This window comes from Curtobacterium sp. VKM Ac-2865 (assembly GCF_015350905.1).
GTDB lineage: Bacteria > Actinomycetota > Actinomycetes > Actinomycetales > Microbacteriaceae > Curtobacterium.
Window position 1 is genome coordinate 115,344 of sequence record NZ_JADKRZ010000007.1, and the last position, 57,671, is coordinate 173,014.

Genomic DNA, 57,671 nt, shown 5'->3' on the forward strand with positions numbered 1-57,671 from the left:
CTGTTCCAGACCGACGACGAGCGGATCCTCATCAACGAGCTCGCGATGCGGCCGCACAACACCGGCCACTGGTCCATCGACGGTGCGACGACGAGCCAGTTCGAGCAGCACCTCCGGGCCGTGCTCGACCTGCCGCTCGGTGCGACGGGCATGAACGCCCCGATCGCGGTGATGGTGAACGTGCTCGGTGGCCCCGCCGACGGCGACCTCGCCGCGCGGTACCCGGCGGCGCTCGCGGCCTTCCCCGAGGCCAAGTACCACTTCTACGGCAAGGCACCGCGCCCCGGTCGGAAGATCGGCCATGTCACGGTGACCGGCGAGGACGTCGACGACGTCGTGTACCGCGCCCGTTCGGCAGCGTCGCACTTCGACGACTGAGCGCCCGGCTCCGGTGACGCGCCGCCGCTGACACCCCGTCGGGTGGCACCCGGACTGGCGGCTGGTTGCAGGATGCACCGCGTGGTGCCATGGAGGGTCAGCACCGGACCAGCCGAGGGGGCCACGCATGCGCACGACCACGTTCATGGCTGCCGCGATGGCGCTCGCCGCCGTCGTCGGCGGCGTGCTCCCGACAGCGACTGCGACAGCGGCGACGGCGTCGGAGGTCCGCGCCCGGTCGTCCGCGCAGCTGTTCGGCGCCGGCCAGTACGTCTCGCCCACGAGCGAGGCCGCGAAGAGCGCCGCAGCGCTCCGGACGAGCGACCCGGCGGGCGCGGCCGCAGCCGCCGCCATCGCGCGGTGGCCCGTCGCGACCTGGCTCGGCGAGTGGACGACGGGCTCCACCCTGACGAAGACGATCACGGCCGCGACCGACGGGGCCGCCGCGACCGGGACGACGGCGGTGCTCGTCACCTACGCGATCCCGGACCGGGACTGCGGCGGCTACTCCGCCGGCGGGTTCGACGAGGCGTCCTACGACGCCTGGGTCGACCAGATCGTGCGCCTGGTGGCTGGCAAGCGCGTGGCGGTCGTCGTCGAGCCGGACTCGCTCGCGATGCTCGGCGACCCGCGGTGCACCGCCGCGCTCGGGCAGCAGCGGTCGCGCATCCTCGCCCGTGAGGTCGCGGCCTTCACCGCGGCCGGGGTGCCCGCCTACCTCGACGCCGGCAACTCGAACTGGGTGCAGCCGGCGACCATGGCGGCCCGCCTGGACGCCGCTGGTGTCCGCTCGGCTCGTGGCTTCTTCACGAACGTCGCGAACTACTACCCGACCGCACGCGAACAGGCGTACGCGGAACGGGTCTCGGCCCTGACCGGCGGCTCCCACTACGTCATCGACACCTCGCGGAACGGCACCGGCTGGCGGGGCACGTGGTGCAACGCCCCGGGTGCCGGCCTCGGCACGTCGCCGCGCGTCGTCACCGACGGCACCGGACTCGACGCACTGCTCTGGGTGAAGACCCCCGGTGCGAGCGACGGCACGTGCAACGGCGGTCCCGCCGCGGGGAAGTGGTACTCGGCGTACGCGCAGGCGCTCGTCGCGAACGGTGTCCTCGGCACGGCGACCCCCACGACGGCCCCGGTCGGACGCATCGACCAGGTCGTGCCCGGATCGACCCGCCGGGTGACGATCCGCGGCTGGGCCTTCGACCGCGACGCCCCGACGACGCCCGTCACCGTCTCGGTCACGGTCGGGAGGTCGACGGTCGGACGGTTCGCCGCGGCGGCTGCCCGGTCCGACGTCGCCCGTGCCCACGGGGTGGGGCCCGCCCACGGGTACGCCAGGACCATCGCCGTCCCGACCGGCAAGCGCACGCTGTGCGTCACCGCGACCGGCCTCGGCGCCGGTGGCGACACCGCGCTCGGGTGCCGCACCGTGACCGTCCGCTGACCGCCGGGCAGCCGTCGCACTGCCGATAGGCTCGGCGTCGTGACCGACCAGAACGCACCCGCCCCGCTCGTCTCGATCATCATGGGGTCCGACTCGGACTGGCCCACCATGCGCGCCGCAGCGGACATCCTCACCGAGCTCGGCATCCCGTTCGAGGCCGACGTCGTGTCGGCCCACCGCACCCCCGACAAGATGATGCGCTTCGGCCGGTCGGCCGCGGGGCGCGGCGTGCGCGTCGTGATCGCCGGCGCCGGCGGCGCCGCGCACCTGCCCGGCATGGTCGCCTCGGTGACGACCCTGCCGGTGATCGGGGTCCCCGTGCAGCTCGCGCGCCTGGACGGCCTGGACTCCCTGCTGTCCATCGTGCAGATGCCCGCCGGCATCCCGGTGGCCACGATGGCGATCAACGGTGCCGCGAACGCCGGTCTCTTCGCCGCTCGCATCATCGGCTCGTCCGAGCCCGCGGTGGCCGCTCGCCTCACCGAGTACGCGGCTGGCCTGGAGCAGGTCGTGGAGGGCAAGGCGCAGGCACTCCGCGACGCGCTCTGAGCGCGGCGGGTCCGGTCCGGTGTGCCGACGGCGACCCGGTCAGGAGGCCGTGGCCGCGCCCGTCACGCCGTTGACCGTCACCGTGCGGGCTGCGCCGGACACGGTCACCGATGCCGTCCAGGTCGGAGCGGCTCGGGTCCCGCCGAGCTGCAGGGACGCGAGCGTCCCGGACACCGCGGAGGTCGCGGCCTTCGCCGCGGCCGCGGCGTCGACCTTGAGTCCCGCGGCACGCGCTGCGTTCGCGGACTTCGTGGCGGCGTCGGAGTCCTTCGGGAACGGCCCCGACGTCACGCGCCCCAGGGTCGCCGACACGACGGACTGCGTGAGTGACCCGTCCGGACCGGCCACGACCACGGTCCAGCTGTCACCGGAGCCGGCGAGGGACACCACGGTCCCGCCCCCGGCCGCGGCGACGCCCTGCTTGGTGACGGTGCCGTAGTCCACCGTGTCCGGGGCGTCGGCCCCGCTGCCGTTGCCGGTGCCCTGCCCGCTGCCATCGTCGTCGTCGGATCCGGACGGGTCGTCCGAGGGCACCGGTGCCGGCGCGGGAGCGGTGGTCGTGCTCGCGCTCGGCGATGTCGTCGTCGTCGGCGTGCGCGTCGGGGTCGGGGTGGGTGACGCGGTCCGCGTGGCCGTCGCGCTGCGGGTGGGCTCGGGGGTGTCGGAGCCGGAGCACGCGGTGAGGAGCGCGGTCGTGCCGATCGCGATCACGATCGAGGCCGTGAGGACCGTGGACGGGTGACGACGGGTCATGTCCCCGATCCTGACAGTCACCGCGGTGGGCTCGTGGCAGGACACGGCGCGGTGGACCGATCGATGCCGACCCGTGACCGGCGGTGCCGCCAGCGACTCAGCGGCTCAGAGGTCCGCGTGCAGCTGCCAGGTCTCGAGGGCGGAGTCGCGCCAGTCGAACATCCGGGCCCGGTCCGGTCCGGCGATCGCGAGCTGTCCGGCGAGGTGGGCGTCGTTGACGACCTGGTAGACGGCCTGGGCCAGGCGTTCCGGGTAGCCCTCGCGCGGGTTCCTGGCCACGCAGACCCCGGCGTCGGAGGCGACTTCGCGGACGGCGTCGTCGTCGGAGTGGATGACCGGGGTGCCGAAGCTCATGGCCTCGATCACGGGCAGCCCGAAGCCCTCGGCGAGGCTCGGGAAGACGAAGACCGTCGCACGGTCGTACGCGACGGCGAGGTCGGCGTCGTCGATGCGTCCGAGGACTTTGACCCGCCCAGGAGCCAGGCCGGCGCGCTCGACGGCGCTGTCAACGTCGACGTCGCCCCAGCCGTCCGGACCGGCGATGACGAGGGGGACGTCCGTCGGCGCCGCGGGGTGCGCCATCGCCTCGATCAACGAGGTGAGGCCCTTCCGTGGCTCGAGCGTGCCGACTGCCAGGACGTACCGCTCCGGCAGGCCGAGCCGCTCGGCGCGCAGGTCGGCGTCGACCGGCACCCGCAGGCGTCCGCTCGGCGCGCCGCCGATGACCCGCAGGCGGTCGTCGAACCGCCGGATCTCGTTGAGCTGCGCGGCCACGGCGTGCGTCGGGACGACCACGGCGTCGGCGTACCGGAAGGCACGCTTCACCATGGCCTTGTGGAAGTGCACGCCGCGCGGGGTGAGCGTCTCCGGGTGGGTCCACGGCACCGTGTCGTGCACCGTGACGACGGTCTGCCGCCCGGGCTCCTGGAAGCGGTTGTGCCCGACGAGCGGCGCGAGGACGCTCGGCGCGTGGACCATGCCGTGCGACGCGCCGCGCGCCATGCCGACCTGCCACGCGAGCGAGAGCTCACGGCGGGGGAGCGCCAGTCGGTCGAGGCCGGCGAGTCCTGGCAGCAGGGTGCGGAGGTGCTGGACGTCCTGCTGCGTCACGGCGGAGACGACCGCCTCGACGTCGCACCCGGCCGGAGCGGTGGCGATCAGCTGCCGCGTCAGTTCCTCCGCGTAGCGCCCGATGCCGCCGGGGACCGGGGCGACCACCTGGTCGACGATCACGCGGAGAGTGGTCATCTGGCGGAGCTCCTCGGGTGGTTCGGCCGGGTGCCCGGCGGGTGGATCGACAGCCGACAGTATCAGTGGTCGTCGGGGAGACCCGTTGTGCCGGCCGTCGTGGCGCGGGCCGCGAGGACACGGCGGTGGCGGACCGCGAGTGCCGAACCGAGGCCGGCGAGGACGACGTCCCCGATGGTCATGAACACGCGGCTGACGACCGCGAGCGCGAGCGCGGCGCCGCCGGACGGGGACGCGACGCCGGCGAGGAGCAGGACCAGGACGCCTTCGCGCGGGCCGAGGCCGGCCGGCGCGATGACGACCAGGAACCCCACGAGCCAGGCGACGGCGTAGGCGCCCGTGGCCACGGCGGGGACCGACGAGGAGTCGGCGCCGAACGCGTGCAGCACGACGGTGGCCTGCACGCCGTACGCCAGCCACATCACGACCGACCAGACCATCGACATGACGGTCCCGTTCCAGGTGAGGGTGATCTCCTCGGACGGCCGACGCAGCACGCGGAACGCCAGCGCGATGAGGCGTCCGAGCACGGGGGGCGTCAGCGCCACCAGGCCGATCACCACGACGATCACGAGCCACCAGTAGTGGGCGAGTCCGTCGGACGCCGAGAAGAGCAGGGCGACGATGCCGACCAGCGCCGCGGTCACCATGCTCACGAGCATGGACGCGAGCGAGGCCACCGCGCTGCCCGAGCGGGCGAGTCCGTGCGCACGCCCGAGCTCGGCCTGCGCCGCGATCGACCAGACGCCACCGGGGATGTACTTGCCGAGCTGGCCGACGAAGAAGATCGACGAGGCAGCGGCCAACCGGACGCGGAACCCGGTGGCGGCCATCATCGCCCGCCAGGAGAGCATGTTCGCGAACAGGGCGCCGAGGGTCGCGACGAGCCCGACCGAGACCGTCGTCACGTCGAGCCGGGCGAAGTCGGCGACGATGTCGTCCCACTGCTTGGCGATGCCCCACACCAGGAGCCCGATCGCGACGACCGCCGCGACCCACTTCACGGTGGTCACCAGGCGCGCTCGACGGGCCCGCCTGGTGTCGGGGATCGTCGGGTCTGCAGCGGGGGCGTCGGGTTCCGGGGAAGCCGCCGCGGACCCCGTAGGCTGTCGTGCGTCCATCGACCGACAACTCTAAGCGAGTGCGCTGCATGCAACCCGACTCCGTCGTCCGACCGACCCTGCTCGTGGCCGCCTCGACGTTCCCGGCCGAACCCGGGGACGGCACGCCGGGGTTCGTCCTGGACCTCGCACTGGCACTCGCGGACGAGTACCGCGTCGTGGTGGTCGCACCGATGACCCGGGGCGCCAGGAAGCACCAGCGCATCGGGGACGTCGAGGTCCGTCGCTACGGCTACTTCCCGTCGCGGTGGCAAGACCTCGCCGACGGGGCGATCGTCGACAACCTGCGGGCGAAGCGGTCGCGCTGGCTCCAGGTCCCGTTCTTCTTCACGTCGATGGCGGCGGCCCTGCGCCGTGAGCAGCGGCGGTCCCGCCCCGACGTCGCACTGCTGCACTGGATCATCCCGCAGGGTGCCGTCGGTCGCCTCGTGCTCGGCGACCTGCCGCGCGTGGTGACCACGCTGGGTGGTGACCTGTACGCCCTGCGCCACCCGGTCCTCCAGGCCGTGAAGCGTGCCGTGGTGCGCTCCGCGTCCTCCGTGACCTGCATGAGCACGGACATGGCGCGCGAACTCGCGCTGCTCGGGGCGCGACCGGACCAGGTGCACGTGGTGCCGATGGGCGTCGACCTCGACCCGATCTCCCGCGCCGTCGCCGCCGAGACCCGTGTCGCCGGCCGGGTGCTCTTCGTCGGGCGCCTCGTCGAGAAGAAGGGCGCCGTCGTCCTGCTCGACGCGCTCGAGCGGACGGACCACGCCCCGTCGGAGGTCGTGGTCGTCGGTGACGGACCGCTCCGCGCCGACCTCGAGCGCCGCGCGGGCGACGGTGTCGTCTTCCTCGGCGCCCGCGGGAAAGAGGCGCTGGCCGCCGAGTACGCCAGGGCCTCGATCGCGCTCTACCCGTCCGTGCCCGCCGCGAACGGCGACCGGGACGGCCTGCCCGTCGCGCTGCTGGAGGCCATGAGCGCCGGGTGCGCCGTGATCGCGAGTGCGGTCCCCGGGATCGTGGACGTCGTCGAGCACGAGGTGAACGGGCTGCTCGTGCCGCCGGGGGACGCCAGCGCCCTCGCGTCGGCCCTCGACCGGCTGCTGGCCGACCCGGAGCTCGCGGAGCGGCTGGGCCAGGCGGCCGCCAGGACCGCCGCCGCACACACCGTCGACTCGGTGGCCGACCGCTACCGGGTGCTGCTGTCCGAGGCCCGTCGGTCCTGAGCGGCCGCGCGTCGGGCCCGCCCGGCGACTTGGGCGTCGCGGACGACGCCGGAGTCCAGGAACGCACCGATGACGCACCCGACCAGGGCGACCACCGACACCGCGAACGTCAGCCGGACGACGCTCGCGGCGTGCGGGACGATCCCGGTGACCGAGAGGTCGACCAGGGACAGGTAGGGCTGCATCGCCAGGGCGATCCAGAGCAGGACGAGCACGCCGGAGGCCCGGCGCCAGCCGGTCAGCCCGGCCGCCATGGCGAGCACGATGACCGGCAGGACCGTCATGCCGTACCGGGTGTTCGCGCCGCCGCCGCCGGAGACGTAGTCGAGTTCCGTGTACACGAGCAGTGCCGTGACGACGACGGACATCGCGACGATCAACAGCGTTGACAGGCGGTCGCGGCGGGCGTCGCGGATGGTCGCCCGTTCGACCGACCGCGGCGTGCCCGCCGCTGCGGTCCGCGTGCGGCGGAACACCAGGGCCGAGACGCCCACGAGCACGGCGAGCAGCAGCGGCACGAGCAGCAGGAGCCAGGTCGACCAGGACAGCGGGTCGACGACACCGCGGTAGACGCCGAAGATGCCGCGCCAGAAGAACGGGTCGTGGGCGACGACGGGGACCGGGCGCTCGACCCGCCCGAAGCTCTGCAGGCCCCAGTCGGCGTGCCGACCGCTGTAGTTGCCGGACAGCTGCTTGTTGCGGACGTAGAACCACCCCGAGGCGGCGACGGCGGCCACGACCGGCAGGACCGCGGCGACGACCCGGGCGAGCACACCGTGCAGTCGCCACAGCCGCACGTCACGGGCGAGCAGGAGCGCGACCACCAAGGCGACGAGCCACAGACCGAAGGACAGCCGGGTGGACATGCCGGCAGCCGCCACCAGGACGGCCGCGACGAGCAGCTTGGGTCCGACGCCGGAGCGCAGGGCGGCCCCGGCGATCGCGAACGCCAGCACGATCAGCGGGTAGTAGAGGGCGTCGTTGTAGATCGAGGAGCCCTGCTGGATGACGATGCCGCAGAGCGCCGTCAGGACCGCGACGGCACCGGGCAGCCGGCGGTTGCCCGGGAAGGCGCGCCAGGCGCCCCAGGCGGCAGCGGGCACCGAGCAGGCGATGAGCAGGGCGCTGGCGAACCGACCCGCCATGACGGCGACGAGCGCGTGGCCGCTGTCCCACAGCGGTCCGAGCACCGGGGCGAGCAGCACGTAGTAGAGCGGCGGGTGCTGGGAGACCCACTGGACGGGCACGACCACGCCGAACGGCGCCTTGTAGGTGAGCCCGTTCTCGAACACCGGCAGGTGGCCGTGCCAGACCGTGATGACGTAGTCGAGGTGCGCCGGCTCGTCCCCGCTCCCCAGCGGCGGGTAGGTGAACGCGCGCGCGACCGAGGCCGCAACCAGGAAGACCACGGCGCTCCACACCGTGAGACCGGCCCACGGGTGTGCGGCCGTCCAGGCCGTCAGACGGGCCGTGCGGGAGGTGGTTCGGGTCATGCTGGTCGTGTCCCCTGCGGAAGGTGTGGTCGGCGCGCGGTGGCCCGCGTCGGTGGCATGTGGCGGTGACGGGGTGCGCGCGGGTGGCGGTGGCGGTGGCGGTGTGCGTGTCGGTGGCGCTGGCGGTGTGCGCGTCAGCGTGTGGACCGGACGGCGTCGACCGTCCGGCGGACGCCCTCGTCGAAGGGCATGAGGGCACGGTCGTCGAGCTCCGGCAGCACCGTGGAGCGGAACCGGAGGTCGAGTCCCTGCAGCCCCGCGGAGGCGTTCTCGCCGGTCCGGATGTCGAGTTCCTCGGCGAAGGCGTCCTGGACCGCTGCGACGACCTGGTCGATGGTCCGTCCCTGCTGCGAGGCGAAGATCTTGGTCAGGACGGCACCGGCCGGGTGCTCGGCCAGTCGGTCGAGCCCCGCGGACACCATCGCGCCGGCGTCGTCGATGTAGAGGTAGTCGCGCGTGGTCGAGAAGGGCACGTAGATCTCGGACGGACGGCCCTGCACGTGCGCGGCCGCGAGCTGCGACACGAGCCCCTGCGGCTTGTCGAGGTTCGCGCCGGGACCGTAGAGGTTCGCGATCCGCCCGACGAGCAGTCGCGTGCCGGTCGCCGTCGCCCATCCGGCGAACCGGGCCTCGGCCGCGAGTCGCGTGTGACCGTACGGCGCGAGCGGGCGCGGTTCGGTGGTCTCGTCGAACGGCACGCCCTGCGATCCGGCGTAGGCGGCGCCGGCCGACGAGGAGAAGAAGGCGGTCCCGGGCGCACCGGGTGAGTCCGGCGCCGTCGCCTCGGGGTCGAGGACGCGGTCGAGCAGCGCGCCCTCTGCCGCGAAGGCCTCGTCGCCGGTCGACACGATGCCGGTCCCCGCGCACCAGACGAGCCGCCAGGGGGCGTCCCCGGAGCGCAGGGTGCGGACGGCGTCCACCAGGACCTCGGCGGCGGCGTCGGAGTCGGACCAGGGGACGCGTGGGACGACGACGCGGTCACCGGCGCGCTCGAGCGCTCCGACGACCGCGGCACCGAGGAACCCGCCGCCACCGACGACGAGTGCCGTGCTCCGGGTCACGCGGTGAGCACGCCGGCCGCGACGGCTGCGTGCAGGGCCTCGCGCCAGTCACGCATCGGCGGGATGCCTGCGCGCTGCCAGCCGTCGTGTCCGAGCACGCTGTACGCCGGACGCGGAGCGGGGCGGACGAAGGCGGCGCTGTCGGTGGGCAGCACGCGCTCCGGGTCCAGCCCGACCTCGGTGAAGATGGCCTTCGTGAAGTCCAGCCAGGACCCCTGACCCGCGTTCGTCCCGTGGTAGATGCCGGCGGGTGCGTCGGCGTCGAGCATCGCGACGATCTGGCGCGCCAGGTCACCGGTCCACGTCGGCTGTCCGACCTGGTCGGTCACCACGCGCACGGTCTCGTGCGAGCCGGCGAGCCGGATCATCGTCTTCGCGAAGTTCGGGCCGCCGGCGCCGTAGAGCCATGCCGCACGGACGATCCAGGACTGCTCCGGTGCGATGCGCCGGACAGCAGCTTCGCCGGCGGCCTTCGTGCGGCCGTAGGCACCGATCGGGTCGGTGGGCTCGTCCTCGGCGTACGGCGCGGTGCCGTTGCCGTCGAAGACGTAGTCCGTCGACACGTGGACGAGCTTCGCACCGGCGGCGACCGCGGCCGTCGCCAGGACCTCGGGGCCGCGGGCGTTCACCGCGTGGGCGTCGTCCTCGTGGGACTCGGCGTCGTCGACCTTCGTGTAGGCGGCGGCGTTGACGACGACGTCGTGCCCGGCGACCGCCGCGGAGACGGCAGCCGGGTCGGTGATGTCGAGGTCGGCGCGGGACAGCGCGGTGACGTCACGTCCGGCGAGGGCCTGCTGGAGGTCCTGGCCGAGCATGCCGGCCGCGCCGGTGATGAGGTAGCGGGTCATGGTCGGCTTCCGTCGTCCGGGCTCAGGCCAGGGCCGCGCGGTCCTTGAGCGGCTCCCACCAGGCGCGGTTGTCGCGGTACCACTGGACGACGTCGGCGAGCCCCTGCTCGAAGGGGACCTGCGGCTCGTACCCGAGCTCGGCCTGGATCTTCGAGATGTCCACCGAGTAGCGGAGGTCGTGGCCGAGGCGGTCGGCGACGCGGTCGACGTAGGACCAGTCCTTGCCGGCGGCCTCGAGGAGCATCTCGGTGAGCTCCTTGTTGGTGAGCTCGGTGCCGCCGCCGATGTTGTAGATCTCGCCGGCGCGACCGCGGGTCAGCACCATGGCGATGCCACGGGTGTGGTCGTCGACGTGCAGCCAGTCGCGGATGTTGTTGCCCTCGCCGTACAGCGGGACGTGGCGGTCGTCGATGAGGTTCGTGACGAACAGCGGGATGACCTTCTCGGGGAAGTGGTACGGCCCGTAGTTGTTCGAGCAGCGCGTGATCGAGACGTTCAGCCCGTGGGTGCGGTGGTAGCTGCGAGCGAGGAGGTCGCTGCCGGCCTTCGACGCCGAGTACGGGGAGTTCGGCTCGAGGGGGCGGTCCTCGGCCCAGGAGCCTTCGCTGATCGAGCCGTAGACCTCGTCCGTGGAGACGTGCACGAAGCGCTCGGTGCCGTGACGGAGAGCGGCGTCGAGCAGGCGCTGGGTGCCGACGACGTTGGTCTCGACGAAGATGCCGGAGTCACGGACGGAGCGGTCGACGTGGGACTCGGCGGCGAAGTGCACGATGGCGTCGACACCGGGGATCACCTCGTCGAGCTTGGCGGCGTCGGTGATGTCGCCCTGCACGAAGGAGTAGCGGGGGGAGTCCGCGACCGGTGCGAGGTTCTCGAGGTTGCCCGAGTACGTCAGGGCGTCGTAGACGACGACGTCGGCGCCTTCGAGGCCGGGGTAGGCGTCCTGCAGCGTACGGCGGACGAAGTTCGAGCCGATGAAGCCGGCTCCTCCGGTGACGAGGATCTTCACGCGTTGTTCCTTTGTGTCGGTTCGACGGTCGGCCGAGAGTCTAGCGGGGGATCTGACGGCGCCTCGGGACCCCGGTCGGCCCGTCCGAGGAGGACCCACCCGGCGACGAGCGCGGTGCCACCGACGACGACGAGGGCCACGAGGACCACGGCGAGGGGCTTCAGCCCGTACGGGGTGGTCGTCGCGAGGAGGTTCACGCCGACCGACGTCACCGTGAACTGGAGCGACTGGTACGCGCCGCCGTACACGAGCGCGAGCCCGGCGAGGGCGACCAGCGGGCCGACCACCAGGAGCGCCCGGCCGAGCCGACGACGGATCCGGTCGTCCACCACCAGGCCGCGCCACGCGACCGCCTGGAGCACCAGGAGCGCTGCCACCGCGGGGAAGAGGAAGCGGCCCTGGTTCACGGTCACGCCGGTGTGCCCGACGTAGGTCGCGTAGTCGCGGACGAGCACGACGACCAGCGCGGTGACCGGGAAGACCGCGGCGACGAGCATCGTGCGGCGGTCGGCGGTCCGTCGGGTCGCGGCCCAGACGAGGGCGACCAGGGCGACGACGGTGAAGGTGTCGACGATCACCGGCGACAGCGGCCACTCGTACCGGCCGAGTCGACCCCAGAAGGACTCGGAGAGCCCGTTCCAGAACGCGCCGGCGAACTGCGTCGGCGCCGGGCCCTCGTCCTGCGGCCACGCGGTGGTGGTCGCGGGGAACGCGTCCGGCTGGACGGTGCCGGTGGTGACGAGCTGCCGGACCCACCACCACCCGGTCGTGACCGCGGGCACCACGAGGACGACGAGGACGCGCAGCAGCCGGGAGCCCACGTGGGCCGACCGTCGGGTGACCGGGTGCTCGTCGGCGGCCGACGGCCCGTCCGGGCGTGCGCAGAGGACGGCGGCGACGGCGAAGGGCACCGCGATGAAGCCGCCCGCCATGACGGCCGTGCCGAGCGCGAGTGCGCCCCCGAGCGCGAGCGCCGTCCACCACGAGCGGTCACCGGTCAGGACCCGGGCGCCGAGCCAGGTGGTGAGCGCTCCGGCGGCGATCACCGGGACCCACACCGACACCGAGGCGCCGAGCTGGGCCAGCTGCGGCACCAGGAGGAGCGCGCCGGCGGCAGCGACCGCGAGCCGCGGCGACCGGGTGACCCGGCGGACGGCAGCCCACACGAGCGGGGGTACCGCGGTCATCACGACGACGTCGGCGATCCGCATGCCGAGGACGACGACGTCCCACCGGCGCGTGGTGAAGTCGAGCGCGCGCGCGACGACCGCCTGCACGAGGAAGTACGTCGGCGGGTGCTGCGACATCGGGTTGACGAGCGGGTTCTCCGCGTGGTCGCCGATGAGCGCGCCGAACGCGGGCCGGTCGGCGGCGAGCGGGGGGAGTGCGGGCACGTTCTGCGAGAGCAGGCCCTGGAGGTAGTGCATGTCCCCGGCGGCCGGCCAGGACTGCCCGAGGGCGAGGTGCATCGAGGCGTCGATGCCCGCGAGCTCGTCCGGTCCGTGCAGCGGCGGCGTGACGAGGGCCCAGGTGAGCAGGAGCAGTGCGAAGGCGGCGGTGAGGCCGAGCACGCTGACGAGTTCGGTGCGTCCGACCCGGGGCCGCGTGGCGGTGGTGGTCATCGGGCCGTCGCTCCTGTCTCCTGCGGTCCCGGTCCCGGTCCCGGTCCCGGTCCCGGTTCCGGTCCCGGTTCTGGTTCGACGGCGACGGCCGACGACGGACGTCCGGCTCGTGTGGCTCCGACGACCGCCACCGTCAGGACGACGAGGGCGGCACACCAGAGCGCCACGCACACCGACGCCGGCACCGGGCTCGACGCCGCGAGCACGTCGAGGCCGCTCGGCGTGACGCGGACGCGGCCGTGCTCCGCGAACGACGCGTACAGGAACAGCGGACCGTACAGCGCGACGGCGGCGGCGGCGGCGCTCGTCACGACGGCGAACGTCCGGTGTCCGCGCTCGGTCAGGACCGCTCGGCGCCAGGCGACGCCGCTCAGGGCGATGAACGCGAGCAACGCCGGGAAGTAGTAGCGCCCCTGCGTGCCGCCGATGAAGGTCGTCGACAGGTAGCTGGACCACGTGGTCCAGCTCTGCAGCAGGAAGACCGTGAGCGGCAGGAGCGCCAGGGTCAGCGCAGGGGCGAGCCCGCGCCCGCGACGGAACGCCCAGACGAGCACCGCGCCGAGGGCCAGCACCGTCAGGGTCTCGTAGAGCACGGGCGGCAGCGCCCACTGGGCCTTGCCACCGAAGCTGCCCCAGAACGTGCGGGCGATCGTGGTCCAGGACACGTCGGCGAACGCGATCGGGTCCGGGCCGGTGTCGGCAGGGAACGGCTCGGGCGGACGGATCGCCGAGAACCCGTCCGGCTGCACCTGTCGGTAGACGACGAGGTTGTGCGCCCACCACCACGCACCGACCACGGCGGCGAGGGCGAGCACCCAGACCGCGCGGAGGAGCCGGCCCAGGAGCGCACGTCCGCCGCTGCCCACCAGGACGGCGATGCCGACGAACGGGATGAGCGGCAGCGCCGTGCCCTTCCAGAGCAGCGCGACCCCGAGTGCCACCGCGAGCGCGACGGCCGTCCTGACCCGGTCGTCGCCGGTCATCACCCGGGAGGCGAGCCAGACCGTGACCGCGGAGAACAGCATGACCGGACCGTCGTTCGACACCGAGGCGCCGATCGACGCCAGCTCTGGGACCGCCAGCACGGCCAGGGAACCGACGAGGGCTGCGCGCGGCGACCGGGTGACCCGTCGCACCGTCGCCCACGCGAGTGCCGGCAGCGGCAGGACGAACAGGGCGCCGAGGAGCCGCACGGCGAGCACCGCGGCGCTCGGGGTGAGCTGCTCGAAGTGCACCAGGTGGAGCACGCCGGCGGCGACGGCGTAGTACGTCGGCGGGTGCTGCGTCATCTGGTCGACGGTGTCGCCCTCGGCCGCCCCGGTCGACCGGAGCAGGTCGCCCATGGTCGTGGACGGACCGGCACTGGAGACCTGCTCCACGGCCTCGAGGACGTAGAGGTCGCCCGGCGCCGGCCAGCCGTCGCCGATCGCCACGTGCACGGCGGCGTCGAAGTGTGCCCGTTCGTCCGGTGCCTGGAAGGTCGGGACGAGCGCTGCCCAGAGGAGCAGGAGGAGCCCGAAGCCCGCCGTGACGAGCGCGACGAGGAGGCGTTCCGAGCGACGGACCCGGACGTGGGCTGACGCCCGGACCACGGCGCCGGTCGTGCTGCCGACCGGCACCGCGGTCTCAGTCGCCATACCGCTGGAGCTTCTGCAGGTCGAGCTGTTCCTCGGCCAGGGTGCGGTTGAGCCGCGTCAGGTCGGCCACGACGCCGATCGTGATGGACAACAGCGCGCTGATCATCAGGACCATGCCGAGGATGAGCGACTGCAGGTGGTTCCCGCCGCTGTCGGTCCAGAGCAGCACCAGGTAGCGGACGAACGGGATCAGCCCCGCGATGCCGAAGATCGCGCTCACCCAGGCGAACAGCGCCATCGGCCGGTACATCAGGTAGACGCGGGCGATCGCCGAGCCGGACTGGAACATGTGCTGCCAGATGTTCTTGAACAGCCGGGACTCGCGGGTCTTCGCGTTCGTGGTGATCGGGATGCTCGCGATCGCCAGGCGCTTGTAGCCGGCCTGCACGATCGTCTCCATGCAGTAGCTGAAGCGCGTCACGATGTTGAGCCGGATGAGCGAGTACTTCGAGTACGCGCGGAACCCGCTGGCCGCGTCCGGCAGGTCGAGGCCGGCGGCACGGCTGGCCACGAAGGACCCGAAGCGCTGCATGAGCTTCTTGAAGCCGGAGAAGTGCTCGATCGTGCGCGTCTGCCGGTCGCCGATGACGATCTCGGCCTCGTTGCGGAGGATCGGCTGGACGAGGTCCGCGATCTGCGCCTGCGGGTACTGGTTGTCGCCGTCGGTGTTGACGACGATGTCCGCACCGTGCAGCAGCGCGTAGTCCACGCCGTCGCGGAACGACCTGGCGAGGCCCATGTTCGTGGTGTGCCTGACGAAGTGCCGGACGCCGTGGGCCTTCGCGACCTCCACCGTCCCGTCGGTGGACCCGTCGTCGATGATGAGGATCTCGATCTCGTCGACCCCGGGGATCGACGTCGGGATCGTCTCGAGGACGGACGGCAGCGTCTCCGCTTCGTTGAGGCAGGGGATCTGGACGAACAGTTTCACGAGGTGGTGGGTTCCCTGGGTTGGTCGGCCGGCGAGTTCCGGCCCGGGGGACGCGGCGACCCGACGCTGTGACGGGCACACGGACGTCCCAGTGTATGCAGAGCGCTCGTCGTCCGTGCCACGATGAGGCCATGGCTCCCCTCCGGTCGACCGTCGCCCGCCTGCTCGGCCGCAGCACCCAGCGGGCACAGCCGCAGCCCGGACCGTCGGCGCCACCCCGGCCTGGCGTCACACCACCGCTCGTCGGGTTCATCGTGCACGGTGCGGGTGGCGTGCACCCCGCGTCGGCGCACATCCGCGTCACCGGTCGGATGTCGGCGCTCGCCGCGTCCGGTGCGGCACGCGTCGCGCAGGTCGAGCCGGTGCGCTGGGCGGACGGGTCGGACACGGCGCACCTCGACGCGATCCTGGTGCAGCGCGACGCGTTCCCGCTCGCCGCGCTCGACGGCGCGTTCGCCCGCGCCGCCGCCGAGGGCACCCGCATCGTCGCGGAGGTGGACGACGACTTCTTCACCACCGAGGCCCGCGAACGCCTGGCACGGGCCGAGTACGACCCCGACCGCCTGGCCGCCGTCGACCGGCTCGTCCGGGGAGCCGACGCCGTCGTGGTCTCGACCGAGCCGCTCCGTGCCGTCCTCGCCGCGGAGGGCATCGACGCCGTCGTCGTGCCGAACGGCGTGCAGCCCGGGCTGTGGGCACACGACCCGGTGACCCCGACCACGGACGGCCCCCGGCGGGTCCTGTACATGGGGAGCGCGACGCACGGGGGCGACCTCGACCTGCTCCGCGACGTGTTCGACGGGTTCGTCGACGACGACGGCCGACCCGTCCGGCTCGAGGTCGTCGGGGTGACGCACGACGACGACGCCTGGTACGACCGCCTCGCCCTGCCGGAGGGCACGACGCACTACCCCGAGTTCGTGGCCTTCCTCCGCGAGCACGCGGACCGCTGGTCGGCCGGCGTGGCACCGCTGACGGACGACCGGTTCAACGACGCCAAGAGCGACCTGAAGTTCCTGGAGTACTCGATGCTCGGGCTGCCCTTCGTCGGGTCCGACCGGCCCTCGTACGCCGGGGTCGACGCGCACGGCGGTCTCCTCGCCGCGGACGGTGTCCTGCCCTGGCGCTCGGCGTTGCGCACCGCCTTCCACCACCCCGAGGAGCGCGTCCGCACCGCCCAGGCCTACGTCCGGGCGGAGCGGGTCGTCGCCGAGGGCCGCGACGAACCCGGCGAACGAGCATGGCGGAGCGCGCTCGGGCTGTCCTGACACCCCCGGCCGGGCGACCTCGACACGACCGGGCGGCTTGCTAGGCTGCTGCGGTGCAGATCCGCGAACTGAAGATCCAAGGCGCGTGGGAGTTCACCCCCGTCCAGCACGGCGACGCACGGGGAGCCTTCCTCGAGGCCTACCGTGCCGACGTGCTCGAGGAGACCGTCGGTCACCCGCTCGACCTCCGCCAGGTGAACATGTCGATCTCGGCGCGCGGTGTCGCGCGGGGGATCCACTACGCGCTCGTGGCCCCGAGCCAGGCGAAGTACGTCACCGCGGTGCGCGGAGCGTTCATCGACTACATCATCGACATCCGCGTCGGGTCGCCGACGTTCGGGCAGTGGGACTCGGTGCGCATCGACGACGTCGACCGTCGCGCCGTCTACCTGTCCGAAGGCCTCGGCCACGCGATCGTCGCGCTCGAGGACGCCTCGACGGTGAACTACCTCGTCAGCGCCCACTACGACCCCGAGCGCGAGAAGGGGATCAGCATCCTCGACCCGACCGTCGGTCTGACGCTGCCCGACGGCATCGGCGAGCCCGTGCTGAGCGAGAAGGACACCAGCGCCCCGACGCTCGAGCAGGCCGCCGAGCTCGGACTGCTCCCGACGTACGACGAGTGCGTCGCATACACCGAGTCCCTCCGGACCACGACGAAGCAAGGACGCATCTGATGAAGGGCATCATCCTCGCCGGCGGTTCCGGCACGCGCCTCTGGCCCATCACCAAGGGCATCTCGAAGCAGCTCATGCCCATCTACGACAAGCCGATGGTCTACTACCCGCTGTCCACGCTGATGATGGCCGGCATCCGCGAGGTCCTCGTCATCACGACGCCGGAGTACAACGACCAGTTCCGGGCACTCCTCGGCGACGGCTCGGCCCTCGGCATGACGATCGAGTACGCCGTGCAGCCGAGCCCCGACGGCCTGGCCCAGGCGTTCGTGATCGGTGAGGACTTCATCGGCGACGACAGCGTGGCGCTGGTCCTCGGCGACAACATCTTCCACGGCACGGGCCTCGGCACCAGCCTGCAGAAGAACACCACCGTGCAGGGCGCCACGATCTTCGCGTACCACGTGGCCGACCCCAAGGCGTACGGCGTCGTCGAGTTCGACGACGACTTCACCGCGGTCTCCATCGAGGAGAAGCCCGAGCACCCGAAGTCGAACTACGCGGTCCCCGGGCTCTACTTCTACGACAACGACGTCGTGGAGATCGCCAAGACCATCGAGCCGAGCGCCCGCGGGGAGCTCGAGATCTCGACCGTCAACGAGCGCTACCTCGAGGCCGGCACCCTCGGCGTCGAGGTCCTCGACCGCGGCACCGCGTGGCTCGACACCGGCACGTTCGAGTCGATGATGCAGGCGTCCGAGTACGTCAAGGTGATCGAGGACCGCCAGGGCCACAAGATCGGCTGCATCGAGGAGATCGCCTGGCGCAACGGCTGGATCGACGACGCGGCGCTCGCCGACCTCGCCGCCCCGCTCGCCAAGAGCGGCTACGGGGTCTACCTGCAGCACCTGCTTCGCGGCTGACCGTGGCGTTCCGTCGCCTGCTCGGCCGGACCGGCACCACGGCGACCACGGACGGTCCTGAGCCGACCACGGACGGCCAGCAGCCGACGGTCGGAGCCGAGCCGGGCCTCCCGGTCGACACGTCCCTCGTGACCGAGGCACCGCAGCCGACCGCCGACGGGTTCGACGTGCTGGTGACGGTCGCCGAGACGGCGTACCGCACCGGCGCGCACCTGACGGTGGTCGACGCCGCCCGCACGGCGGGCGCGCGCACCGTCGTCGTGAGCGCCTACGACGTCCACGCCGGCCCGACGAGCACCTACCCGCCCGTCGTCGGCGGTGACGACCACGTCGTGGCGCGACCCACCGTCGCAGCGACCTGGGGCGGCGCCGTCGCGGCGGCGCGACCCCTGCTCCGCTCCGGGGTCGTCGTCTTCCAGGACGCCGGCATCCTCCTGTCGGAGGACGGCATCCTCCGGTTGGTGGCAGCCGTCACCCGATCGGTGGATGCCGACCAGGACCGCCAGGAGGCCGTGGTCGCCCTGCCCGTCGTCCGCTCCACCGACGACCTGGTCGCCAGCGCGGGCGCGGTGCTGGTCCGCAGGACCGCCCCGGTCGCTTCGCTCCTCCGCGGTCACCCCCACGAGGACGCCGAGGCGCTCGCGGGTGCCCGCGTGTTCGCCGGCGACGAGCCCTGCTTCGCCGTCCGGACCGACGCGCTCGCGGTGCCCGTCGTGACCGTCGACACGCGCACCGCGGTCGCCAGACTGACCAGGGACTCCGCCGACGCCGGTGGCGGGGACTGCGTCGTGGTCCCGCTCGGCCGGGTGTACCGCACGTCGGTGCTCCGCGAACGGCGCTACGACACGGACGCAGCCGACGCGCTCGCGGTGTGGGGCGACCGCTCCGACGACGCGGCCGTGGTCGCACTCGCCCGCCTCGGCCTGGCGCCCGGCGTCCCGACGGCGGACCCGGTCGGGGCGCCGGTGGCGCTCCGCGAGCCGGTGGTCCGCGCGGAACGGGTCAGCACCCTGGAGCGTGCCGAGCGCCTGCGCTGGTCGATCCGGATCGCCGCACACCCCGGTCCGCGCGGCGACGACTGGGGCGACACGTTCTTCGCGCGGGACCTCGCGACCGCGCTCCGGGGGCTCGGACAGGACGTCGTGGTGGACCACCGCGAGTCCCACGTGCGGCCGTTCTCCGAGCACCTGGACGACGTCGCCCTGACCCTCCGCGGGCTCGACGACACCCCGGTGCACCCGACCGCGACGAACGTGCTCTGGGTCATCTCGCACCCCGACCTCGTGACGCCCGCCGAGCTCGCCCGCTACGACCTGCGTTTCGCGGCGGGTCCGGTGTGGGCTGCCCGGGTGGCGGCGGAGACCGGGCTCCCCGTCGAGCCCCTCCTGCAGGCCACCGACCCGGCGCGGTTCCACCCGGGCGCAGCCGACCCGGCGTTCCCCGACCTCGACACGGCGTTCGTCGGCAAGACCCGGCGGGTGTTCCGGCCGGTCGTGCGGGACGCCGTCGAGGCCGGTGTCGACCTGTCGGTGTGGGGCGAGGGATGGGAGACGCTCCTGCCGGACGGCGTCCACCGCGGCGTCTTCGTGCCGAACGACCAGCTGCCGGCGCTCTACCGGAGCGCCAGGGTGGTCCTCAACGACCACTGGGACGACATGGCACGGGACGGCTTCGTGTCGAACCGCCTGTTCGACGCCGCGGCGTCCGGAGCGCTCGTGGTCACCGACCCGGTCGCGGGGGTCGACGAGCTGTTCCACGGCGCTGTTCGGACGTACGACTCCGTCGCGACGCTCGGGGCGCTCGTGCGCGCCGGGGAGTCCGCGACGCAGCAGGAGCGGACGGCTCGGGGCACCCGGATCGGGACCGAGCACGCGTTCGCACGGCGTGCCGAGGTGCTCCTCGACGCGGTCCGGCAGGAGCGCGCCGCGCGCTAGGGCAGGAGCGCGCTGCGCGGTGCGCGCCAGGGCCGGAGCGCGCGGCGCGCCAGGGCCGCGGCGCGCCAGGGCCGCCGCGCGCTAGGGCCGGATGCGCCGGGCGAGGTCGCCCGCCCGGTCGGCCAGCCGGACGACCCGGCGTGCGTGCATCGCTGCGAGCTCGGCGTCGCGGGTCGCGAGCTCGCGCAGCGCCGCCTCGGCCCGGTCGCGCTCGAACTGCACGGTCGCCCGGAGCGTGTTCGCGGTCGCCTCGCCCTGGCGGACCACGTCCTCGAGCTGCTCGAGTTCCTCGATCCGCCGGTCGCGGGAGACGATCGCCCGCCCGAGTGCACGGAGCCGGTCGAGCTCCTCGACGGGGACGAGCTGGCCGGCCGGGACGTCGAGGCTCGGCGACGACGCCCGACGCAGGACGTCGACGATCCCGTCCTCGCGGGTGAACGGCCCGGACTCGGCTTCGGCGTCGGTCACGAAGCGCAGGGCGAAGGTCGCCTGCAGCACCCCTTCGCGCAGGCGGTGGAGGTCACGCATGCCGTGGTGCCGCGGGCTCGGCGTCAGGTCCGGGTTCGACTCGTAGGCGCGTCCGCTGACCTCGACGCGGTGCGCGTACTGCGCCCAGGAACGCCACGGCAGGTGCAGCACCTCGAGCGCGAGCGCGTCGGGGACCTCGCCGCCGTTCGCGACGCTCACCTGGTGGTTGCCCTGCACGACCGTGACCTCGGGGTCACCGACGTGGATCGCGTTGGTGGTCGGCGGTGCGAGGAGCCCTGCGGCGTTCAGGTCCTCGAGCGGTCGTTCGTCCCGCCAGTGCAGGCGCTCGAGGCCGGCACCTGACTCGGCGAGCCGCCCGGTGAGGTTGACGACGGGCACCGTGAAGGCGCCGATGACGGGGTCGAGCTGCTCGAAGACGTCCCGTACCGTCAGCGACCGGTCGACCGGCAGCAGGAACTCGTCGGCGTCGGCGTTCACGACCCAGTCGGCGTGGTGGACCGTCGCGGCGTCCCGGGCCATCCCGGTGACGACGGTGCCCTGCTGCTTCCGGTGCACGGGATCGTGCCGGAGGTCCACGACGACGTCCTCGCGCTCGGCGAAGGCGGTCAGGAGCTCCGTGGTGCCGTCCTCCGAACCGTTGTCCGTGATGACGAACACGTCGAACCCCTGCGCGACGTGGTGGTCGAGCCACGCGGGGATGACGTCCGCTTCGTCGCGGACCATGAGGGTGACAGCGAGGATCACGAGCAGGACTCCTGGGTCGGGGGAGCGGGCAGGAAAGGCGACGGTACCGCGTCAGCGGGTGTGCGTCGCGCGGGCGCGCACGGCGAGTGCGGTCCGGAGCGCGAGCCGGAGGGGCCAGAGCCACCAGGCCGGGTACTTCTGCGCCAGGAAGCGGTACGCACTCTCATGGTGCGCGCGACGCATCCGCTCGGACGATCCCTGGGTCGCCGTCCCACCGATGTGCGTCGCGGTGGCGGCCGGCTCGTACACGTTGCGGAACCCGGCCCGGCCGATCCGCCAGCCGAGGTCGACGTCCTCGAAGTACATGAAGTAGCCCTCGTCGAAGCCGCCGAGCTGGTCGAAGACGTCGCGGCGGACGAGCACGCACGCCCCCGACAGCCAGCCGGTGTCGCGTCGGACGTGGTGCGCGCCGCTCTGCTGGTACCGCTTGGTCCAGGGGTTGCCCTTCCACACGTTCGCGAACAGGGCGTGGCCGATGCCGGTGCGGATCGAGGGGACGAGACGAGCGGAGGGGTAGACCTCGCCGGTGGGCTCGAGCAGGCGCGGGCCGACGGCGGCGATGGTCGGGTCGGTGGTGGCGGTCTCGATGAGGCGGTCGAGCGCCAGCGGCTCGAGCACGACGTCCGGGTTGGACACGAGCACCCACCGGACGTCCGGGTCGAGCGTGGCGACTGCGCGGTTGACCGCCGTGCCGTAGCCGCGGTTGGCGCCGACCTCGAAGAACCGCGCCGAGGCCGCCTCGGTGATCCGGCGGAGCTCGTCGGCGTCGGCGGAGTCGTTGTCCGCGACCACGACTTCGACGGGTCGCGCGCTGGCGTCGGCGGTGGAGGCCAGGAAGGGCGGCAGGACGTCGGCAGAGCGGTACGACACGGTGACGATCGCGGCACGGTCGCCAGCAGCAGCAGCAGCAGCAGCAGCAGCAGCAGCAGCAGCACCAGCAGCATCACCCGTGTCAGCCGCGCGGTCGCCAGCGGCGCCCGCGCTGCCGCCGGTCAAGCGAACACCTCGACGTGCACCTGGGCGCAGGCCGCCCAGGTGAACCCCGCGGCGCGGCTGCGGGCCCGTCCGGTCCGCTCCGCGCGGACGGCGGGGTCCTCCGCGAGCAGCCGTTCGAGCGCGGTACGGATCGGTCCGGCGTCCGGTTCGGTGTAGGTCACGGTGTCGCCGCCGACCTCGGGGATCGCGAGGCGGTCGGTGGTCAGCACGTCGGCACCCGAGGCCATCGCCTCGAGCACCGGGAGCCCGAAGCCCTCGGCGGTGCTCGGGTACACGACCACGCGTGCGCCGCCCAGGAACGCACGGAGCTCGTCCACCGGCAGGTACCCGAGGTGGCGCAGGGGAGCGCCGGGTCGGTCGCCGGCGGTCTCGAGTTCACGTCGGGCGACGTCGTCCCAGCCGAGTCCGCCGGCCACCAGGAGCGTCGGCACGGGGCCGGCCGCCGCGTCGCGGAGCGCGCGGTGTGCCGCGATGAGCTCCGGGACGCGCTTGCGGGGCTCGACCGTCCCGAGGAACGCGATCCACTCGGTGTCGTCGGCGACGTCGTGCGCCCGGCGGAACCCCGCCACCTCGGCGTCCGAGGGCGTGTGGAACAGCGCCGGGTCCACCCCGAGGTGCGCGACGACGGTCGCCCGCCGCGCTGGACCGGCGAGACGGTCGAGCTCGGCCACGGTGGCCGCGCTCGGCGCGATCGTCGCACGGCTCAGCCGGCGGGCCAGCCGCGTCCAGGTACGGAAGAACAGCACCTTGAGTCGCGAGTGCGCCGCCGGGTCGCTGAAGAAGGTCGCGTCGTGCAGCGTGACGACGGTCCGGGAGGCCCGGATCACCGGGAACGTGTAGTGCGGGCTGTGCAGGACGGTCGCCTGCACGCGTCGGGTGAGCGCCGGCAGGCCGGTCTGCTCCCACACGAGCCGCAACGGGCGGGACGCGGTCCAGCCGGGAGCGGCGTGGTACCGGTGCGTCGGGGCGAGGTCCCGGAGCCAGGCCACGTCACCGCGCTTGGCGACGACGTCGACCCGCACGTCGAGTTCGGCGAGCCCGGTGAGGAGCCCGGCGATGTACCGAGCCACCCCACCACGGTTCGGCGGGACCGATGTGGCGTCGACCAGCACCGGGAGTTCCTGCAACGTCAGCCCTTGATCTGGCGTTCGGTGGTCGCGGTCCAGGCGATGCCGGACTGCGTGTCCTCGTCGACGACCACGAAGCGGGCGGCCTCGCGCTCGATGACGATGTGCTCGCCGGTCGGCTTGGCGAGGAACACGTGGACGAAGTACTGTCCACCGCCGAGCCGCAGGTCGCGCAGGTGCCACTCGACGGTCGCGGTGCCGCGGAGCGGGTCGTGCCGCGCCTGGGTCTGGCGGCTGTCGATGCCGAAGGCTGGGTTGCCGAGGTGGTTCTCGATCTTGATGCCGGCGCGCCACTCGGGCAGCACGTCGGTGTGCGAGAACGTCGCGCGGATGACCAGGTCGTCGCCGTGGTGGTGCTCCGCGCCGGGGGCACGACCGGGGATCTCGAGCTCGACGTGCTCGACCTTGCCCGGGTTGGCGTCCTCTTCCGGGTGTGCGGCCTCGGCCTCGGCGATGCGACGGCCCTCGAGGATCTCGCGGAAGTTCTTCACGGCGAGCCGGGCGGAGCCCTGGAACTTGACCTCGCCGTGGTGCAGCACGACCGCGGAGTCGCACAGTTCCTGGACCTGGCCGAGGGAGTGCGAGACGAGGACGATCGTGCGGCCCTGCGCCTGGAACTCACGGATCTTGTCGAGGCACTTCTTCTGGAACTGCTCGTCACCGACGGCCAGCACCTCGTCGACGAGCAGGACGTCGGGGTCGGTGTTGATCGCGACCGCGAAGGCGAGTCGCACGTACATGCCGGATGAGTAGAACTTCACCTGGGTGTCGATGAAGTCGCCGATGCCGGAGAACTGCAGGATGTCGTCGAAGCGCTCCTCGGTCTCCTCCTGCGTCTGGCCGAGGATGGCGGCGTTGAGGTAGACGTTCTCACGCCCGGTCAGGTCGGGGTGGAACCCGGCGCCGAGCTCGATGAGGGCGGCCAGCCGACCGCGGCGCTCGACGGAGCCGGTGGTCGGCTCGAGGATGCCGCCGATGGTCTTCAGCAGCGTCGACTTGCCGGAGCCGTTCGGGCCGAGCAGGCCGATCGTGGTGCCGGCCGGGATGTCGAGGTTGATGTCCTTGAGCGCCCAGAAGTCCTCGCTGTGCCGGCGTCCGGCGCGACCGAGGGTGACGACGCGCTCCTTGAGCGAGTTGTCCTTGCGGATCGTGAAGCGCTTCGAGACGTTCTTCACGGTCACGACGGCGGGGGCGTCGGAGAACGGCGACCGGGTCTCCTGGGTGAGTGCGTTGTCGATGCTCATCGGTTCAGATCTCCTGGGCGAAGTTGCCCTGCAGCTTGGCGAACACGCGCTGGCACAGCAGGAGTGCGACCAGCCCGACGACGCCGACGACCACGAGACGGATCAGCAGGTGCGACGGGTACTCGGAGTCGGCACCGGCGGTCCAGAACGCACGGTGGAAGCCGAGGATGGCCAGGGTGATGGGGTTGGTCGTGTAGAGGTCGAGGAGCCACCCCGGGGCGCGCGACGCGACCATCTGCCAGCTGTAGACGATCGGCGACGCCCACATGAGGAGCAGGACGAGGACCTCGACGAGGTACTGCATGTCGCGCAGGTAGACGTTCGCGGCGGCCAGCAGCAGCGCGAAGGCCGTGGCCCAGATCAGGATGACGAGCGTCGCGGGGAAGAAGTACAGCAGGTCGAGACGGATCCAGGCGAACCCGCTCTGCAGCACCGCGGCCGCGAGCAGCACGACGAGCTGCACACCGAAGTTGAACAGCGCCGCCCCGACGCTGGCCAGGGGGTAGATCTCGCGCGGCAGGTAGATCTTCTTGATCAGGCCGCCGTTCGACACGATGGACGCGGTGCCCGACGCGACGATCTCGCTGAACAGCCCGTACAGGGTCAGGCCCGAGAACACGTAGATCGCGAACTCCGGGATGTTGCGCGACGCACCGAGGATCTCACCGAGGACGTAGTAGTAGATCGCCAGCTGCACGAGCGGGCGGATCAGCGTCCAGGCGAACCCGAGCGCGCTGTCCTTGTACCGCGACTTCAGGTCGCGCCGGATCAGCAGGTCCAACAGCTGCCGGTGCGCGAAGATCTCGCGGATCGAACCGATGACGGCCGTGGCCGGGCGGCCAGCTGGCACCATCTGTTCCTGCCGGAGGCGGTCGAACCGCTCGGTGACGATGTTGCTCAAAGGGGGTCCTTACGTTTCGACGCGGGCGACGGGTCACTGTACAACGGTGACCGGGGGTGACTGCCTGAAGGTCAGCGCCCGTTCTTGCTCTCGCGCATGATCCGCGCACGGTTCTGCACCTTGTCGCGGAGTCCGGAGACGCCGTTCTCGCGCAGGTACCACGCGGCGAGGCGGACGTCGCGGGTGACCCCGTGACGGCTGTTCGCGATCTGGTGGAACCGCAGTTCGCGGGCCCGTGCGGGGCTCAGTGCGACCCGCGGGCGGCTGCCGGCCGACAGCGACCCGGCGGGCACCGCGGCCTCGTGGGCGCGGTCGGCGGCGACCTGCGGGTCCTTGCAGAACTCCACGAGCGGGGCGAGGGCACGCTCCCACGTGAAGTCCTCGCGGACGCGGCTGACGGCGTCGCGGGCGGCCTGTGCGGCCTCGGGGTCGTAGAGCATCGACTCGAGTGCGGCGGCGAGGCCGTCGACGTCGCGCTCCTTGACCGCGACGCCCATGCCCTCGGCCCCGACGAGGTCGCCGAAGCTGTCGCCGTCGGTCGTCACGATCGGCAGGTTCGCCCACATGTAGTCGAGGATGCGTGTGCGGAACGAGAACGTGGTCTCGATGTGGGCGAAGTGCGTCGAGACACCGGCGTCCGCCTCGAGCAGGTAGTTCTGGCGGTCGTCGAGGGCCACCCACTGCTCGTTGAAGAAGACGTGCTTGTTCGTCAGGCCGAGCTGGTCGCTGATCCGGCGGGTCTCGGCGACGATCGCCATCTCGGGGACGTCCGGGTTCGGGTGCGCGACGCCGAGGAAGAACAGCCGGATGTCGTCGTGTGTCTCGGCGACCTTGGCGATCGCGCGGACGAGCGACGGGGTGTCGAACCAGTTGTAGATGCCACCGCCCCAGATGACGACCTTGTCGTCCTTCCCGATGCCGGGCGTCACGCCGCGGATGGCGTTGCGCTCGTGCTTCGGCGGGGTGGAGTCCATGCCGAACGGGGCGATCGCGATGAGCTTCTTGAGGTTGTCGTCGGCGAGGTAGTTGTCCGGGTTGACCCGGCCGACGCCCGCGAGCTGGCCGAGCCAGAACAGGCGCTGCCGCTCCGAGGCGCAGAGGAAGAAGTCACCGCGTTCGAGCTGCCGGTTGATGACCTCGGTCGTCGAGGTCACCTGGTTGCGCCACCCGACGTCGCCGTTGTCCCGCGCCTGCTCGAGCTGCTCGAGGTGCATCGGGTCGTACAGGTCGACGACCATGATCTTGTTCGACTGCTGCAGCGTCTGGAAGTGGTGCAGGGCGTAGCCCTGGAAGAAGATGACGTCGGCCCACTCCTCGTGCTCCCGCATGGTGCGCTCGTGCTGGAGCGGCACCCGCGAGACGGCGAAGGCGTCGGACTTGCGGTTCGCCACGTTCCACGTCACGAGGCGGACGTCGTTGTGCTCGCTGAGGGCCTCGGCGATCTTCCACGCGCGCATGCCGGGGCCGGCCATCTTCTCGCCGAGCGCGTCACCGGTGATGACGAGCACGCGGGTGCGGTGCATCGGCTGCTCGACATCGAAGGCCTCGATGATCGCCTGGTAGCCCTCGAGGAAGTAGCCGTCCTCGAACAGCGGCTTGAAGGCGTCGCCGAACAGGCGGAACACCTCTTTGTCCGTCTTGACGCGCTGGCCCTGGATGCGGCGGCGCTCCTCGGACAGGCGGGGGAGGTCCGACACGAACTGGTCGAGGGCGTAGAGCCCGGCGACGGTCTCCTTCGACATCGGGGTCGTCGGGTCGAACTCGTCCGGTGCGCCGGTGAAGCGGCGGATGTCGAACTCCTCCGAGTCGCGGCCGCTCTTCGCGATCGCGCGGCGGGCGAGGAGGGCGAGGGCCGCGGGCAGGAAGGTGCCGAGGTTCTCGTCGGAGAGGTTCTTGTAGAGCAGGTGCAGGGCGTTCCGCTCGAGCAGGTACATCTCGCGGTGGTCGCCGAACGACTTCATCGAGCCGTGGTGCTTGTGGTAGACGACCGAGCGCGGCGCGAACCGGACCCGGTAGCCGAGCAGGTTGAGGCGCCAGCCGAGGTCCACGTCGTCGTAGAACATGAACAGGCCCTCGTCGAACCCGCCGACCTCGAGGAAGACGTCGCGCCGGACGAAGAGCGCCGAGCCGGTGCCGAAGAGCAGGTCCTGCGGCGCGTCGAAGCGGCCGTCGTCGAGCTCGGCGATGTGGTTCTTGTAGCCCATGCCGAACCAGCTCAGGCCGGACTCGACGAAGTCGATCGTCTTGCCCTCCCAGTCGAGGACCTTGCTCGCGACGGCGGCGACGCGGGGGCTCGGGGCGAACCCGGCCACGCCTTCCTTGACCCAGTTCACGTCGGGCTTGGCGTCGTTGTTGAGGAACGCGACCACGTCGCCGGTGGCCTCGCGCGCGCCGAGGTTGCTGCCGCCGGTGAACCCGAGGTTCTCGGCGGAGACGATGATCCGCACGTTGGCCTGGTCACCGATCGCGGCGCGCAGGCGTGCCTCGCTGTCGTCGCCGGAGCCGTTCTCGACGACCACGATCTCGAGCCGGTCTGCCGGCCAGTCGACCTCGCTGAGGCGGGCGATGCACTCGAGGGTGTCGTCCGTCCCACGGAAGTTGATGACGACGACGGACACGCGGGGCGCGTAGGTGGACACGGATTGACTCCATACGTCGGACGGCGGTGGTGCCCCGGAAGGCGGAAGCAACTATACCGATCGGGGTCAGGGGGCTCGGCGGACCTGGGAGACTGGCTCGCGTGGACGTCTCCGTCATCATCGTCGACTGGCACCAGCCCGCGCTGACGCGGCGTGCGGTCGAGTCCGTCTCGTCCCAGCGGCTGGACGCCAGCGTCGAGGTGGTGCTCGTCGTGAACGAGGCCGACGACGCCACCGTCGCCGCCTACCGTGCAGACCACCCGGGGATCGTCGTCGTCGCCGAGCGCACGAACTCGGGGTTCGCCGGGGGAGTGGCCCGTGGTATCGCCGCGAGTTCGGGCGACGTGCTGGTCTTCCTCAACAACGACGCGGTCGCCGACCACGGCTTCCTCGACCGCGGTCTCGCGGTGCTCGCCGCGGGGGGCGAGCGCGTCGCAGCGGTCGCGGCCACCGCGGTGCTGGAGGGCCGCTTCGTCCCCGTCGACCCGGGCTCGCCCCGGTCCGAGGACGACCTGGCCCGCGCCGACGGCCGGCGCTGGCGGCGCGCGGAGACAGGGCAGACCCTGGTGAACGGCACGGGGGTGGTGCTCGACCGGTCCGGCAACGGGCGCGACCGCGACTGGCTCCGTCCCCTCGAGGACGCCCCGGAGTCCGCACCGCTCTTCGGCTTCTCCGGCGGAGCGGCCTTCCTCCGGCGCAGTGCGCTGGCCGAGGTCGGTGGGTTCGACGAGTCGCTCTTCATGTACTACGAGGACCTCGACGTCGCGTGGCGCCTCCGCCTCGCCGGGTACGACGTCCGGCACGCCCCCGACGCCGTCGTCGTGCACCGGCACGCGGCCAGCTCCGGCAGCGACGGCCCGCTGGTCCGGTACCAGAGCATGCGGAACCGCCTGGCCGTCGTCCTCCGGAACGCCTCGGCCGGCATGGTCGCCCGTGTCCTGTCGCGGACGCTCGGGCGCATGGCCCGCGACCTCCTCCGCCCCGGTGCCGCGCAGCTCCCGCCCGCCGCGTGGCGGCGACTCGCCCTGGAGGCCCCTGCCGTGCTCCGGCACGCGCGTCGCGCCCGCCGGGCCGACGGGTTCGACCGGGCGGCGCGCAGCCGCGTCGAGGCACGGCTGACGCCCGCCGACTGAGCGGACGCACAGGTGGCACCCGGCGGCGCAGACGGCGGACCGCAGCGGATCTGCGCGGGGTGATCCGAGCCTCCCGTTCGGGGGCCGATCTGGGGGCTGTGTGATCACTGTGGTCCAGGTAGCCTGATGGGACCCGAGTGCATCGGTCGTTCGTCAGGGGTCGGCCGCTCGCGCAGAGCGCATCGCGCACGTCATCAACCCCGTCGACGCCCAAGGGAAGGCCCAACGACGTGAAGAAGGTCGTCGCCATCATCGCGAGCGTGCTCGCAGCAGCGAGTGTGCTCGTCGGTTTCCAGCTGTCCGGTCCGATCAGCGGACAGGAGTCGGCGTCCGCGCTGACGGGTTCCGCGTTCTCGGCCGGCAACATCATCTCGGACGCGAACTTCTACGACGGCGACGCCATGTCCGCCTCGCAGATCCAGTCGTTCCTGAGCTCCCAGATCGGCACGTGTGCCTCGAGCTCCTGCCTGAACAACGGCAAGTTCAGCATGAACTCCCGCGGCAGCGACCCGATGTGCGGTGCGGTCACCGGCGGGTCGAACCTCTCCGCCGCGGTGATGATCTCCCGCGTCGCCGTGGCGTGCAGCATCAGCCCGAAGGTGATCCTGGTGACGCTCCAGAAGGAGCAGACCCTGATCAACGGCAGCACGGCACGGAACCCCTCCGCGTCCCGGCTCGAGCGGGCCATGGGCTACGCCTGCCCGGACAACGCCGGTGGGCACTGCGACCCGGCCTACGCCGGCGTCGGCAACCAGGTCTACTGGTCCGCGTGGCAGTGGAAGCGCTACGGCAACCCGGCCGGCACCACCAACTACTTCACCTGGTTCAACCCGGGTGGCACGCGGCAGATCCAGTACAACGTGCCGACGTCCTGCGGCACGAAGCCCGTCGCCGTGCAGAACAAGGCGACCGCCGCGCTCTACTACTACACGCCGTACACGCCGAACACCGCGGCGCTGAACAACCTGTACGGCACGGGCGACTCCTGCTCGGCGTACGGCAACCGGAACTTCTGGCGCCTCTACAGCGACTGGTTCGGCTCGCCCACCGAGAACGCGAAGCCGATCGGCCGGCTCGACGGCGTCACCGGTGGTGGCGAGGTCGTGAACGTCCGCGGGTGGGCGATCGACACGACCACCACCGCCGCGACCAAGGTGCACGTCTACGTCGACTCGAAGGCGTCCCAGATCATCGCGAACACGACCCGGAGCGACGTCGGGCGCGCGCACCCCGGCTACGGCAACGCGCACGGGTTCTCGTCCGCGGTGACCGCTGACCCGGGCTCGCACAAGGTCTGCGTCTACGCGGTCAGCGTCGACGGTGCCCGCAACAGCACGCTCGGTTGCAAGACGGTCACCGTCGTCAAGGCGTCCCCGTTCGGGTCCGTCGACACGGCGCAGGCGGTCCCCGGCGGCATCCGGGTCCGTGGCTGGGCCATCGACCCGAACGCGCAGACCAAGCCGATCGGCGTCCAGGTCACCGTCGGGTCGACGACGACGAAGCTCACGGCGAACCGGGTCCGCAGCGACGTGTCCAGGGCGTACCCGGTCGCCGGTGCGTCGCACGGGTTCGACGCGGTCATCCCGACGACGACCGGCACGCAGTGGGTCTGCATCACCGGCGTCAACGTCGGGGCCGGCGCGGACAAGCTGCTCCGGGACTGCGTGTCCATCCGGGCGGTCGGTTCGGTGCCGACCGGACGCGTGGACAGCCTGACCACGACGGCGAAGGCCATCCAGCTCCGCGGGTGGGCCATCGACGGCGACAGCACCGGACCGGTCAACGTGGACGTGTACGTCGACGGCGTCGGCCGTCGGGTCGCGGCGAACGTCGCCCGGTCGGACATCGCCAAGGCGTACCCGGCCTACGGCGCGGCGCACGGCTTCACGGCGTCCGTCGCCGCCGCACCCGGCCCGCACCAGGTCTGCGTCTACGCGATCAACGTCGGCGCCGGTTCGGGCAACCCGACGCTCCTGTGCGACACGGTCGAGGTCGGGAGCGCCCCGGTCGGACGCCTCGACTCGGCCACCCCGGTCAGCGGCGGTGTCGCCGTCAAGGGCTGGGCGTGGGACGCCGACACCACGGCGGCCACCGCGGTGCACGTGTACGTCGACAGCGCCATGACGCCGACCACGGCGAACCAGTCGCGTCCCGACGTCCGTCGGGCCTACCCGGCAGCGGGCGCGGCCCGCGGGTTCGCCACCACGGTCGGGGCGGCCCCCGGTGTGCACCAGGTCTGCGCCTACGGGATCGACGCCAACGGCGGCACCAACACCACGTTGGGCTGCTCGACGGTGACGGTCCGCTGACCGCTGACCGCTGACCGCTGACCGTTGGCCGCCCGCGTCGTTCGCCGAGTCCGTCGGCTCGCGGCGCGGGCGGTCCCTGCGGGTTCCTTCACGCAGGGGTCCCCGCGGATTCGCCGCGGTCCGGGTCCGTCCGCCATGATGACCGACATGAGTTCCGCCGCCGTCACACCGATCGACGGCGGTCCACGGACACGACTGACGGCGCCCGCCTGGCTCGTCCGCGCCGCCGGTGTGGTGCTGCCCGTCGTCGTCGGACTCCTCGCCGCGGCGATCGCCTGGTTCCGGCTCCCCGCCGGGGCCCGCGACACGCTCTGGGCCGAGGACGCCGCGGTCTTCCTCACCCAACGACTGCAGCTCGGACCGTTCGCGTCCCTCGTGCACCCGTACGACGGGTACCAGCACCTGGTCCCGCGGCTCATCGCCGAGGTCGCCGTCGCGCTGCCCGCGGAGTCCTACGCCAGGACGGTCACCGCGCTGTGCTGTGCGGTCGTCGGGCTCGTCGCGGCAGCCACCATGGTGTTCGCCCGCCGGACCATCCGCACCACCGCCGTCCGCGCGGTGTTCGCGCTCGTCCCCGCACTGACCCCGGTCGTGGCCTTCGAGGTGCTCGGCAACAGCGCGAACCTGCACTCCTTCCTGCTCTTCCTGGTCCCCGTGCTGCTGCTCGTCCGCCCGCGGACCTGGGCCGGTTCGGTGGCCCCGGCCGTCACCGCGTTCGTCGTCGCGGTCAGCGAGATCCAGGCCGTCTACTTCGTCCCGATGCTCGTCCTCGTCCTGACCCCGCGGTCGCGACGGTCCTGGCCGATCGGCGGTGCCCTCGTCCTCGGACTCGGGCTCCAGATGCTCTCCGTCCTGACCTCGGCGCGCGTGCGGACCCCGATGCACCAGGACCCGTCCGACGTGGTCACGGGGTGGTTCCTCGAGCCCGTGCTCAGCACGCTCTACCCGAAGGCCGGCTCGGCAGCGGTGCGGCTCGCGCAGCTCGGCTTCGGGATCGCCGTCGTGCTCGCGCTGGTGTTCGTGGCCGCCGCGGCCGTGGTGCTCGTCGGGCGCTGGCGCCGCGGGGACGGACTCGGACCGCTCCGCACGCTGACGATCGCCCTCCTCGTCGGGTCCCCGCTCGCCTGGGCGGCCGGCGTCGTCCTCAACCCCACGCCGCTCATCGACTTCTCCGAGCACGGCATCACGTCGATCGGGCAGACCGGCTACGTGCGGTACGCGGCACCCGCCTCGATGTTCCTCATCGGGCTGGTCGTGCTCGCGGCGGAACGACTCGTCCGGATTGGACGCACCCGGGCGACGGTCGTGGCCGCGGTCCTCCTGGTCGGCCTCTGCGTCCTCCTCGGCGTGCGCGCCCTCCCGCACGACGTCGCACGGTCCGGGGCGCCGACCTGGAGCGCCGAGTTCCGCCAGGGGGAGCGTGACTGCGAGCGGGGAGCAGAGGACTCCCGGCTCGAACAAGCACCATGGGGGTGGGGAGCCACCCTGACGTGCTCGACGATCCAGGACGACGCCTTCCCGACCGACCAGCGCTGAGCACCAGCACCAGACCACCTCCAGCAGAGAGAACCATGCCCCACACCCCAGCCCCACGCTCGCTCGTCATCGTCCCCACCTACGACGAGGCCGAGAACGTCCACGAGATCGTCGGGCGGGTCCTCGACGTGGTCCCCGCAGCGCACGTCCTCGTGGTGGACGACGGCAGCCCCGACGGCACCGGGGACATCGTCGCCGCGATGGCGGCGGAGGACGATCGCGTGCACCTGCTCCGTCGCGCGGGGAAGCTCGGGCTCGGCACGGCGTACGTCGCGGGGTTCCGGTGGGGCCTCGAGCGGCAGTTCGACCTGCTCATCGAGATGGACGCCGACGGGTCGCACCCCGCCGACCGCCTGCCCGCGATGATCGAGGCCGTCGCCGGCGCCGACCCCGCCGCGGACGTCCTGCTCGCCATCGGGTCCCGCTGGGTCCCGGGCGGGTCGGTCGTCGACTGGCCGAAGCACCGTGAGCTCCTCAGCCGCGGTGGCAACGCCTACGCCCGGGTCATGCTCGGCCTCGACGTGCACGACATCACGGCCGGCTTCCGTGTCTACCGCGCCGAGGCGATCGCCCGGATGGACCTGGACTCGGTCGACTCCAAGGGGTACTGCTTCCAGGTCGACATGACGCTGCGGGTGCACGACCTCGGCGGCACGATCGTCGAGGTCCCGATCCAGTTCCGCGACCGCGTGCGCGGTGTCTCGAAGATGAGCCAGGCGATCGTCGTCGAGGCGATGCTCCGCACCACGCAGTGGGGCCTGCAGCGCCGGTTCGGCCGGCGCCGCAGCTCCTGATCGTCCCTGCTCAGACGCAGCTGAAGTCGTAGTCCTGCTCCACGCCCTTCGGACTGACGCCGACCCACTGGGTCATCTGCACAGTGCTCTCGGGGGTGAACGCGCCGCCAGCACATTGCCGTTGGGCTGCGGCGGCGCCGTCCCTGCCGCTCGTCGCCCAGTTCGGGAGTCCCCGCAGCGGACTCCCGGCTGGGATCGCACCAGCGATCAAGTTGAACTGGTACTTGTTCGAGTAGACACCGACGTTCGAGACACCGGCGGCCTTGAACCCGGCCACCATCCCCTCGATGTCCGCGCGGTTCTGCGTGCGGTAGTCCGGGTACTTCGCGGCGTCCTTCGCTGTGAGCCAGGACAATCCGGTCTCGACGTCGAGCCACCACCGGAACGACGACGGGTTCGGGACGTTCCTGATCGTCGCGTCTTCGTAGGCCCGGGTGTAGCCGTACATGAACGAGCACGCTGCGTTGAACTTGCCGGTGCAGGTCCCGTAGGGGTTCGACGCTGTCGGCCCCTCGGCCACGGTGTTGCTCCTCGGCCAGACGGCAGCGTTGTAACTCGGGTTCGCGGCGAGGACGTAGAGCTGTGTCTTTGCTTGTGCCGTTCCGCCTGTGGACGACGCTGCCCATGCGAGCTGCTGCGCCAAGCACGGGTTGGTCTCGTTGCCGAGCTTCCAGTTCACGCCGACGATGGCGAACGGGACGTTCGCGGGGTAGCCGGCGGCCGAACACCCTTGCGGCCACGACACGTCCGCCCCGATGCCGGACCCGGACGAGCCGTCCATGAAGTACCCCGCGACGTCGAGGTCGAGCGTCGCCGTCCCCGCGGACACCTTCGCCTGCACGCCGCGGTTCGCGGTGCTGCCGGTCACCTTCGCCATCACGAGGTTCGAGATCGCCCGGCCCGCACCGAAGACCTGCGTGGCGACCTGGGCGTCAGTGCCGGCCGGGGTGACGCGGAGGTAGCCAGCGGCGGTCGTGCGCTCGGTCTCGGCGTTCGCGACGACGGCGGTGGCGGTTCCCGGGACCCCGGCGGTGCCCGTCAGGCGGACCGTCCGCGGCGTGGTGCCGACCGGGCCGGCGTACGCGCGGGTGGTGTCGATCGGCACGAACACCGAGCCGCTGTCCGAGTTCGTGTAGTACCCGGAGACGTCCATCGACACGGTCGCGGTGCCGCTCGAGACCCGGACCTGCGCCGCCCCGCCGACGAGCTTCACGATGACCAGGTTCGAGACCGCCGTGCCCCTGGTGAACACCTGCGACGCGACCTGCGGGTCCTGCCCGGCCGGGGTGACGCGCACGTACCCGTTCGCGGTCGTGGCCTCGACCTGGGTGTTCACGGCGACGGCGGTGGCGCCGGCGGGGACTCCGCCGGTGCCCGCGAGCGGCACCCGGACCGGCGTGGTGCCGACCTGCTGCCGGAAGACGCGGGCGGCGTCCACGGGCGTGTAGGTCGCGCCGGCACCGTCGACGTAGTAACCGGACACGTCCATGAACACGGTGCCGGACCCGGCGGACAGCTTGACCTGGACGCCGCCCTTCGCGAGCTTCACAGTCGCGAGGTTCGAGATGGTCTGCCCGGCGGAGAACTCCTGGGTGGCGACCGACGCGTCGACCCCGGCGGGGGTGACCCGGACGTACCCGGCCGCCGTGGGGGAGCCGACCTCGACGTTGACGACGACCGCGGTCGCGGCGGCGGGGACCCCGGCGCGGCCGGCGATCGGGACGACCTTCGGCGCGGTGCCGACGCTGCCGGACCACACGCGGGTGGTGTCCACGGGCACGTACCGTCCGGTCGACGGTGCGGCGGCGTGCGCCGGTGTCGGTGGACTGACGACGAGGCCGAGGGTGACGAGCACGACCGCGACGAGCGCGGTGGCCAGGGCGATGAAGGCGGTCCGGTGCAGCGGGCGCGTCATGGCGTTCCTTCGTTCACGACCGTCCCCCTGACGGTCTCCGGGCAGTGTACGAGGTCCGGGCGAACTCCCGCCCCGTCGACGGCGCCGTTCCGCTCGACCTCCGGCCGCTCGACCTCCGGCCGCTCGACTTCCGGCCGATCGACCTCCGCCCGCGCGGCCACCGGTGCGGTCACCACCGGTGTGCGGAGGAACAGCACCACGAAGACGACGAGCAGCACCGCGCGCCCCCAGATGCCCACCGTCATCGCCTGGAACGCCCACGTCTGCGTGCCGGCACCGAGCGCGGTGGCGTAGGTGTTGCGGAAGAACCCGACGACGGCGCACAGGTCGGCCACCAGGTAGGCGCCGATCCACCAGCCGCCGACGCGCAGCACGACGAGGAACGGCAGCAGCCACAGGACGTACTGGGGCGACGCGACCTTGTTGCACACCATGTACACGGCCAGCAGTGCCGCGGCGGACTGCACCCAGGGCGTGGTCCCGCGGCGGAGTGCCAGCACGACGGTCACCACGAGCACGGCGAGGATGCCGAGCGCCGTCGCCGCGGTCGCCATCGTGCCCATCGTCTGCTGGAACGGACCGTCGAGGTCCGCCGACCGGGGCAGCAGCCCGTAGTACCAGATCGACAGGGTGGACGGCCCGATCGGTCGCGCGGCCTGGAACCGGAAGACCGACAGCCACCCCTCGAGGTTGATGAGCACGAACGGCACGTTGGCGGCGAGGACGACTCCGATCCCGGCCCCCAGGGCGGCGACGGTGCGACGGACCCGGGCGCCGAGCGGGGCGTCCCGGTCGAGCAGGGCCGCGACGGCGAGGGGCGCGAGGAACATCAGCGGGTAGAGCTTGAACGCCCCACCGACGCCGAACGCCGCCCCGGCCAGGGCGTAGCGGGTCAGGGGCGACCAGGTGCTCGGGGCGCGGAGCACCACCACCAGCCCCACGACCGTGCAGGCGACGGCGAGCAGGTCCCAGTTGAACGCGGCGTACAGCGCGAGCGGCGGCGTGGCGGCCCACACCCACGCGCGGCGCCCCGCGACCCGGACGAGCAGCAGCGTGACCACCACGGCGAGCACCCCGGCGACGACCCCGGTGACGAGCAGGAACCCGCGCGCGGTGTCCACGGGCAGCGCCGTCAGCCACACCCAGATCCCGGTGAGCGTCGGGTACTCGACGGTGCCGTGGCCGAGCTCGGACCCGTTGACGTAGGGGAACACGTGCTCGACGAGCCCCCGGGTGTTCCAGAGCGCCGCGACGTCGGACCAGCACCCGTACTGCGACACGAAGGCACCGCGCGGCACGTCGGCGGGGCCCGGCACCGTGCACGGCAGCTTCATGAGGACGTTGAGGGCCGTGAAGACGGCGGCCACGACGCACATGGCGACGCGCTCGAGCGTTCGGGGGTGCACCCCGACACCGTAGCGGTCCACCGGCGTCAGGCGGGGTGCTCGACGCGCGGCAGGTGGCGGCGCCACGACCGGCGGCGGGCAGCGACCACGAGCACCGTGGTGAAGACCATCAGCCCGGCTCCGGAGAGCAGGTAGCTCTCCGCGGCACTCGTCACCGCGAGCAGCACGAGCACGGCCGCCGGCCAGACGTAGGCGACGCCGGGGAACGTCGTCGCGGTCACCCAGGCACGCGCGAAGGCCAGGAGCGCGGCGGCGAGCAGCAGGAGCGCCCCGGCCAGGCCGATCTGCAGCCAGGCGTCGATGAAGGCGTTGAGGCCCGAGGTGTACCGCGCACCTGACGGGTCGACGAAGACGGCGAACGGCAGGACCTGCTCCGTCGGCCAGGTGCCGACCCATCCCCAGCCCTGGATCGGGTGCTGCTGGATGAGCACCTGGATCTGCGACCAGAGCGTCAGCCGGGTGGCGCTCCCACCGGCGGCGCCGATCTCGGCGAGGATCCGGTGTCGCGCGAGCACGGCCACCACCCCGACGACCACGACGAAGGCCCCGAGCACGCCGTTCACCACCGGCCGGGTGCGCGGCCGCGCGTGCCGGAGTGCCCAGAGCGCCAGGGCAGTCACGGCGAGGGCGATCATCGCGAGTCCGGTGATGGGTGACTGCACGAGCATGAGCGCGATGACGGCCAGCGCGGTCGACCCGATGGCCCGCCACATCGTCACCGACCGGGTGAGGAACTCGACCACGAAGGTCACGAGCGCGACCGCGGCGACGAAGCCCATGAAGTTGCGGGTGCCGCCGATGCCCTGGATCGGACCGCCGTAGGCGATGTCGCCGCGGATGCCGAAGCCGGGGATGGGGACGTCGAGCACCAGCCCGGACAAGACCTCGAGCCCGAGGGCCACCACGAGCAGGATGCGGAAGGCGTCCCCGGCGGCGCGGATCACCTGCACGAGGTCACGGCCGAGTGCCAGGTACAGCCCGAGCCCGATGAAGCCGACGGTCGCCACGAAGCCGCGCAGCGCGACCCACGAGTACTCGCTCCACAGCACGCTGAGCGCGCAGTACCCGACGAAGGCCAGCAGGGAGAGGGGCAGCACCCCGTGCCACTCGATGCGGTACCGCTGCCCGAGCAGGCTGAGACCACCCAGGACGACCAGGGTCACCAGGACCGCCCAGGTGCCGGCGGACCCGACCAGCGCCCGCACGGTCGGCTCGCCGAACGCGAAGAGCAGCATCACGGTCGCGAGCGCCTGACTGAACCGTCCGCCGGCCGAGAACCCGATCCAGGCGGACAGGTACCGCCGCGCGAGCGCGCGCCTGGTCACCCTGCCGTCCGTCACCCGACCATCTTGGACCACGCGGCCGGTCGACCGCCCCGCGGGGCCGGTGCGTCGACATCGCCGAGCGCGATGTCTCCACTATCGTCGATCCGCTATGACACGGACGACGACGAGGCTCCGCACCGTCCTCGGGGTGGTCGTGATCGCGCTCGCCGCCACGGCGACGGCCTGGGTCCGGCTGGGGCCCGTCGCCCGCGGTACCGGCTGGGCCGAGGACACCGGCCTGTTCTTCCGCGAGCACCTGGCGCTCGGCCCCCTCGGCAGCCTGTTCCACCCGTACGCCGGGTACCTGCACCTCGTGCCCCGGCTCGTCGTCGACGCCGCGTTCGCCCTGCCGATCGACCGCTACGCGCTCGCCGTCTCGCTGGTCTGCTGTGCCCTGGTCGGCACGGTCTGCGCCGCGCTGTTCGTGCTCGCCCGCGACGTCGTCCGACCGTGGCCGCTCCGCCTGGTGCTCGCCGCCGTCCCGGTGCTGCTGCCGACCGCCCCGTGGGAGGTCACCGGGAACGCCGCGAACCTGCACACCTTCGCGCTGGTGCTGGCGCCCTGGCTCTTCTCCTCCCGCCCACGGACCCGGTGGGGCGCCGCTGCCGCCGCCGTCGCCGCGGTCCTGGTCACCTGCACCGAGGTGCAGGCCGTGCTCTTCCTCCCGCTGCTGCTCGTGGCCTGGTGGCCGCGCGACGGTGACCACCGAGCGGCGCGCCGTGCGCTCCCGATGGCGGTGGCGGCGCTCGCCGGGGGGACTGCCCAGGTCGTGACGGCGCTCGTGACCGCGCGTGCCTCCAGGCCGGGGCACCCCGGCGTCACCGACGTCGTCGCCGGCTACCTGTTCAGCGTCGTCGGTGGGCTCGGGTCGTCGCACCTCGGCGCCGTGGGACGAGCGGTGGTCGCCCACGGCTGGGGCGTCCTGGTCGTCCCGGCGGTCGCGCTGCTGGCCGTGCTCGTCGTGGCGACGCTGCGCGGCCCATGGTGGACGCGCGTGCTCCTCGTCGCGCTCACACTCGGGTCCGCCGTGGTCTGGGGCGCGGCGCTCGTCGCGAACGCGTCGGCGGACGCCAGGTGGTCGACCGCCGCCCCTGCGGAGCTCGTGGCCGCGACGCCGTCCCGGTACGCGGCCGCCGCGGGCCTGCTCCTCACGATGGCGGTCGTGGTCGCCGCGGCCACGCTGGTGGACGCGGAGCGTCACGCAGCCCGGCCGACCTCCGACGCGGTGCCGGTGACCCGGTCGGGAGGCACGTCCCACGTCGTCCGCGCGGCCGTCGGCTGGGTCGTGGTCGCCGCCCTCGTCACGACGTGGGTGGGTGCCGTGGGTCCTGGCCCGACGACCCGCGACGGCGGTCCGGAGTGGCAGCCGCAGGTCCAGCGGGCCGTCACGCTCTGCCGCGCCGCCGACCGCGCGGCGTCGGTGCCGATCCGCACGGCCCCGTGGGCAGCCGACGTGCCGTGCGCCCTCGTGCTCCGCGCCGACCGGTCGACCGGGCACCGCTGACACGGCGGGGGTCCGGGGCGGGTCCAGCGCGTCGGGCTCAGCGAGTGGGGCTCAGCGGGTTGGCTCAGCGGGTCGCGTGCCGCCGGAACTCGCGCTTCGCCGAGGGGGTGCGCGGGCCGTCGCCGGCCGACACCGGTTCCTCGCTGACGAGCACGATGCGCGACTTGACGGCGATGAGCGCGAACAGCACCCAGTTGCCCTGGTAGAGCAGCCGCGACTCCGCGACGGACTGCACCAGCAGCGCGACGACGACGAGGAGCGGCAGGAGCGACACCGGGTCGAAGCGGCGTGGCTGCAGGCTGGCGTCGTAGCCGATCCGGGTGGCCGAGGACCACGAGCGGTTCAGGGTCGTCAGCACGTACAGCGCGAACAGGACCAGGCCGACGATGCCGGTCTGCATCCAGACGTCGAGGTACGCGTCGTGCGCCTGCAGGTACGTCACGCCGTTGCGCGGGGCGAGGTCCGCGAGCTCGGGGATGCTCGGCCACCAGTAGCCGATCCAGCCGAGCCCGAGGACGGGGTGCTCGTGCACCTGCCCGAGGACCGCGTGCCAGATCTCGCCGCGGCCGGTGAAGTCCGCGCTCTTGCCGAGCAGCCCCGCGACGACGCCGCGGGACAGGACGCCGACGACCACGACGACGGCCGCGATGCCGGCGATCGCCAGGTACCTCGGGGTGCGGCGCTCGGTGGGGACCCGGCGCACGGCCAGGGCGGCGAGGAGCACGAGGGCGACGACCGCGGCGGCGACCACGACCGTCGAGGACCGGGTCAGCAGGAACACGACGGCGGCGACGACGAGCCAGCCGACCGCACGGTTCCGACGGATCCGACCCTCGGCGAGCTGCAGGCCGACGGCGATCGCGGCCAGGAGGGCGACCATCGCGAGCAGGTTGGCGTTGCCGGGCAGGCCCTGGATGCGCCCGCCCGTGAACAGCTCGGCGCGGGAGAAGTAGAACGCGTCCGGGATCTTGCGGTCCCCGTAGTGGGTCCAGATCGGGGCGATGGGGTGCCGCACGACGACCGCCACGACCGCCTCGAAGAGCAGGGACAGGCCGAGCACCCACCGGAACGCCAGGCTGATCGCGTCGAGCACCCGACGCCAGGTCAGCCCGGACGCGATCGCGAACGCGACGAGGGCGCAGAGGACCTGCGCGACGAGGCTGGCGACGGTGGCGAAGCGCCAGTGCGACCACGCCACCGAGACCAGGCACCAGGCCAGGAAGAGCCACAGCGACCGCGGGGTCCGTCGGAGGGTGGGTCGGGCACGGACGACGATCGCGACGCCCCACGCTCCCTCGAGTGCCCAGACCACGGCGGCGCCGTACCAGGTGAGCATGTTCGGGACGGCGTCCCCGGCGAACAGCGTGAAGAGCACCGCGGTGGCGAAGGCGAAGACCTCGCGCTCGGGAACGGTGCCGCGCGCCAGGGGCCAGGTGTTCGTCACGAGGACAGGCTAACGCCCGGGGACGGCCGCGCTCACCGTCCGGTCGACTGCAGTGCCCGGGCGATCCTGGCACCCAGGAACGGTGCGAGCGTGGTGGCGTAGGTCGCCGTGAGGTGCGTGGGGTCCCGGTGCACCACGACGCCCCCGATGACCGCCGGGCAGCTGTCCGCCGTGCAGTACCAGTCGGTCATGTCGACGTACCTGGCCATCGCGCCGATCCGGGACGCGGCCTGCTGGGACCCGTCGAACGACGCCGTCGCCTGGGCCCGGGGGAGGTCGCACGCGGTCGTCGTCGGTCCCCGCATCTGCGCCAGGCAGTCGAGGGTGTCGGGGCGCGCGACCGGGTTGTCCCGGATCGCCACGACCGGAACGCCGTTGTCGGTCGCGGCCCGCCACGCCCCGACGAGCCCGTCGACGACGGTCGCCTCGTTGGTGCTGCCCGCGGGGACGATGCCCGGGCTCTTCGTCGTCGCGTGCGTCACGACGACGCCGTCGAGCTCGTCGGCGTGGGTGGTGATCCAGGCGGTCGCGGCGCGTTTCCAGCCCTGGCAGGTGTCCGTGTAGGCCTGGGACGGCGCCCACTGCTCGGCGGTCGTGAGGTAGCAGCCGATGTGCCCGGCGACGTCGATCCGCCAGTGCCGCTGCTCGGCGATCGCCCGGTACGCCGAGATCAGGGCGTTGCTGTGCGAGTCCCCGACGGCGAGCAGGTGCTTCGTGTACCCGGTCCTCGGTCCCAGGGAGCAGACGTTGAAGTCCGCCGTGGTGTTCGACCAGCACGCGTCGCGGTTCTGGTCGTCCGCCCCGGCGGCAGCGGGCGCCGGCACGCGGACGTCGGCGAGCCGCGGGTCGACGCAGGGGTCGGCCGACCCGATGCGGGCGTCGGCGCCGAAGCAGGCGACGTCACCGGCCTGCAGTCGCTCCTGGTACGCGGCGGCCTGGTCCTGCTGCACCTGGAGCGCGCCGAGGGTGCTCGCTCCGAGCGCGACGACGAGCACCGTGCTGAGGGCGCCGTAGAGCGCGACACGACGCGGCCGGAGGGCACGGGCCCACGAGGACGAGCGCAGGGGCTCCTCGACCAGGAGCGTCGTCAGCGCGGCGACCACGACCGACCCGACGAGCACGACGGCCTTCGACCGCAGGCCGAGCGGGTGCCCGAGGACGATCGGCAGCAGCACGACGGCCGGCCAGTGCCAGAGGTACACCGCGTAGGAGATCCGGCCGAGGAACGCCACCGGGGCCAAGCGCCCGAGCACGGCGAGACCGGAGTGGCCGCCGAGCAGCACCACGAGCGTCGCGCCGACCACCGGCAGCAGCGCGGCGGTGCCGGGGAACGGGGTCGCCGGGGTGATCGCCCACAGGGCCGCGAGGAGCAGGACCAGACCCAGCCACGAGCCTCCCGACCGGACCCACCGCGCCACGCGCGTGCGCGGAGCCGACAGCACGACCGTGGACGCGAGCCCTCCGAGCGCGAACTCCCAGGCCCGCGTCGCCGTCGAGAAGTAGGCGATGCCCGGCGCGGTGCGGGTCTCGACGACGCACCAGACGAAGGAGAGCACGACGACCGCGGCGAGCAGCACCCGCGCCGTCCGGACCGGGGAGCGCCAGCGCGTGCGGCGGAGTGCCAGTGCCAGCAGGGCCAGCAGGACCGGCAGGGCGATGTAGAACTGCTCCTCGACCGAGAGCGACCAGAAGTGCTGGAACGGCGACGGCTGGTTGTCCGAGGCCAGGTAGTCGACGGAGTCGGCCGCCAGCTGCCAGTTCTGCACGTACACCGTGGACGCGATCAGCTCGCGGCCGTACTGCCCCCAGAGCGTGCTCGGGACGGCCAGCAGCACGGCCGTGCCGGTGGCGAGCAGCGTCAGGAAGGCGCCGGGCAGCAGCCGCTTCGCCCGCCGCGCCCAGAACCGACCCAGGGCGATCCGCCCCGTCGCCACCTGCTCGCGGAGCAGGTGGCCGGTGATGAGGTACCCGGAGATGACGAAGAACACGTCCACGCCCACGAACCCGCCGGGCAGCCGGTTCGGCCACAGGTGGTAGACGACCACGGCGAGGACGGCGAAGGCCCGCAGCCCCTGCACGTCCCACCGCGTGGTGTCGCGGACCCGCGGCCGCGGAGGCGCCGATGTGGGGTCGAGGAGTGCAGACATCGCGGAGAGTCTATGTATCGCGGATCGTCCACAGCGACGACACCGGCTGCCGATACGCTCGGGACATGTTCCTCGGCATCACCAACACCCCGCGCGACTACGCGTGGGGATCCGTCACCGCCATCCCCGAGCTCCTCGGCCGCACCGTCACCGGCGCCCCGCAGGCGGAGCTCTGGCTCGGTGCGCACCCCGGCAGCCCCAGCGTGGTCGTGAACCCCGCGATGGTCGGCGGCGCGGACACCGTGCTCGACTGGATCGCCGCCGAACCGCAGGTCGCCCTCGGCGGGGACCGCACCGGGCTGCCGTTCCTGCTCAAGGTGCTCGCCGCCGCGGCGCCCCTGTCGCTGCAGGCCCACCCGACGCCGGAACAGGCCCGCGAGGGCTTCGAGCGCGAGGACGCCGCCGGCATCGCGCTCGACGACCCCGCCCGCAACTACAAGGACCCGTACCCGAAGCCCGAGCTCGTCGTGGCGCTCAGCGACCGGTTCGAAGCCCTGAGCGGCTTCCGCCCCGTCGAGTCCACGCTCGTCGACGTCGAGACGCTCGACGCCGGCAGCGGGCGCCTCGGGCCGCTCGTCGCCCACCTGCACCAGGGGCTCGAGGACACCGTGCGGTGGCTCGAGGACGCCGACGGCTCCGCGCTCGCGGTCATCGACGCGGTCGGGCACCTGGCGCCGGACGTGCAGGACCCCTCCGCGAACATCGCGACCGCCGCGGCGCTCGCCGAGTCCTACCCGGGGGACCCGGGCGTGGTCGTGTCGCTGCTGATGCACCGCGTGACGCTCTCGCGCGGCCAGGCGATGTACCTGCCCGCCGGCAACATCCACGCCTACCTCGACGGCCTCGGCATCGAGCTGATGGCGCCGTCGGACAACGTGCTCCGTGGCGGCCTCACGCCCAAGCACGTCGACGTGCCGGAACTGCTGCGCGTGCTCGACTTCACGGCGTACCCGGCGCCGCTCCTCGACCCCGAGGAGATCGCCCCCGGTGTCGACCGCTTCGCGCCGGCCGGCGTGGGCTTCGCGCTCGTGCGGGTCACCGGTGACGGGCGGCCGGTCGGGCTGAGCACGGGCGGGGTGGCGCCGCTCTCCGGACCCTCGATCGCGATCTGCACCGAGGGCGTCGTGACGCTGGTCGGGGCGACCTCGGCCACGCTGCTGCGCCGGGGCGAGTCGTGCTTCGTGACCCCGGACGAGGGCGACGTCACCGTCGAGGCCGACTCGTCGGACGGCGTCACCTCGACGGTCTTCATCGCGACGGGGGCGTAGCGGCGCCTGTGCCTGTGGCTGTGGCTGTGGCGTCGGCTACGGCTGCTGGCAGTTCGTGTCGGCGCTCGCGCTTCTGCGGCTTCGCGCAGCGGGTGCGCGGTGGTCCGCGGCGGTCGGCGGTGCCGCGTCCGCTAGCGTGGCGGGCATGAGTTGGCTGGTCACCGGCGGTGCCGGGTACATCGGATCCCACGTCGTCCGGGCGCTCCGCGCGGCGGACATCGACACCGTCGCGCTGGACGACCTCTCGAGCGGCTTCCGTTCGTTCGTCCCCGACGACGTCCCCTTCGTCGAGGGCACGATCCTCGACGGCGAGCTCGTCGCGCGGACGATCCGCGAGCACGGCGTCACGGGCGTCGTGCACGTCGCGGGCTTCAAGTACGCCGGCGTCTCCGTCGAGCGCCCGCTGCACACCTACGAGCAGAACGTCACCGGCATGGCGACGCTCCTCCGTGCGATGGCCGACGCCGACGTCGACAAGGTCGTGTTCTCCTCGAGCGCCGCGGTCTACGGCACCCCCGACGTCGAGACGGTCGTCGAGTCCACGCCGAAGAACCCGGAGTCGCCCTACGGCGAGTCGAAGCTCATCGGCGAGTGGCTGCTGAAGGACATGGAGGTCGCGCGCGGCTTCACCACGACGTCCCTGCGGTACTTCAACGTCGTCGGCTCCGGCGTGCCCGACCTGTACGACGCCAGCCCGCACAACCTGTTCCCGCTCGTGTTCGACGCGCTGCTCGCCGGTCGCATCCCGCGGATCAACGGCGACGACTACGCCACGCCCGACGGCACCTGCGTCCGCGACTACGTGCACGTGGCCGACCTGGCGCACTCGCACGCGATCGCCGCGGCGAAGCTCGAGGCGGGGGAGCCCCTCGACCGCGCCTACAACCTCGGCAGCGGCGACGGCGTCAGCGTCCGGCAGATCATGGACGCGATGGCGCGCGGCACCGGCATCCCGTTCGAGCCGGAGATCGCCCCGCGTCGCGCCGGCGACCCGGACCGGATCGTCGCCACGGGCGAGGCCGCCGCGCGCGACCTCGACTGGGCGATGCGCCACACCCTCGACGAGATGGTCTCCAGCGCCTGGGAGGCCCGCCGCCGCGTCGCGTAGCGCGCTGCCGGCACGGCAAGCGCCCGCGGGGCGCGCCGCTCTGCGCTGCTCCGCGCCGCGCGACCCGCCCCCTGTCGACGTCGCGCCCCGCGGTGGACATCGCGCCCCGGTGCAGCCGGGCGCGATGCCCACGCCGGGGCGCAACCCGGGCTGCTCCGCCGACCGGCCGACCCGTCGACCCGCGGAGCGCGCTGCCGGCACGGAGCGCGCTGCCGACACGGCCAGCGCCGCCCGCGCCGCGCCGCCCGCGCCGCGCCGCCCGCGCCGCGCCGCCCGCGCCGCGCCGCCCGCGACGCGCCGCCCTTTCGGCGGTTCGGACCGGCACCGCACCAGGGACGTCGGCTCGAACCACGGACGTCCGCGGTTCGAGCCGACGTCCGTTGTGCGACGCCAGGGCGCGCCGCTGCATGCACACGCCGCCGCGCTCGCCCGCATGCCCCGCCCCGCCCCGCGCCCGCCCCGCCCCGCGCCCGCCCGCCCCGCCCCGCGCCGACCGCCGCGCCGCCCGCCGCGCACCCCGCGGTGTCCCCCGAGAGGCCGACAGAACCGGTGCGACACGCCCGAATGGGGGACATGACACGCCGGAACGCCCGGTGCCTCTTATGATCCGCGACTTGACTCCGAGGAATCACACCGCTGTAATTACAGGCAACGACCGACAGCGAGACGAACCAAGGGGTGATCAGGGTGAGCGGTTCCGACTTCCACGCCGGAGTTCCGGAAGACTGGCACGTCGACCCCGTGGCGCTCGGCGTCCCCGGCGTCCGACGTCCGGAGACCGACGACGAGGAGAACCCGCTCGCCTGGCAGGCGGACTCGCTCTGCGCACAGACGGACCCCGAGGCCTTCTTCCCGGAGAAGGGCGGCTCGACGCGCGAGGCGAAGAAGATCTGCACCACGTGCGAGGTCCGGTCGCAGTGCCTCGAGTACGCGCTCGAGAACGACGAGCGCTTCGGCATCTGGGGCGGCCTCTCGGAGCGCGAGCGTCGCAAGCTGCGCAAGCGCGCGTAGCGACGCGCCACCGCGCGACGGGTCCGATCTGGAGGCCCGCATCGCGCCCGCCACGCAGCAGGCCTTGATCGTCCCCACAGGTTCGCGGCGCGCCGACCCACCGGGCTGCAGCCGTGCCTCCAGTCCGTAGAGTGTCGCCCGTCATGCAGCCCAGTTCCGCTCAGCCCCGTGTCACCGCCGTCCTGGTCGTCGCCAACGGGGCGGACCACCTCGACCGGACGCTGGACGCCCTCGCCAACCAGACCCGGCACCCGGAGAACCTGGTGGTCGTCGACGTCGGCTCGACGGACGGCTCGACCGCCCAGCTCGAGTTCGGCGGGTCCGCCCAGCTGACCCGGATCCCCGCAGGACGCTCCTTCGGTGACGCGGTCGCGGTCGCCGAGAAGGCGGTGCCGCGTCCGGAGGCCGACGAGGCCGTGGAGGAGTGGCTCTGGCTCATCGGACACGACAACGCCCCGACACCGACGGCCCTCGCCGAGATGCTGGCCGCGGTGGAGATCGCCCCGTCCGTCGCGGTCGCCGGCCCCAAGCTCGTCGACCCGCGTGACCCGTCGCGCATCCGCGACCTCGGCGAGAGCATGACCCGGTTCGGCCGGTCGCTCGTCCTCGTGCAGGAGGAGCTGGACCAGGGCCAGCACGACCGGAACACCGACGTGATGGCCGTGGCCGCGGGCGGGATGCTCGTGCGCCGCTCGGTCTGGGCGACGCTCGGCGGGTTCGACCCCGCGCTGCCCGACGTCGACGCGGCCCTCGACTTCTGCGTCCGTGTCCGTCTGGCGGGGTACCGCGTCGCCGTCGTGCCCGAGGCGCGGGCGACGAGCGCCGGGCCGATCGAGGAGTTCGGCCGCAAGCGCGTGTCCGAGGGTCGCCGCGTGCGGATGCACCGGCAGGCCCAGCTGCACCGCCGCATGACCTACGCGCCCCTCGGTGTGCTCTGGATCCACTGGTTGACGCTCGTGCCGTTCGCGGTCGGTCGTGCGATCGGCCACCTCGTCGCGAAGCACCCGGCCGCGGTGTCGGGGGAGCTCTCCGCCGCGTTCGCCGTGGCCTTCGGCGGCGGGGTCTCCCGGGCCAGGAAGTCCCTGGCGCGCACGAAGAAGCTCGGGTGGGCGGCCGTCGAACCGCTGCGCGTGAGCTGGCGTCGGGTGCACGAGCGGCGGACGACGTCCCGCGACGTCGAACTCGCCCGGGTCGAGGACGCCCCGGTCGCCCGGGCGTCGTTCCTCGGCGACGGTGGCATCTGGGTCGTACTCGCCGCGGCCGTGCTCAGCGTCGTCACCCTCTTCCCGCTGCTCGGCTCGCCCGCGCTGACCGGCGGTGGGCTGCTGCCGCTGTCGACATCGGTGGGGAAGCTCTGGCAGAACGTCGGCTACGGCTGGCACACCCTCGGCACCGGCTTCACGGGCCCGAGCGACCCCTTCGCCGCCGTCCTCGCCGTGCTCGGGTCGATCGTGGCATGGTCGCCGTCGACCGCCGTCGTGCTCGTCATGCTGCTGGCGTTCCCGGTGTCCGCCCTCGGCGCCTGGTTCGTCGTGCGCAAGCTGACGACCCGCACCTGGGTGCCGGTCATCGGCGCGGCGCTCTACACGATCGCCCCGGCGCTCGTCGGCGCCGTCACCACCGGGCACCTCGGCGCCGTCATCGCGCACGTGCTGTTGCCGTGGCTGTTCCTCACGGTGCTCGAGGCGCACCGTTCCTGGGCCTCGGCCGCCGGTGCCGCGCTGCTCTTCGCCGGGGTCGCGGCCTCGGCACCGTCGCTCCTGCCGGTCCTGATCATCGGGTGGCTGGTGTCGCTCGTCGCCGGGTGGCGGCACGCGCACCGACGGGTGTTCATCCCCGTCCCCGCCGCGGTGCTCTTCCTGCCGCTGGTGCTGACGCAGATCGCCCGCGGCAACGTCCTCGGGGTGTTCGCCGACCCGGGTGTGCCCTCGGCGACCCGGGCGCCCTCGGCCCTGCAGCTCGCGATCGGGCAGCCGCTGCCCGACTGGAACGGCTGGCTGCCGGTCAGCTCGCCGCTGTCCGCCGTCGTCGCCGCCCTGCCGATCGCCCTCGCGGTCCTCGCGCTGCCCATCGGCGTGACCGCGATCGGTGCCGTGCTCGGCCACCGCTGGCACGTCGCGGGCGTCGCGCTCGTCACCGCGCTGCTCGGGTTCGCCACCGCCTTCGCGGCCACCCACGTCACGGTCACCGGCGTCGGGGCCACGACCACCATCGTGTGGCCGGGCAGCGGCCTGACCGTGTACTGGCTCGCGCTCGTCGTCGCCGTGTCGATCGGCGTCGACACGCTGCCGCGCCGGGCCCCGGTCGTCGGGGTCGTCGCCGCGGTGTTCGCCGGTGTCGCCGTCGCCCCGGCGTTCGCCGCGTTCTACCTCGGCAACGCCGTCATCCAGCCGACCACTGGCCGGGTGCTGAGCGCGTACGTCAACGCCGAGGCGCAGGCGAACCCGGACGTCGGCACGCTCGTGGTCGAACCGCAGACGAACGGCTCGCTCGCGGTGTCGCTCGAACGCGGCCAGGGCTCGACGCTCGACGACCAGTCCACGCTCGACGCCACCGCGCTGTCGCTGTCGTCGTCCGGGGCCCGGCTGGCCACCCTCGCCGGCAACCTGGCGAGCCGCAGTGGCTACGACCCGCGACCGGCGCTCCAGGAGCTCGGCGTCAGCTTCGTGCTGCTCGACGACGCGCCCGACGACGACCTCGCGCGACAGGTCCACGACCGCGCCGCCGGGGCCATCGGGCAGAACGCGCTCTTCACGAGCATCGGTGAGACGACGAGCGGTCAGCTGTTCCACTACGAGGGCGACGTCGACCGCCCGAGCACCGGGTCCGCCGCGGCGAAGACCACGCACGTGCTCTACCTCGTGGTCCTCGGCGTGGTCTTCGGCGCCGCGGCGCTCCTGGCCGTGCCGACCGCACCCCGCCGGCGCCGCGCCACCTCGAACGTGCTCGAGGCCGACGAACCCGCCACCACCTTCGACGAGGAGCGCGACGAATGACCACCCCCGCTCGCCGTTGGATCGTCCGCGGGACCGCCACCGCGATCGCCGTGGTCGTCGCCGTCGGCACCATCGCCGCCGCGCACACCTTCGGCACCGAGGAGGCCCCCGGCCGTCCCGCCGGTCGCACGGTCACCCCGGTGCCTGCCGACGCCGAACGCGTCTGTGCGGGCAGCGCCCTCCGGCTCTCCGACGACGCCGGCAACGACGCCACGACCGCCACCCCGGTCGGGTCGGCCAGCGTCGCGACGGCCACCACGGGCAGCACGGTCGACCGCTCCGACCTGCAGTCGTCGACCACGGGCAGCAGCAACCCGACGCTGCTCACCGCACCGGCCGAGGACACCACCCCGCAGGTGGCCGGGTCGAGCTACCAGAGCGTCTCCGACGGCGACCTGGTCGGGATCGGTGCCGCCTCCTGCGACGACCCGTCGCAGTCGACCTGGCTCGTCGGCGGCTCGACCGAGACCGGCCGCACCAGCCTCATCACGCTGTCCAACCCGACCGACGTCAACGCCACCGTCGACCTGGCCGTGTTCGACGCCACCGGCAGCGTGAGCGCCCCCGGCACGACCGGCATCGTCGTCGCACCGAACTCGCAGAAGGTCGTGCCGCTGTCGGGCTTCGTGTCCGACCAGGGCTCCACGGTCGTGCACGTCACCTCCTCCGGCGGCCAGATCGTCGCCCACATGCAGGAGGCCGTCGTCCGGACGCTCACCCCCGGCGGGTTCGACATCGTCTCCGGCGGTGCCGGCCCCGCACGGGCGCAGGTCATCCCCGGCGTCGTCCTCCGCGACATCCAGCAGGCCCAGCGCGGCGACGACACCGCCGACGCCGCCCCGGTCGTGCGGCTGTTCGTCCCCGGCACCACGGCGGCCCGCGTCACCCTCGGCATCACGACCGCGACGGGCGGTGGCACCACGGTGAACACCACCGCCGAACCGGGCGTGGTCACCGACGTGGCGCTCGACGACTTCGACAACGGCCGCTACTCGATCACGGTCAGCTCGACGCAGCCCGTCGTCGCCGGCGCGCGGTCGACCACCCCGACGGCGGGCCAGGGCACCGACCTGGGCTGGTTCGCCTCGGCGGAGCCTCTCGGCAAGCGCACCATCGCCGCGGTCGCCTCGGGTGACGGCGCCCGTCTGAACCTCGTGAACCCGACGACCCAGGACGCCCGCGTGACGATCGCGTCGGGCGACGACCGGCAGCGCGTCACCGTCGCGGCCGGTGCCACGTCCACGATCCGCGTCCAGACGTCGAAGCAACTCGTCATCACGGGCGCCGACCGGATCGTCGCGGGCGTCACCTACGCCGGCGACCAGGGCCTGGCGGGGTTCCCGCTCCGCCCCGCGACCGAGGTCTCCAGCCCGGTCCGCGTCTACCCCTGAGGCCGAGCGCGGCGCCGGCACGAAGCGCAAGCGCGCGGCGGGTCCGCGTCAGCGCGCGCCGCGCCTCACCAGTGGCGGTAGCGGTCCGGTGCCAGGTCCCAGGGGTCCTTGTCGAGCAGCTCGGCGACCGCACGGAACACGGCGGTCTCCACGACGATGCGACGGTCGACGTCGTCCTTCTCGGGGGAGCGGGTGACGCGCTCGACGGGGATCCGGAACACGGTCACGCGTCGTTCGTCGTGCTCGATCCGCCACCGCGGCAGCGAGTCCGGCAACCCGGGCTCGGTCGGCATGTCGGCCACCTGGAAGACGACGCCCTGCAGTTCGTCGGGCCAGAGCCCGAGCAGGTAGTGGGCGGTGTCGCCGACGATCCGGTCGAAGGCCTCGGCCCGCGTGATGATCGGCGCGAGCTCCGGTCCGGTGACGCTGGAGCGGGAGCCGCGGCCGTGGCGGGACCGCCCGCGACCGCGGTCGACCGGGGTGACGAGTCGGGGCTTGCGGCGCATCCCCACATCGTACGCGCGGGCCCGGACACCGACGGGGCGTTCGGTAGGGTCGTCGTCGAGATGGACGTACGGATCTGCAGCAAGGTCGCCTGTGGCGCGAGCGCCTCGTCGACCCTGACGTACGACTACGCCGACTCGATGGTCGTCATCGGCCCCCTCTCCACCCGGGTCGAACCGCACGGCTACGACCTGTGCGCCCGCCATGCCGGACGCCTGCGCGTGCCACAGGGCTGGCACGTGATCCGCCGCGAGCCGCTCCGCGAGGAACGCGCCGCCGACTGACCCGGCCACCCGCGTCCCGCAGGCCGGCCCACCCGGGTGGTCCGAGCCTCCCGACCGGCCGGGAGGCCCGCCCCACCACCGCGACCACGCCTGCCTCCTGAGACGGTCGGTTCCCACCTGCGGACCGTGTCGGGGGGCCGTGGGAGACTGGCCGCATGCCCACCGACACCCGCGCCGCAGCAGCACACCGCGTGGCCGACCTCGGCCTCGCCGAGGCAGGCCGCCACCAGATCCGCCTCGCCGAGAACGAGATGCCGGGGCTGATGTCCCTGCGCGAGGAGTTCGGCCCCTCGCAGCCGCTGGCGGGTGCCCGCATCGCCGGGTCCCTGCACATGACCGTGCAGACGGCCGTGCTCATCGAGACGCTCACGGCGCTCGGCGCCCAGGTCCGATGGGCGAGCTGCAACATCTTCTCCACGCAGGACGAAGCCGCCGCGGCCATCGCCGTCGGCCCGACCGGTACCCCCGACGCTCCCGCCGGCGTGCCGGTGTTCGCGTGGAAGGGCGAGACGCTCGAGGAGTACTGGTGGTGCACCAACCAGGTCTTCGACTGGAGCGCCGAAGCGGCTGCGGTCTGGGCGACCTGGACCGGCCCGAACCTCATCCTCGACGACGGCGGCGACGCCACGATGCTCGTCCACACCGGTGCTGACGCCGAGGCCGCCGGGCGCGTGCCCGACGCCGGCGACGACGCCAGCGCCGAGTACCGGATCGTGCTCGACACGATCGCGTCCTCGTTGCGGGACTCCTCCGACCGCTGGACCCGCATCGCCGCGGACGTCCAGGGCGTGACCGAGGAGACCACCACGGGCGTGCACCGCCTGTACGAGCTCGCGCGCACCGACCAGCTCAAGTTCCCGGCCATCAACGTGAACGACTCGGTCACCAAGAGCAAGTTCGACAACAAGTACGGCATCCGGCACTCCCTGCCCGACGGCCTGAACCGGGCCACCGACGTGCTCATCGGCGGCAAGGTCGTGTTCGTCGTGGGCTACGGCGACGTCGGCAAGGGCGCGGCAGAGGCCATGCGTGGCCAGGGTGCCCGCGTCATCGTGAGCGAGGTCGACCCCATCTGCGCGCTGCAGGCCGCGATGGACGGCTACCAGGTCGCGCGCCTGTCGGACGTCGTCGACCAGGTCGACATCGTCGTCACGTGCACCGGCAACCTCGGGGTCGTCGGCGTCGAGGACATGCTCGCGCTGAAGCACCTGGCGATCGTCGCGAACGTCGGGCACTTCGACAACGAGATCGACATGGTCGGCCTCGAGACCCTGCCCGGCGCCGAGAAGGTCGAGATCAAGCCGCAGGTGCACGAGTGGCGCCTGCCGAACGGTCGCTCGATCCTCGTGCTGAGCGAAGGCCGCCTGATGAATCTCGGCAACGCGACCGGGCACCCGTCCTTCGTGATGAGCAACTCGTTCACGAACCAGGTGCTCGCGCAGATCGAGCTGTACACCCGGCGCGAGTCCTACCCGACGGGTGTGTACGTACTCCCGAAGCACCTCGACGAGAAGGTCGCACGGTTGCACCTCGACGCGCTCGGTGTCCGGTTGACCGAGCTCCGGCCGGAGCAGGCGTCGTACATCGGCGTCCCGGTCGAGGGCCCCTTCAAGCCGGACCACTACCGGTACTGAGGCCGCTGCGGGCGGCGGCGCCGCCGCACCACGGAACGGACACAGCACCGCGCAAGTGCGCGGTGCTGTGTCCGTTTCGCGGTGCGCTCCGGCGCGACGGAGCGGCGCGAGCTGTCGTGGCACCACTGAAACCGGCTCGAACCACGGAGATCCGTGGTTCGAGCCGGTTTCAGTTGTGCGGCGCCGTTGTGCGCCGCCGCGGTGCGTCGGCGGCGCCTGCGCTGCGCCGCCGCGCCGCGGCGCTCAGCGCGGGAAGCCCGGCGGCCGCGCCCCCGCCGTCACCGTGGCGTCGGCGAGCGTCCGCGCGCGCGACCCGAACGCCCGCAGGTCCCGCGCACGCCGGAGCGCGACGACTCCCGCGAGGAACTCCACCGCCGGCACCGGCGGCACCGGGTGCGCGTACTCGGCCACTTCGGCAGCGAGCGCGAGCGCGGTGGCGTCGCGGAGTGCGGGCTGCACGGACGATGCTCCGCGGAAGAACGCACCGAGCCGGTTCTCCAGGCGTTGCGGCAGCGCCCGGACATCGGCGACGGCAGCCCACCCGACGAGCGACGGCGGCAGGAGCACCACCGGGTCGGCCGACCGCGGCAGCCGCTCGTGCTGCACGACCGTGCCCGCGAGCAGGTCCCCGAGCCGCCGGGGCCTCGACCCGAAGAGCGCCACGACCATCGCCACCGAGCCGAACGTCGTCCAGAGTTCGAGCACCCCGACGAGTGAGCGGGTGAACGCGTGCCGGAACGACACCGCGCCGCCGTCGACCCGCACGACCCGGGTGCCGAGGGCGTACCGCCCGACGCTCTTGCCCCGCGTCACGGTCTCGACGGCCGCGGGGACCAGCACGAGCACGGTGACGAGCGAGGCGATCCCCAGCGCGGTGACCCACGCGTCGTCGACCCCGGCGGGGACGACCCGCAGGAACCCGAGCAGCAGCATGACGTACAGCGCGATCAGGCACGCGGCGTCGAGGAGCCCCGCTGCCAGCCGGAGCGCGATGCCCGCCGGGACGACGTCGAGCGCGACGGCCTCGCCGACGACGAGCTCGTCGGTGGTCTCGTCGAGGGCGCGGACGAAGCGGTCATCGGCGAGGTCCCGGGGCGTCCGTCGCTTCGGCATGGTTCCATTGTGTCGGAACGGACCCGGCACGACCACGTCGGACCGGACGGCACGAGGGGGCAACGGCATGGACCTGGACGCGTACGCGGCGACCCATCGTGACCAGTGGGACGAGCTCGACCACCTGACCCGCCGCCGAACGACCTCAGGCGAGGACGTCGACCGTCTCCTCACCGGCTACCAGTCCGCCGCGACCGACCTCGCCCGCATCCGCGGTGTCGCCCCGCGCTCGGCGACCGGGGACCGGCTCTCGCTGCGGCTGTACCGCGCCCGGCTCCGCTTCACGGGCGCACCCACCGACCCGCTGACGATGCTCACCGCGTTCTTCGCGCTCCAGCTGCCGGCCGCGCTCTACCGGATCCGCTGGGTGACGATCTGGGTGACGGTCGCCACGGTCGCCATCGCGGTCGTCAGCGGCGTCTGGATCACCGAGACGCCGGGAGCCGTCGCCACGTTCGGCACCGACGCGGCCCTGCGCCAGTACGCCACCCAGGACTTCGTCGACTACTACTCCGACCACGGGCTCGGAGCGTTCTCCGCCCAGGTGTGGACGAACAACGCGTTCGTGGCGGCGCGGATGGTGGCCTTCGGCATCACGGGCCTGTTCGTGCCGGCAGCGGTCGGGCAGAACGCGCTGAACCTCGGCGTGTCCGGGGCGATCATGCACTCCCAGGGGCGGCTCGGCGACTTCTTCCTCTACATCGCCCCGCACGGGCAGCTCGAGCTCTACTCGGTGTTCCTCGCGGCCGCTGCCGGGCTGATGATCTTCTGGTCCTGGGTCGCTCCCGGGCAGCGCACGCGAGCGCAGGCCCTCGCCGAGGACGGCCGCGCGCTCATCGCCGTGGCCATCGGCCTGGTGCTGACCCTGTTGCTGTCCGGCATCATCGAGGGCACCGTCACCCGCCAGGACTGGCCGTGGCCCGTGAAGATCGGCATCGGCACGATCGCCCTGGCCGCCGTGCTGGTCTACCAGTGGGTGATCGGCCGCCGTGCGTACCGGGCCGGGGAGCGCGGCGACGTCGAGGAGTTCGACCGCGGCACCGCGGCCATCGTCGCCGGCTGACCCGAGACCAGAGCGCGTCGCGCCCCGGCCCGATCGTCGCGCCCCGTCACGGCGGGGCGCGACGTCCACAACGGGGCGCGACCCGGAGCGGCGCGACCCGGACGCGACGTCCGTGGCGGACGGCTCAGAGCCTCCCGGCCGCCTTGGCGCGGAGGTACGCGTCGGCCACCAGCGGTGGCACCTGTTCCGGCGCACCGTGCACCACCTCGACCCCCGCACGTCGGGCGACGTCCGCGACGCCGTCGGCGTCGAGCAGGGACCGTTCTGCCGCGGCCCGGCGGTAGACGTCGCGACCACCGGACGGGAGGCTCGTCCCGCCTCCACCACGCCGCACGCCCCCGTCACGCCCCGCCATCGCAGCCACGGCCGGGTCGTCCACGGCCGTCACCACGACCGCGTGCCGCCGCGCGAGCGCGGGCAGCACCGTGAGCAGGTCCGCCGAGGCCCCGACGGAGTCGAGACTGGTCGCCAGCACCACGAGGGACCGCTGCGTCGTGACGCTGTCCACCAGCGCCGGCACCGCGGACCAGTCCGTCGCGGCGAGTCCCGGCTCCGCGAGCGCGAGCGTCTCCCCGAACCGCTGCACGACGTCGACGCGGGTGGCGCCGTGCACGCGTCCGCGCGGCCGGTCGTCGAGGACCACCAGGTCGACCCGGTCGCCGGCGGCCGCGGCCAGGGCACCGACGAGCAGGGCGGTCTCGATGAAGGTGTCCAGGCGGGGTTCGTCGCCGACACGCCCGGCTCCGGCACGCCCGGCGTCGACGACGACGATGACGCGCCGGTCCCGCTCGGGTCGCCAGGTGCGCACGACCAGGTCCTGCCGCCGTGCCGTCGCCCGCCAGTCGATCGAGCGGACGTCGTCGCCGCGCACGTAGTCGCGCAGGGAGTCGAACTCGGTGCCGTGGCCGCGGAGCTGCAGCGTCGTCTCGCCGTCGAGCTCCCGGAGCCGGGCGAGCCGCGAGGGCAGGTGCCGTCGCGACCGGAACGGCGGCGTCACGACGAGTTCGGCGGGCGCCGGGACGACCCGCTGCCGTGCGGCGAGCCCGAGCGGCCCGAACGCGCGCACGGCGACCCCGGCGCTCCGACGACGTCCGCGCCGGAAGGGCGTGAAGCGCATCCTGGCGGTGCGGCGCTCCTCGGCGGGGACGGTCATCCGGATCCGTCGCGGAGCGTGGCCGGCGGAGGGCTCCCACATGTCGCGGACCACGGCGCGCAGGGGGCGACGGCCGTCGTTCGCCAGGACGAGCGTCGCGTCGGCGACGGTGTCCCGCCGGGCCAACCGGGGCATCCGCCGCTCGACCCGCACGGCCCGCAGGTCGGCGGCGAGCAGCACGTCCAGCACCGCGGCGAGCACGACGACGCCCGCCCACGCGACACCGCCCCACCCGCTGCCGAGCAGCACGGTGGGGACGATCGCGACGGCGAGGAGCGCGACGAACCGGCCGGAGATCGCCACTAGATCGGCACCCGCACCTGTTCGAGCACCTGCTGCAGCACGCCGTCGGCCCCGACGCCCTCGAGCTCGGCGTCCGCGGCCACCCGCAGCCGGTGCCGCCACACGGGCAGCAGCATCGCCTGGACGTGGTCCGG

The 57,671-nt window shown here is 72.9% G+C and carries 46 protein-coding genes (2 of these 46 cut by a window edge); 21 read left to right on the top strand and 25 right to left on the bottom strand.

The genetic code is table 11. The annotated features are described in order from the left end of the window. The 3 genes from ITJ54_RS16235 to purE all read left to right on the top strand — a co-directional run. On the top strand, positions 1-378 hold the 3' portion of the coding sequence (locus tag ITJ54_RS16235) for a 5-(carboxyamino)imidazole ribonucleotide synthase (RefSeq protein WP_194630060.1). 759 nt of this gene lie to the left of the window's left edge; 378 of the gene's 1,137 nt are visible here — the last part of the coding sequence; its start codon lies off the left edge, out of view; it ends in the stop codon at positions 376-378. 127 nt (positions 379-505) lie between these two features. Continuing rightward, the gene (locus ITJ54_RS16240) at positions 506-1,831 is read left to right on the top strand and encodes a glycoside hydrolase family 6 protein (protein ID WP_194630062.1); all 1,326 of its coding nucleotides are present in this window, start codon (positions 506-508) and stop codon (positions 1,829-1,831) included. An 81-nt stretch (positions 1,832-1,912) separates the two neighbouring features. Next, on the top strand, positions 1,913-2,380 hold the full coding sequence (purE, locus tag ITJ54_RS16245) for a 5-(carboxyamino)imidazole ribonucleotide mutase (RefSeq protein WP_194630201.1): 468 nt from the start codon (positions 1,913-1,915) through the stop codon (positions 2,378-2,380). 39 nt (positions 2,381-2,419) lie between these two features. On the opposite strand, the gene ITJ54_RS16250 is transcribed toward purE, so the two are convergent. From ITJ54_RS16250 to ITJ54_RS16260, 3 genes are all read right to left on the bottom strand, one after another. Further along, a complete protein-coding gene (locus tag ITJ54_RS16250; protein WP_194630075.1) occupies positions 2,420-3,133 on the bottom strand; it encodes a hypothetical protein in 714 nt (237 codons plus the stop codon). Between the two features lie 105 nt (positions 3,134-3,238). Continuing rightward, entirely contained in the window at positions 3,239-4,381 is a 1,143-nt protein-coding gene (locus ITJ54_RS16255; RefSeq protein ID WP_194630076.1) for a glycosyltransferase family 4 protein, read from the bottom strand. A 62-nt stretch (positions 4,382-4,443) separates the two neighbouring features. Beyond that, positions 4,444-5,394, bottom strand: a complete 951-nt coding sequence (locus tag ITJ54_RS16260) for a lysylphosphatidylglycerol synthase domain-containing protein (RefSeq protein ID WP_194630077.1) — start codon at positions 5,392-5,394, stop codon at positions 4,444-4,446. A gap of 137 nt (positions 5,395-5,531) precedes the next feature. Between ITJ54_RS16260 and ITJ54_RS16265 the strand changes: the two genes are divergently transcribed. Next, on the top strand, positions 5,532-6,713 hold the full coding sequence (locus ITJ54_RS16265; protein WP_194630078.1) for a glycosyltransferase: 1,182 nt from the start codon (positions 5,532-5,534) through the stop codon (positions 6,711-6,713). On the opposite strand, the gene ITJ54_RS16270 is transcribed toward ITJ54_RS16265, so the two are convergent. The 7 genes from ITJ54_RS16270 to ITJ54_RS16300 all read right to left on the bottom strand — a co-directional run bounded on the left by ITJ54_RS16270 (position 6,677) and on the right by ITJ54_RS16300 (position 15,314). After that, positions 6,677-8,206 (bottom strand): DUF2142 domain-containing protein, encoded by a 1,530-nt coding sequence (locus ITJ54_RS16270; protein ID WP_194630079.1) that lies wholly within the window; start codon positions 8,204-8,206, stop codon positions 6,677-6,679. The genes ITJ54_RS16265 and ITJ54_RS16270 overlap by 37 nt on opposite strands. A gap of 134 nt (positions 8,207-8,340) precedes the next feature. Further along, positions 8,341-9,267, bottom strand: a complete 927-nt coding sequence (locus ITJ54_RS16275) for an NAD-dependent epimerase/dehydratase family protein (RefSeq protein WP_194630080.1) — start codon at positions 9,265-9,267, stop codon at positions 8,341-8,343. Next, positions 9,264-10,115 (bottom strand): dTDP-4-dehydrorhamnose reductase, encoded by an 852-nt coding sequence (gene rfbD / locus ITJ54_RS16280; RefSeq protein ID WP_194630081.1) that lies wholly within the window; start codon positions 10,113-10,115, stop codon positions 9,264-9,266. Before rfbD ends, ITJ54_RS16275 begins: the two co-directional genes overlap by 4 nt. Positions 10,116-10,137: 22 nt before the next feature. Then, complete coding sequence (gene rfbB, locus ITJ54_RS16285) at positions 10,138-11,124, bottom strand: dTDP-glucose 4,6-dehydratase (protein WP_194630083.1); 987 nt, start codon at positions 11,122-11,124, stop codon at positions 10,138-10,140. After that, complete coding sequence (locus ITJ54_RS16290; RefSeq protein ID WP_194630085.1) at positions 11,121-12,746, bottom strand: glycosyltransferase family 39 protein; 1,626 nt, start codon at positions 12,744-12,746, stop codon at positions 11,121-11,123. Before ITJ54_RS16290 ends, rfbB begins: the two co-directional genes overlap by 4 nt. Beyond that, a complete protein-coding gene (locus tag ITJ54_RS16295) occupies positions 12,743-14,383 on the bottom strand; it encodes a glycosyltransferase family 39 protein (protein ID WP_194630087.1) in 1,641 nt (546 codons plus the stop codon). Before ITJ54_RS16295 ends, ITJ54_RS16290 begins: the two co-directional genes overlap by 4 nt. Beyond that, positions 14,373-15,314 (bottom strand): glycosyltransferase family 2 protein, encoded by a 942-nt coding sequence (locus ITJ54_RS16300; RefSeq protein ID WP_194630089.1) that lies wholly within the window; start codon positions 15,312-15,314, stop codon positions 14,373-14,375. Before ITJ54_RS16300 ends, ITJ54_RS16295 begins: the two co-directional genes overlap by 11 nt. A gap of 131 nt (positions 15,315-15,445) precedes the next feature. Here ITJ54_RS16300 and ITJ54_RS16305 point away from each other — a divergent pair, with 131 nt between their 5' ends. From ITJ54_RS16305 to ITJ54_RS16320, 4 genes are read left to right on the top strand one after another with little or no spacing between them, the layout of a single operon-like run. Beyond that, complete coding sequence (locus tag ITJ54_RS16305; protein WP_194630091.1) at positions 15,446-16,582, top strand: hypothetical protein; 1,137 nt, start codon at positions 15,446-15,448, stop codon at positions 16,580-16,582. Between the two features lie 53 nt (positions 16,583-16,635). Continuing rightward, on the top strand, positions 16,636-17,259 hold the full coding sequence (locus ITJ54_RS16310; RefSeq protein WP_194630093.1) for a dTDP-4-dehydrorhamnose 3,5-epimerase family protein: 624 nt from the start codon (positions 16,636-16,638) through the stop codon (positions 17,257-17,259). Beyond that, positions 17,259-18,122 (top strand): glucose-1-phosphate thymidylyltransferase RfbA, encoded by an 864-nt coding sequence (gene rfbA, locus ITJ54_RS16315; RefSeq protein WP_194630095.1) that lies wholly within the window; start codon positions 17,259-17,261, stop codon positions 18,120-18,122. Before ITJ54_RS16310 ends, rfbA begins: the two co-directional genes overlap by 1 nt. Positions 18,123-18,124: 2 nt before the next feature. After that, positions 18,125-20,056 carry a glycosyltransferase family protein gene (locus tag ITJ54_RS16320; protein ID WP_194630097.1) on the top strand — a complete coding sequence of 644 codons (1,932 nt, stop codon included), beginning with the start codon at positions 18,125-18,127 and terminating at the stop codon, positions 20,054-20,056. Positions 20,057-20,137: 81 nt separating this feature from the next. On the opposite strand, the gene ITJ54_RS16325 is transcribed toward ITJ54_RS16320, so the two are convergent. The 6 genes from ITJ54_RS16325 to ITJ54_RS16350 all read right to left on the bottom strand — a co-directional run bounded on the left by ITJ54_RS16325 (position 20,138) and on the right by ITJ54_RS16350 (position 28,196). After that, on the bottom strand, positions 20,138-21,289 hold the full coding sequence (locus tag ITJ54_RS16325; RefSeq protein WP_194630099.1) for a glycosyltransferase family 2 protein: 1,152 nt from the start codon (positions 21,287-21,289) through the stop codon (positions 20,138-20,140). A 51-nt stretch (positions 21,290-21,340) separates the two neighbouring features. Beyond that, positions 21,341-22,285, bottom strand: a complete 945-nt coding sequence (locus ITJ54_RS16330; RefSeq protein WP_194630100.1) for a glycosyltransferase family 2 protein — start codon at positions 22,283-22,285, stop codon at positions 21,341-21,343. Then, on the bottom strand, positions 22,282-23,355 hold the full coding sequence (locus ITJ54_RS16335; protein WP_323741766.1) for a glycosyltransferase family 1 protein: 1,074 nt from the start codon (positions 23,353-23,355) through the stop codon (positions 22,282-22,284). Before ITJ54_RS16335 ends, ITJ54_RS16330 begins: the two co-directional genes overlap by 4 nt. A gap of 59 nt (positions 23,356-23,414) precedes the next feature. Further along, positions 23,415-24,656 (bottom strand): ABC transporter ATP-binding protein, encoded by a 1,242-nt coding sequence (locus ITJ54_RS16340; protein ID WP_194630102.1) that lies wholly within the window; start codon positions 24,654-24,656, stop codon positions 23,415-23,417. 4 nt (positions 24,657-24,660) lie between these two features. Continuing rightward, on the bottom strand, positions 24,661-25,557 hold the full coding sequence (locus ITJ54_RS16345; protein WP_228509557.1) for an ABC transporter permease: 897 nt from the start codon (positions 25,555-25,557) through the stop codon (positions 24,661-24,663). Between the two features lie 71 nt (positions 25,558-25,628). Continuing rightward, entirely contained in the window at positions 25,629-28,196 is a 2,568-nt protein-coding gene (locus ITJ54_RS16350) for a glycosyltransferase (RefSeq protein WP_194630104.1), read from the bottom strand. 101 nt (positions 28,197-28,297) lie between these two features. Between ITJ54_RS16350 and ITJ54_RS16355 the strand changes: the two genes are divergently transcribed. The 4 genes from ITJ54_RS16355 (at position 28,298) to ITJ54_RS16370 (ending at position 33,968) form a co-directional block, all read left to right on the top strand. Next, entirely contained in the window at positions 28,298-29,329 is a 1,032-nt protein-coding gene (locus tag ITJ54_RS16355) for a glycosyltransferase family 2 protein (protein ID WP_194630105.1), read from the top strand. Positions 29,330-29,559: 230 nt separating this feature from the next. Next, positions 29,560-31,638: a hypothetical protein gene (locus ITJ54_RS16360; protein WP_194630106.1), complete on the top strand. Its 2,079-nt coding sequence runs from the start codon at positions 29,560-29,562 to the stop codon at positions 31,636-31,638. A gap of 147 nt (positions 31,639-31,785) precedes the next feature. Next, a complete protein-coding gene (locus tag ITJ54_RS16365; protein WP_194630107.1) occupies positions 31,786-33,174 on the top strand; it encodes a hypothetical protein in 1,389 nt (462 codons plus the stop codon). Between the two features lie 35 nt (positions 33,175-33,209). Next, complete coding sequence (locus tag ITJ54_RS16370; RefSeq protein WP_194630108.1) at positions 33,210-33,968, top strand: polyprenol monophosphomannose synthase; 759 nt, start codon at positions 33,210-33,212, stop codon at positions 33,966-33,968. A gap of 10 nt (positions 33,969-33,978) precedes the next feature. On the opposite strand, the gene ITJ54_RS16375 is transcribed toward ITJ54_RS16370, so the two are convergent. The 3 genes from ITJ54_RS16375 to ITJ54_RS18395 are packed head-to-tail and all read right to left on the bottom strand — an operon-like array spanning position 33,979 to position 38,629. Further along, the gene (locus ITJ54_RS16375; RefSeq protein WP_194630109.1) at positions 33,979-35,883 is read right to left on the bottom strand and encodes a hypothetical protein; all 1,905 of its coding nucleotides are present in this window, start codon (positions 35,881-35,883) and stop codon (positions 33,979-33,981) included. Then, positions 35,880-37,289 (bottom strand): glycosyltransferase 87 family protein, encoded by a 1,410-nt coding sequence (locus tag ITJ54_RS16380; protein WP_194630110.1) that lies wholly within the window; start codon positions 37,287-37,289, stop codon positions 35,880-35,882. The genes ITJ54_RS16375 and ITJ54_RS16380 overlap by 4 nt, the downstream gene beginning before the upstream one ends. 26 nt (positions 37,290-37,315) lie before the next feature. Next, a complete protein-coding gene (locus ITJ54_RS18395) occupies positions 37,316-38,629 on the bottom strand; it encodes an O-antigen ligase family protein (RefSeq protein ID WP_194630111.1) in 1,314 nt (437 codons plus the stop codon). Between the two features lie 94 nt (positions 38,630-38,723). On the opposite strand from ITJ54_RS18395, the gene ITJ54_RS16390 reads away from it, so the two are divergent. Next, positions 38,724-40,118 carry a hypothetical protein gene (locus ITJ54_RS16390; protein ID WP_194630112.1) on the top strand — a complete coding sequence of 465 codons (1,395 nt, stop codon included), beginning with the start codon at positions 38,724-38,726 and terminating at the stop codon, positions 40,116-40,118. A gap of 64 nt (positions 40,119-40,182) precedes the next feature. On the opposite strand, the gene ITJ54_RS18400 is transcribed toward ITJ54_RS16390, so the two are convergent. Then, positions 40,183-41,562, bottom strand: coding sequence for an O-antigen ligase family protein (locus tag ITJ54_RS18400; RefSeq protein ID WP_194630114.1), 1,380 nt, complete (start codon positions 41,560-41,562; stop codon positions 40,183-40,185). Between the two features lie 32 nt (positions 41,563-41,594). Then, the gene (locus ITJ54_RS16400; protein WP_194630116.1) at positions 41,595-43,709 is read right to left on the bottom strand and encodes an acyltransferase family protein; all 2,115 of its coding nucleotides are present in this window, start codon (positions 43,707-43,709) and stop codon (positions 41,595-41,597) included. Between the two features lie 65 nt (positions 43,710-43,774). Between ITJ54_RS16400 and manA the strand changes: the two genes are divergently transcribed. From manA to ITJ54_RS16425, 5 genes are all read left to right on the top strand, one after another. Beyond that, positions 43,775-44,977 (top strand): mannose-6-phosphate isomerase, class I, encoded by a 1,203-nt coding sequence (gene manA / locus ITJ54_RS16405; protein ID WP_194630118.1) that lies wholly within the window; start codon positions 43,775-43,777, stop codon positions 44,975-44,977. Between the two features lie 145 nt (positions 44,978-45,122). Beyond that, the gene (gene galE / locus ITJ54_RS16410) at positions 45,123-46,085 is read left to right on the top strand and encodes a UDP-glucose 4-epimerase GalE (RefSeq protein ID WP_194630120.1); all 963 of its coding nucleotides are present in this window, start codon (positions 45,123-45,125) and stop codon (positions 46,083-46,085) included. Positions 46,086-46,763: 678 nt separating this feature from the next. Continuing rightward, complete coding sequence (locus ITJ54_RS18405) at positions 46,764-47,096, top strand: WhiB family transcriptional regulator (protein WP_374116128.1); 333 nt, start codon at positions 46,764-46,766, stop codon at positions 47,094-47,096. 143 nt (positions 47,097-47,239) lie between these two features. After that, a complete protein-coding gene (locus tag ITJ54_RS16420; RefSeq protein WP_194630122.1) occupies positions 47,240-50,092 on the top strand; it encodes a glycosyltransferase family 2 protein in 2,853 nt (950 codons plus the stop codon). Next, on the top strand, positions 50,089-51,483 hold the full coding sequence (locus ITJ54_RS16425) for a DUF5719 family protein (RefSeq protein WP_194630124.1): 1,395 nt from the start codon (positions 50,089-50,091) through the stop codon (positions 51,481-51,483). Before ITJ54_RS16420 ends, ITJ54_RS16425 begins: the two co-directional genes overlap by 4 nt. A 65-nt stretch (positions 51,484-51,548) precedes the next feature. On the opposite strand, the gene ITJ54_RS16430 is transcribed toward ITJ54_RS16425, so the two are convergent. Further along, a complete protein-coding gene (locus ITJ54_RS16430; RefSeq protein WP_194630126.1) occupies positions 51,549-51,989 on the bottom strand; it encodes a metallopeptidase family protein in 441 nt (146 codons plus the stop codon). Positions 51,990-52,049: 60 nt separating this feature from the next. Here ITJ54_RS16430 and ITJ54_RS16435 point away from each other — a divergent pair, with 60 nt between their 5' ends. Further along, positions 52,050-52,271: a DUF3499 family protein gene (locus ITJ54_RS16435; protein WP_194630128.1), complete on the top strand. Its 222-nt coding sequence runs from the start codon at positions 52,050-52,052 to the stop codon at positions 52,269-52,271. A 155-nt stretch (positions 52,272-52,426) separates the two neighbouring features. After that, the gene (gene ahcY / locus ITJ54_RS16440; RefSeq protein WP_194630130.1) at positions 52,427-53,905 is read left to right on the top strand and encodes an adenosylhomocysteinase; all 1,479 of its coding nucleotides are present in this window, start codon (positions 52,427-52,429) and stop codon (positions 53,903-53,905) included. A gap of 243 nt (positions 53,906-54,148) precedes the next feature. Here ahcY and ITJ54_RS16445 read toward each other — a convergent pair whose 3' ends face one another. Next, a complete protein-coding gene (locus ITJ54_RS16445) occupies positions 54,149-55,018 on the bottom strand; it encodes an RDD family protein (RefSeq protein ID WP_194630132.1) in 870 nt (289 codons plus the stop codon). 67 nt (positions 55,019-55,085) lie between these two features. Here ITJ54_RS16445 and ITJ54_RS16450 point away from each other — a divergent pair, with 67 nt between their 5' ends. Next, positions 55,086-56,081, top strand: a complete 996-nt coding sequence (locus ITJ54_RS16450) for a stage II sporulation protein M (RefSeq protein ID WP_194630134.1) — start codon at positions 55,086-55,088, stop codon at positions 56,079-56,081. 124 nt (positions 56,082-56,205) lie between these two features. Here ITJ54_RS16450 and ITJ54_RS16455 read toward each other — a convergent pair whose 3' ends face one another. Together ITJ54_RS16455 and ITJ54_RS16460 are read right to left on the bottom strand one after the other, a co-directional pair. Next, a complete protein-coding gene (locus tag ITJ54_RS16455; RefSeq protein ID WP_194630136.1) occupies positions 56,206-57,537 on the bottom strand; it encodes a DUF58 domain-containing protein in 1,332 nt (443 codons plus the stop codon). Continuing rightward, positions 57,537-57,671, bottom strand: partial view of a MoxR family ATPase gene (locus tag ITJ54_RS16460; RefSeq protein WP_323741767.1) — the 3' portion only. 861 nt of this gene lie beyond the right edge of the window; the window shows 135 of its 996 coding nt (coding positions 862-996); the start codon falls outside the window, past its right edge; the stop codon is at positions 57,537-57,539. Before ITJ54_RS16460 ends, ITJ54_RS16455 begins: the two co-directional genes overlap by 1 nt.

Excerpts from the sequence above, each read along its gene's own strand:
- ITJ54_RS16400 (WP_194630116.1), bottom strand. The coding sequence starts at position 43,709 with ATGTCTGCACTCCTCGACCCCACATCGGCGCCTCCGCGGCCGCGGGTC.
- ITJ54_RS16250 (WP_194630075.1), bottom strand. The coding sequence starts at position 3,133 with ATGACCCGTCGTCACCCGTCCACGGTCCTCACGGCCTCGATCGTGATC.
- ITJ54_RS16270 (WP_194630079.1), bottom strand. The coding sequence starts at position 8,206 with ATGACCCGAACCACCTCCCGCACGGCCCGTCTGACGGCCTGGACGGCC.
- ITJ54_RS16390 (WP_194630112.1), top strand. The coding sequence starts at position 38,724 with ATGACACGGACGACGACGAGGCTCCGCACCGTCCTCGGGGTGGTCGTG.
- manA (WP_194630118.1), top strand. The coding sequence starts at position 43,775 with ATGTTCCTCGGCATCACCAACACCCCGCGCGACTACGCGTGGGGATCC.
- ITJ54_RS16305 (WP_194630091.1), top strand. The coding sequence starts at position 15,446 with ATGGCTCCCCTCCGGTCGACCGTCGCCCGCCTGCTCGGCCGCAGCACC.
- ITJ54_RS16265 (WP_194630078.1), top strand. The coding sequence starts at position 5,532 with ATGCAACCCGACTCCGTCGTCCGACCGACCCTGCTCGTGGCCGCCTCG.
- ITJ54_RS16425 (WP_194630124.1), top strand. The coding sequence starts at position 50,089 with ATGACCACCCCCGCTCGCCGTTGGATCGTCCGCGGGACCGCCACCGCG.
- ITJ54_RS16240 (WP_194630062.1), top strand. The coding sequence starts at position 506 with ATGCGCACGACCACGTTCATGGCTGCCGCGATGGCGCTCGCCGCCGTC.
- ITJ54_RS16370 (WP_194630108.1), top strand. The coding sequence starts at position 33,210 with ATGCCCCACACCCCAGCCCCACGCTCGCTCGTCATCGTCCCCACCTAC.
- ITJ54_RS16255 (WP_194630076.1), bottom strand. The coding sequence starts at position 4,381 with ATGACCACTCTCCGCGTGATCGTCGACCAGGTGGTCGCCCCGGTCCCC.
- galE (WP_194630120.1), top strand. The coding sequence starts at position 45,123 with ATGAGTTGGCTGGTCACCGGCGGTGCCGGGTACATCGGATCCCACGTC.
- ITJ54_RS16375 (WP_194630109.1), bottom strand. The coding sequence starts at position 35,883 with ATGACGCGCCCGCTGCACCGGACCGCCTTCATCGCCCTGGCCACCGCG.
- ITJ54_RS16290 (WP_194630085.1), bottom strand. The coding sequence starts at position 12,746 with ATGACCACCACCGCCACGCGGCCCCGGGTCGGACGCACCGAACTCGTC.
- ITJ54_RS16365 (WP_194630107.1), top strand. The coding sequence starts at position 31,786 with ATGAGTTCCGCCGCCGTCACACCGATCGACGGCGGTCCACGGACACGA.
- ITJ54_RS16340 (WP_194630102.1), bottom strand. The coding sequence starts at position 24,656 with ATGAGCATCGACAACGCACTCACCCAGGAGACCCGGTCGCCGTTCTCC.
- ITJ54_RS16430 (WP_194630126.1), bottom strand. The coding sequence starts at position 51,989 with ATGCGCCGCAAGCCCCGACTCGTCACCCCGGTCGACCGCGGTCGCGGG.
- ITJ54_RS16445 (WP_194630132.1), bottom strand. The coding sequence starts at position 55,018 with ATGCCGAAGCGACGGACGCCCCGGGACCTCGCCGATGACCGCTTCGTC.
- ahcY (WP_194630130.1), top strand. The coding sequence starts at position 52,427 with ATGCCCACCGACACCCGCGCCGCAGCAGCACACCGCGTGGCCGACCTC.
- ITJ54_RS16435 (WP_194630128.1), top strand. The coding sequence starts at position 52,050 with ATGGACGTACGGATCTGCAGCAAGGTCGCCTGTGGCGCGAGCGCCTCG.
- rfbA (WP_194630095.1), top strand. The coding sequence starts at position 17,259 with ATGAAGGGCATCATCCTCGCCGGCGGTTCCGGCACGCGCCTCTGGCCC.
- ITJ54_RS16450 (WP_194630134.1), top strand. The coding sequence starts at position 55,086 with ATGGACCTGGACGCGTACGCGGCGACCCATCGTGACCAGTGGGACGAG.
- ITJ54_RS16420 (WP_194630122.1), top strand. The coding sequence starts at position 47,240 with ATGCAGCCCAGTTCCGCTCAGCCCCGTGTCACCGCCGTCCTGGTCGTC.
- purE (WP_194630201.1), top strand. The coding sequence starts at position 1,913 with ATGGGGTCCGACTCGGACTGGCCCACCATGCGCGCCGCAGCGGACATC.
- ITJ54_RS16295 (WP_194630087.1), bottom strand. The coding sequence starts at position 14,383 with ATGGCGACTGAGACCGCGGTGCCGGTCGGCAGCACGACCGGCGCCGTG.
- rfbD (WP_194630081.1), bottom strand. The coding sequence starts at position 10,115 with ATGACCCGCTACCTCATCACCGGCGCGGCCGGCATGCTCGGCCAGGAC.